52 protein-coding genes, 4 tRNA genes, 1 pseudogene and 1 riboswitch (1 of these 58 only partly in view) are annotated in these 57,671 nt (G+C 55.0%); of the genes and pseudogenes, 19 read left to right on the forward strand and 38 right to left on the reverse strand.

Features of this window, described 5'->3' with window-relative positions; translation table 11 throughout:
* Nucleotides 1–347 precede the first annotated feature (347 nt).
* On the forward strand, nt 348–1,937 hold the full coding sequence (gene purH / locus GY169_RS22145) for a bifunctional phosphoribosylaminoimidazolecarboxamide formyltransferase/IMP cyclohydrolase (protein ID WP_167577138.1): 1,590 nt from the start codon (nt 348–350) through the stop codon (nt 1,935–1,937).
* Nucleotides 1,938–1,952: 15 nt separating this feature from the next.
* Nucleotides 1,953–3,242 (forward strand): phosphoribosylamine--glycine ligase, encoded by a 1,290-nt coding sequence (gene purD, locus GY169_RS22150; protein WP_167577139.1) that lies wholly within the window; start codon nt 1,953–1,955, stop codon nt 3,240–3,242.
* Here purD and zraR read toward each other — a convergent pair.
* The gene (gene zraR, locus GY169_RS22155; protein ID WP_167577140.1) at nt 3,239–4,570 is read right to left on the reverse strand and encodes a sigma-54-dependent response regulator transcription factor ZraR; all 1,332 of its coding nucleotides are present in this window, start codon (nt 4,568–4,570) and stop codon (nt 3,239–3,241) included. The genes purD and zraR overlap by 4 nt on opposite strands.
* Complete coding sequence (gene zraS / locus GY169_RS22160) at nt 4,567–5,946, reverse strand: two-component system sensor histidine kinase ZraS (protein ID WP_167577141.1); 1,380 nt, start codon at nt 5,944–5,946, stop codon at nt 4,567–4,569. Before zraS ends, zraR begins: the two co-directional genes overlap by 4 nt.
* A gap of 248 nt (nt 5,947–6,194) precedes the next feature.
* Here zraS and zraP point away from each other — a divergent pair, with 248 nt between their 5' ends.
* On the forward strand, nt 6,195–6,629 hold the full coding sequence (zraP, locus tag GY169_RS22165) for a zinc resistance sensor/chaperone ZraP (protein ID WP_167577142.1): 435 nt from the start codon (nt 6,195–6,197) through the stop codon (nt 6,627–6,629).
* 3 nt (nt 6,630–6,632) lie between these two features.
* Here the strand turns inward: zraP and GY169_RS22170 are convergent, their stop codons facing one another.
* From GY169_RS22170 to nudC, 6 genes are all read right to left on the reverse strand, one after another.
* Nucleotides 6,633–7,325: a DUF1481 domain-containing protein gene (locus GY169_RS22170; RefSeq protein ID WP_163449391.1), complete on the reverse strand. Its 693-nt coding sequence runs from the start codon at nt 7,323–7,325 to the stop codon at nt 6,633–6,635.
* Nucleotides 7,326–7,337: 12 nt separating this feature from the next.
* Nucleotides 7,338–7,610: a nucleoid-associated protein HU-alpha gene (gene hupA / locus GY169_RS22175; protein WP_001044509.1), complete on the reverse strand. Its 273-nt coding sequence runs from the start codon at nt 7,608–7,610 to the stop codon at nt 7,338–7,340.
* Nucleotides 7,611–7,796: 186 nt separating this feature from the next.
* On the reverse strand, nt 7,797–8,387 hold the full coding sequence (locus tag GY169_RS22180; protein WP_065358223.1) for a YjaG family protein: 591 nt from the start codon (nt 8,385–8,387) through the stop codon (nt 7,797–7,799).
* 33 nt (nt 8,388–8,420) lie between these two features.
* The gene (gene nfi / locus GY169_RS22185) at nt 8,421–9,101 is read right to left on the reverse strand and encodes a deoxyribonuclease V (protein ID WP_167577143.1); all 681 of its coding nucleotides are present in this window, start codon (nt 9,099–9,101) and stop codon (nt 8,421–8,423) included.
* A complete protein-coding gene (gene hemE, locus GY169_RS22190) occupies nt 9,101–10,165 on the reverse strand; it encodes a uroporphyrinogen decarboxylase (RefSeq protein WP_167577144.1) in 1,065 nt (354 codons plus the stop codon). Before hemE ends, nfi begins: the two co-directional genes overlap by 1 nt.
* A 40-nt stretch (nt 10,166–10,205) precedes the next feature.
* Nucleotides 10,206–10,979 carry an NAD(+) diphosphatase gene (gene nudC, locus GY169_RS22195; protein ID WP_163449382.1) on the reverse strand — a complete coding sequence of 258 codons (774 nt, stop codon included), beginning with the start codon at nt 10,977–10,979 and terminating at the stop codon, nt 10,206–10,208.
* A 97-nt stretch (nt 10,980–11,076) separates the two neighbouring features.
* Between nudC and GY169_RS22200 the strand changes: the two genes are divergently transcribed.
* The 10 genes from GY169_RS22200 (at nt 11,077) to GY169_RS22245 (ending at nt 19,765) form a co-directional block, all read left to right on the forward strand.
* A complete protein-coding gene (locus GY169_RS22200) occupies nt 11,077–11,562 on the forward strand; it encodes an Rsd/AlgQ family anti-sigma factor (protein WP_064546558.1) in 486 nt (161 codons plus the stop codon).
* A 51-nt stretch (nt 11,563–11,613) separates the two neighbouring features.
* A riboswitch (TPP riboswitch) is annotated at nt 11,614–11,723 on the forward strand.
* An 86-nt stretch (nt 11,724–11,809) separates the two neighbouring features.
* Nucleotides 11,810–13,708, forward strand: coding sequence for a phosphomethylpyrimidine synthase ThiC (gene thiC / locus GY169_RS22205; RefSeq protein ID WP_167577145.1), 1,899 nt, complete (start codon nt 11,810–11,812; stop codon nt 13,706–13,708).
* Nucleotides 13,708–14,343 carry a thiamine phosphate synthase gene (gene thiE, locus GY169_RS22210; protein WP_023216633.1) on the forward strand — a complete coding sequence of 212 codons (636 nt, stop codon included), beginning with the start codon at nt 13,708–13,710 and terminating at the stop codon, nt 14,341–14,343. The genes thiC and thiE overlap by 1 nt, the downstream gene beginning before the upstream one ends.
* A complete protein-coding gene (gene thiF, locus GY169_RS22215; protein WP_167577146.1) occupies nt 14,336–15,094 on the forward strand; it encodes a thiazole biosynthesis adenylyltransferase ThiF in 759 nt (252 codons plus the stop codon). The genes thiE and thiF overlap by 8 nt, the downstream gene beginning before the upstream one ends.
* On the forward strand, nt 15,075–15,275 hold the full coding sequence (gene thiS / locus GY169_RS22220; RefSeq protein WP_001166833.1) for a sulfur carrier protein ThiS: 201 nt from the start codon (nt 15,075–15,077) through the stop codon (nt 15,273–15,275). The genes thiF and thiS overlap by 20 nt, the downstream gene beginning before the upstream one ends.
* Before the next feature lies 1 nt (nt 15,276).
* On the forward strand, nt 15,277–16,047 hold the full coding sequence (gene thiG, locus GY169_RS22225) for a thiazole synthase (RefSeq protein WP_167577147.1): 771 nt from the start codon (nt 15,277–15,279) through the stop codon (nt 16,045–16,047).
* Nucleotides 16,044–17,174 carry a 2-iminoacetate synthase ThiH gene (gene thiH, locus GY169_RS22230; protein ID WP_163449378.1) on the forward strand — a complete coding sequence of 377 codons (1,131 nt, stop codon included), beginning with the start codon at nt 16,044–16,046 and terminating at the stop codon, nt 17,172–17,174. The genes thiG and thiH overlap by 4 nt, the downstream gene beginning before the upstream one ends.
* Before the next feature lie 232 nt (nt 17,175–17,406).
* Nucleotides 17,407–18,948 carry a sensor domain-containing diguanylate cyclase gene (locus tag GY169_RS22235; RefSeq protein WP_167577363.1) on the forward strand — a complete coding sequence of 514 codons (1,542 nt, stop codon included), beginning with the start codon at nt 17,407–17,409 and terminating at the stop codon, nt 18,946–18,948.
* Nucleotides 18,949–19,134: 186 nt separating this feature from the next.
* Nucleotides 19,135–19,440, forward strand: coding sequence for a PTS sugar transporter subunit IIB (locus GY169_RS22240; RefSeq protein ID WP_064546542.1), 306 nt, complete (start codon nt 19,135–19,137; stop codon nt 19,438–19,440).
* Between the two features lie 7 nt (nt 19,441–19,447).
* Nucleotides 19,448–19,765, forward strand: coding sequence for a PTS lactose/cellobiose transporter subunit IIA (locus tag GY169_RS22245; protein WP_064546540.1), 318 nt, complete (start codon nt 19,448–19,450; stop codon nt 19,763–19,765).
* A gap of 193 nt (nt 19,766–19,958) precedes the next feature.
* Here the strand turns inward: GY169_RS22245 and rpoC are convergent, their stop codons facing one another.
* The 13 genes and pseudogenes from rpoC to GY169_RS22310 form a co-directional block, all read right to left on the reverse strand.
* Entirely contained in the window at nt 19,959–24,182 is a 4,224-nt protein-coding gene (gene rpoC / locus GY169_RS22250) for a DNA-directed RNA polymerase subunit beta' (RefSeq protein ID WP_163449377.1), read from the reverse strand.
* Between the two features lie 76 nt (nt 24,183–24,258).
* Nucleotides 24,259–28,287 (reverse strand): DNA-directed RNA polymerase subunit beta, encoded by a 4,029-nt coding sequence (rpoB, locus tag GY169_RS22255; RefSeq protein ID WP_064546536.1) that lies wholly within the window; start codon nt 28,285–28,287, stop codon nt 24,259–24,261.
* Between the two features lie 318 nt (nt 28,288–28,605).
* The gene (gene rplL / locus GY169_RS22260) at nt 28,606–28,971 is read right to left on the reverse strand and encodes a 50S ribosomal protein L7/L12 (RefSeq protein WP_000028882.1); all 366 of its coding nucleotides are present in this window, start codon (nt 28,969–28,971) and stop codon (nt 28,606–28,608) included.
* A gap of 66 nt (nt 28,972–29,037) precedes the next feature.
* Entirely contained in the window at nt 29,038–29,535 is a 498-nt protein-coding gene (gene rplJ, locus GY169_RS22265) for a 50S ribosomal protein L10 (protein WP_001207203.1), read from the reverse strand.
* A gap of 295 nt (nt 29,536–29,830) precedes the next feature.
* Nucleotides 29,831–30,535 (reverse strand): 50S ribosomal protein L1, encoded by a 705-nt coding sequence (gene rplA, locus GY169_RS22270; protein ID WP_064546534.1) that lies wholly within the window; start codon nt 30,533–30,535, stop codon nt 29,831–29,833.
* Nucleotides 30,536–30,538: 3 nt separating this feature from the next.
* Nucleotides 30,539–30,967: a 50S ribosomal protein L11 gene (gene rplK / locus GY169_RS22275; RefSeq protein ID WP_012133815.1), complete on the reverse strand. Its 429-nt coding sequence runs from the start codon at nt 30,965–30,967 to the stop codon at nt 30,539–30,541.
* Nucleotides 30,968–31,124: 157 nt separating this feature from the next.
* Nucleotides 31,125–31,670 carry a transcription termination/antitermination protein NusG gene (gene nusG / locus GY169_RS22280; protein ID WP_003862341.1) on the reverse strand — a complete coding sequence of 182 codons (546 nt, stop codon included), beginning with the start codon at nt 31,668–31,670 and terminating at the stop codon, nt 31,125–31,127.
* 1 nt (nt 31,671) lies between these two features.
* A complete protein-coding gene (gene secE / locus GY169_RS22285) occupies nt 31,672–32,055 on the reverse strand; it encodes a preprotein translocase subunit SecE (RefSeq protein WP_064546531.1) in 384 nt (127 codons plus the stop codon).
* A gap of 221 nt (nt 32,056–32,276) precedes the next feature.
* A pseudogene (locus GY169_RS22290) lies at nt 32,277–33,025 on the reverse strand (GTP-binding protein).
* 116 nt (nt 33,026–33,141) lie between these two features.
* Nucleotides 33,142–33,217 (reverse strand) — tRNA-Thr (locus GY169_RS22295).
* A 5-nt stretch (nt 33,218–33,222) separates the two neighbouring features.
* A tRNA-Gly gene (locus GY169_RS22300) sits at nt 33,223–33,297 on the reverse strand.
* A gap of 119 nt (nt 33,298–33,416) precedes the next feature.
* A tRNA-Tyr gene (locus tag GY169_RS22305) sits at nt 33,417–33,501 on the reverse strand.
* A 3-nt stretch (nt 33,502–33,504) separates the two neighbouring features.
* Nucleotides 33,505–33,580 (reverse strand) — tRNA-Thr (locus GY169_RS22310).
* Between the two features lie 423 nt (nt 33,581–34,003).
* On the opposite strand from GY169_RS22310, the gene coaA reads away from it, so the two are divergent.
* Nucleotides 34,004–34,954, forward strand: coding sequence for a type I pantothenate kinase (gene coaA, locus GY169_RS22315; RefSeq protein WP_065358485.1), 951 nt, complete (start codon nt 34,004–34,006; stop codon nt 34,952–34,954).
* A 36-nt stretch (nt 34,955–34,990) separates the two neighbouring features.
* Here the strand turns inward: coaA and birA are convergent, their stop codons facing one another.
* From birA to pepQ, 6 genes are all read right to left on the reverse strand, one after another.
* Nucleotides 34,991–35,953, reverse strand: a complete 963-nt coding sequence (birA, locus tag GY169_RS22320) for a bifunctional biotin--[acetyl-CoA-carboxylase] ligase/biotin operon repressor BirA (RefSeq protein WP_163449375.1) — start codon at nt 35,951–35,953, stop codon at nt 34,991–34,993.
* On the reverse strand, nt 35,950–36,978 hold the full coding sequence (murB, locus tag GY169_RS22325) for a UDP-N-acetylmuramate dehydrogenase (RefSeq protein ID WP_167577148.1): 1,029 nt from the start codon (nt 36,976–36,978) through the stop codon (nt 35,950–35,952). The genes birA and murB overlap by 4 nt, the downstream gene beginning before the upstream one ends.
* A 458-nt stretch (nt 36,979–37,436) precedes the next feature.
* A complete protein-coding gene (gene hemG / locus GY169_RS22330) occupies nt 37,437–37,970 on the reverse strand; it encodes a menaquinone-dependent protoporphyrinogen IX dehydrogenase (RefSeq protein WP_167577149.1) in 534 nt (177 codons plus the stop codon).
* A 12-nt stretch (nt 37,971–37,982) separates the two neighbouring features.
* Nucleotides 37,983–39,434: a Trk system potassium transporter TrkH gene (gene trkH, locus GY169_RS22335; protein WP_064546515.1), complete on the reverse strand. Its 1,452-nt coding sequence runs from the start codon at nt 39,432–39,434 to the stop codon at nt 37,983–37,985.
* A gap of 42 nt (nt 39,435–39,476) precedes the next feature.
* Nucleotides 39,477–40,091, reverse strand: coding sequence for an IMPACT family protein (locus tag GY169_RS22340; RefSeq protein WP_163448202.1), 615 nt, complete (start codon nt 40,089–40,091; stop codon nt 39,477–39,479).
* Nucleotides 40,091–41,422 carry a Xaa-Pro dipeptidase gene (gene pepQ / locus GY169_RS22345; RefSeq protein WP_163448201.1) on the reverse strand — a complete coding sequence of 444 codons (1,332 nt, stop codon included), beginning with the start codon at nt 41,420–41,422 and terminating at the stop codon, nt 40,091–40,093. The genes GY169_RS22340 and pepQ overlap by 1 nt, the downstream gene beginning before the upstream one ends.
* 191 nt (nt 41,423–41,613) lie before the next feature.
* On the opposite strand from pepQ, the gene fadB reads away from it, so the two are divergent.
* A complete protein-coding gene (gene fadB, locus GY169_RS22350) occupies nt 41,614–43,803 on the forward strand; it encodes a fatty acid oxidation complex subunit alpha FadB (RefSeq protein ID WP_163448200.1) in 2,190 nt (729 codons plus the stop codon).
* Between the two features lie 9 nt (nt 43,804–43,812).
* Nucleotides 43,813–44,976, forward strand: coding sequence for an acetyl-CoA C-acyltransferase FadA (gene fadA / locus GY169_RS22355; RefSeq protein ID WP_064546509.1), 1,164 nt, complete (start codon nt 43,813–43,815; stop codon nt 44,974–44,976).
* 135 nt (nt 44,977–45,111) lie between these two features.
* Here the strand turns inward: fadA and fre are convergent, their stop codons facing one another.
* Nucleotides 45,112–45,813 carry an NAD(P)H-flavin reductase gene (gene fre / locus GY169_RS22360; protein ID WP_064546498.1) on the reverse strand — a complete coding sequence of 234 codons (702 nt, stop codon included), beginning with the start codon at nt 45,811–45,813 and terminating at the stop codon, nt 45,112–45,114.
* 86 nt (nt 45,814–45,899) lie between these two features.
* Nucleotides 45,900–47,378, reverse strand: a complete 1,479-nt coding sequence (ubiD, locus tag GY169_RS22365) for a 4-hydroxy-3-polyprenylbenzoate decarboxylase (RefSeq protein WP_065357458.1) — start codon at nt 47,376–47,378, stop codon at nt 45,900–45,902.
* Nucleotides 47,379–47,540: 162 nt separating this feature from the next.
* On the opposite strand from ubiD, the gene rfaH reads away from it, so the two are divergent.
* Nucleotides 47,541–48,029, forward strand: a complete 489-nt coding sequence (rfaH, locus tag GY169_RS22370; RefSeq protein WP_163448192.1) for a transcription/translation regulatory transformer protein RfaH — start codon at nt 47,541–47,543, stop codon at nt 48,027–48,029.
* A gap of 1 nt (nt 48,030) precedes the next feature.
* Here the strand turns inward: rfaH and tatD are convergent, their stop codons facing one another.
* The 9 genes from tatD to udp all read right to left on the reverse strand — a co-directional run bounded on the left by tatD (nt 48,031) and on the right by udp (nt 55,905).
* Nucleotides 48,031–48,825: a 3'-5' ssDNA/RNA exonuclease TatD gene (gene tatD / locus GY169_RS22375; protein ID WP_167577150.1), complete on the reverse strand. Its 795-nt coding sequence runs from the start codon at nt 48,823–48,825 to the stop codon at nt 48,031–48,033.
* 27 nt (nt 48,826–48,852) lie between these two features.
* Entirely contained in the window at nt 48,853–49,617 is a 765-nt protein-coding gene (gene tatC / locus GY169_RS22380; RefSeq protein WP_064546487.1) for a Sec-independent protein translocase subunit TatC, read from the reverse strand.
* 2 nt (nt 49,618–49,619) lie between these two features.
* On the reverse strand, nt 49,620–50,144 hold the full coding sequence (gene tatB, locus GY169_RS22385) for a Sec-independent protein translocase protein TatB (RefSeq protein ID WP_167577151.1): 525 nt from the start codon (nt 50,142–50,144) through the stop codon (nt 49,620–49,622).
* A 3-nt stretch (nt 50,145–50,147) separates the two neighbouring features.
* Nucleotides 50,148–50,402, reverse strand: coding sequence for a Sec-independent protein translocase subunit TatA (tatA, locus tag GY169_RS22390; RefSeq protein WP_064546483.1), 255 nt, complete (start codon nt 50,400–50,402; stop codon nt 50,148–50,150).
* 76 nt (nt 50,403–50,478) lie between these two features.
* The gene (gene ubiB, locus GY169_RS22395) at nt 50,479–52,119 is read right to left on the reverse strand and encodes a ubiquinone biosynthesis regulatory protein kinase UbiB (RefSeq protein ID WP_163448189.1); all 1,641 of its coding nucleotides are present in this window, start codon (nt 52,117–52,119) and stop codon (nt 50,479–50,481) included.
* Entirely contained in the window at nt 52,116–52,721 is a 606-nt protein-coding gene (ubiJ, locus tag GY169_RS22400; RefSeq protein WP_167577152.1) for a ubiquinone biosynthesis protein UbiJ, read from the reverse strand. Before ubiJ ends, ubiB begins: the two co-directional genes overlap by 4 nt.
* Nucleotides 52,722–52,737: 16 nt before the next feature.
* Nucleotides 52,738–53,493, reverse strand: a complete 756-nt coding sequence (ubiE, locus tag GY169_RS22405) for a bifunctional demethylmenaquinone methyltransferase/2-methoxy-6-polyprenyl-1,4-benzoquinol methylase UbiE (protein WP_064546477.1) — start codon at nt 53,491–53,493, stop codon at nt 52,738–52,740.
* Between the two features lie 100 nt (nt 53,494–53,593).
* On the reverse strand, nt 53,594–55,003 hold the full coding sequence (gene rmuC, locus GY169_RS22410) for a DNA recombination protein RmuC (protein ID WP_167577153.1): 1,410 nt from the start codon (nt 55,001–55,003) through the stop codon (nt 53,594–53,596).
* Nucleotides 55,004–55,143: 140 nt separating this feature from the next.
* Nucleotides 55,144–55,905, reverse strand: a complete 762-nt coding sequence (gene udp / locus GY169_RS22415; protein ID WP_064546475.1) for a uridine phosphorylase — start codon at nt 55,903–55,905, stop codon at nt 55,144–55,146.
* Nucleotides 55,906–56,142: 237 nt separating this feature from the next.
* On the opposite strand from udp, the gene GY169_RS22420 reads away from it, so the two are divergent.
* Nucleotides 56,143–56,955 (forward strand): dienelactone hydrolase family protein, encoded by an 813-nt coding sequence (locus GY169_RS22420; RefSeq protein ID WP_163448186.1) that lies wholly within the window; start codon nt 56,143–56,145, stop codon nt 56,953–56,955.
* Nucleotides 56,956–57,388: 433 nt separating this feature from the next.
* Nucleotides 57,389–57,671, forward strand: the 5' portion of a protein-coding gene (locus GY169_RS22425) for a glycoside hydrolase family 1 protein (protein ID WP_167577154.1). It continues 1,181 nt past the right edge of the window; 283 of the gene's 1,464 nt are visible here — the first part of the coding sequence; its start codon is at nt 57,389–57,391; the stop codon falls past the right edge of the window.

Below are 57,671 nucleotides of genomic sequence, written 5' to 3' on the forward strand. Positions count from 1 at the left end.
TGTCGATGGAGGCGCATTATAGGGAGTTTCCTCGGGGCCGCAACCCTTAAATTGCAGAAAAATGACTGACTGCTGCATTCCACAGCAGAACCCGGCTTTATACCCATTTACACACAGAGTTATCCACAAAAATAAGGATCTCTTGCGATCATCACTTCGTTTTACCCCTCGTCTATAAAGCTGAAATTATCGAATTAAGGGAAAGAGAAAAATTCGCGAGCGTTGCGCAAACGTTTTCGTTACAATGCCCCCGCAAAACAAGGATGCCCCATAAGGGGCGTTAGCTGAGTTTTTAGCCAAGAATTCACCTAACGCTCTCTGTAATAGTCAAATCCAGGGGATTTACCATGCAACAACGTCGTCCAGTCCGCCGCGCTCTGCTCAGTGTTTCTGACAAGGCCGGTATCATCGAATTCGCTCAGGCACTTTCCGCACGCGGTGTGGAGCTGCTGTCAACGGGTGGCACCGCGCGCCTGTTAGCGGAGAAAGGTCTGCCAGTGACCGAAGTTTCCGATTACACCGGCTTCCCGGAAATGATGGATGGACGCGTAAAGACCCTGCATCCAAAAGTACACGGCGGCATCCTCGGTCGTCGCGGCCAGGACGATGCCATTATGGAACAGCACCACATCGCCCCTATCGATATGGTTGTCGTTAACCTGTATCCGTTCGCCGAGACCGTTGCCCGCGAAGGCTGCTTGCTGGAAGATGCAGTAGAGAACATCGATATCGGCGGCCCGACCATGGTGCGCTCTGCTGCTAAGAACCATAAAGACGTCGCCATCGTTGTTAAGAGCAGCGACTACGACGCCATTATCAAAGAGATGGATGCCAACGAAGGCTCTCTGACCCTCGACACCCGTTTCGATCTCGCGATTAAAGCCTTCGAACACACCGCCGCCTACGACAGCATGATCGCCAACTACTTCGGCAGCATGGTTCCGGCCTACCACGGTGAAAGCAAAGAAGCCGCCGGTCGCTTCCCGCGTACGATGAACCTGAACTTCATTAAGAAGCAGGATATGCGCTACGGCGAGAACAGCCACCAGCAGGCTGCCTTCTATATAGAAGAGAATGTGAAAGAAGCATCCGTTGCCACCGCACAGCAGGTTCAGGGCAAAGCACTCTCTTATAACAACATCGCTGATACCGACGCAGCGCTGGAGTGTGTAAAAGAGTTCAACGAGCCAGCCTGCGTGATCGTCAAGCACGCCAACCCGTGCGGCGTGGCGGTAAGTACCTCTATTCTCGATGCTTACGACCGCGCCTATAAAACCGACCCGACCTCCGCGTTCGGCGGCATCATCGCTTTCAACCGCGAGCTGGATGCCGAAACCGCGCAGGCCATCATCTCCCGTCAGTTCGTGGAAGTGATCATCGCCCCATCCGCAAGCGAAGAAGCGCTGAAAATCACCGCCGCCAAGCAGAACGTCCGTGTTCTGACCTGCGGACAATGGGCAAGCCGCGTTCCGGGCCTGGATTTCAAACGCGTTAACGGCGGTCTGCTGGTTCAGGACAGGGATCTGGGTATGGTGAGCGAAGCTGAACTGCGCGTGGTTTCCAAACGCCAGCCGACCGAGCAGGAACTGCGCGATGCGCTGTTCTGCTGGAAAGTGGCGAAGTTCGTGAAATCCAACGCCATTGTGTATGCCAAAGAGAACATGACTATCGGCATAGGCGCAGGCCAGATGAGCCGCGTGTACTCCGCCAAAATCGCTGGCATTAAAGCCGCTGACGAAGGTCTGGAAGTGAAAGGCTCAGCCATGGCTTCCGACGCGTTCTTCCCGTTCCGTGACGGTATTGATGCCGCTGCCGCTGTCGGCGTGAGCTGCGTTATCCAGCCTGGCGGTTCGATTCGCGACGAAGAAGTGATTGCCGCCGCCGACGAACACGGCATTGCGATGATCTTCACCGACATGCGCCACTTCCGCCATTAATTCAGGGAGCAGACGATGAAAGTTTTAGTCATTGGTAACGGCGGGCGCGAACACGCGCTGGCCTGGAAAGCCGCACAGTCCCCGCTGGTTGATACCGTTTTTGTCGCACCGGGTAACGCCGGTACCGCGCTGGAGCCCGCGTTGCAGAACGTGGCTATCGGCGTCACCGATATTCCGGCGCTGCTGAGCTTTGCCCAGAACGAGAAGATTGATCTGACCATCGTCGGCCCGGAAGCGCCGCTGGTGATTGGCGTGGTCGATGCGTTCCGCGCCGCAGGTCTGAAGATCTTTGGCCCAACCGAAGGTGCCGCACAGTTGGAAGGCTCCAAAGCCTTCACCAAAGATTTCCTCGCCCGTCATCATATCCCGACGGCGGAGTATCAGAACTTTACCGAGGTTGAGCCTGCCCTGGCTTACCTGTGCGAGAAAGGCGCACCGATCGTCATCAAGGCTGACGGTCTGGCTGCCGGTAAAGGCGTTATCGTGGCGATGACGCTGGAAGAAGCCGAAGCTGCCGTTCATGACATGCTGGCGGGTAACGCTTTTGGTGATGCGGGACATCGTATCGTCATCGAAGAGTTCCTCGACGGCGAAGAGGCAAGCTTTATCGTGATGGTCGACGGCGAGCACGTGCTGCCGATGGCCACCAGCCAGGACCACAAACGCGTAGGCAACGGCGATACCGGCCCGAACACCGGCGGCATGGGGGCTTACTCTCCGGCTCCAGTGGTAACCGATGAAGTGCATCAGCGCACCATGGAACGCATCATCTGGCCTACCGTGAAAGGCATGGCGGCGGAAGGTAACACGTACACCGGCTTCCTGTATGCGGGTCTGATGATCGACAAGCAGGGCAACCCGAAGGTAATCGAGTTCAACTGTCGCTTTGGCGATCCGGAAACCCAGCCGATCATGCTGCGCATGAAGTCGGACCTGGTGGATCTGTGCCTGGCCGCCTGCGACGGCAAGCTGGATGAGAAAACCTCTGAGTGGGATGAACGCGCCTCGCTGGGTGTGGTCATTGCCGCCGGAGGTTATCCGGGCAACTACAACACCGGCGATGAGATCCACGGCCTGCCGCTGGAATCCTCAACTGACGGCAAAGTCTTCCACGCAGGCACTAAGCTCGCCGACGACGACCGTGTGCTCACCAGCGGCGGCCGCGTACTGTGCGCGACCGCGCTGGGTCACACCGTGGCTGAGGCGCAGAAACGCGCTTACGCCCTGATGACCGACATTCGCTGGGACGGCAGCTTCAGCCGTAACGACATCGGCTGGCGCGCCATTGAGCGTGAGCAAAACTAACGGCTGAGTTTAGCCAGCAGCGTTTTGCGCGTAATGCCCAATTGACGGGCGGCTTCCGTTTTGTTGCCGCCCGTTTTTTCCAGCGCCGCCAGAATCACCTCTTTCTCCACTTCCACCAGCGGTTGAATCACATCATCGGATGATGAGGAAGCATTCAGCAACGTACCGACAATCGCCAGCGGTAGCTCGCGCTCGGATATATACTCTCCCGTGAGCAGTACCACCGCCCGCTCCACCGCATTTTCCAGCTCGCGAATATTGCCCGGCCAGTCGTAATGGATTAGCAGATCCATCGCCTGTGGGGTAAATCCCTGTATCGTTTTGCGGTTACGTTCGCCGTAACGCTGGAGAAAATAGTGCGCGAGCGACGGGATATCTTCACGACGCTGACGCAGCGGCGGCATTTCGATGGTGACCACGTTCAGACGGTAGTAGAGATCCTGACGGAAGCGTCCGGCGCTGACCTCTTCGGCCAAATCTCGATGGGTAGCAGCAATCAGCCGCACATCAACCGACACGGTCTGATTGCTGCCCACACGCTGCACCTCACGTTCCTGAATCGCCCGCAGCAGGCGCACCTGCATCAGCGGCGAAATATCGCCAATTTCATCGAGGAATAAAGTGCCGCCATCCGCTTCGACAAAACGCCCTTCCCGACGTTTATCCGCGCCGGTAAACGCGCCTTTTTCGTGGCCGAACAGCTCGGACTCCAGCAGAGACTCATTGAGCGCCGCACAGTTTAGCGTGACCAGCGGCTTATCGCTGCGCGCGCTGCTGGCGTGAAGCGCGCGGGCAACCAGTTCTTTCCCGGTCCCCGATTCACCGTGGATTAAGACGGTCGCATCCGAAGGCGCTACCAGCGCAATCTCGTTAAGCAACGCTTGCATCGCCGGGCTGTCGCCCACCATGCCAAACGTCGCGGCCGGGGTCATCGTGAGACCGCCTTCCGATTGCCGGGTATGCGCCAGCGCATCAGCCAGCGTCTGCTGCAGGCTATCAAAATCAAGCGGCTTCACCAGGTAATCCAGCGCGCCGGATTTTAGCGCCTCCACCGCCGTTCCCACGCTGGAGTAGGCGGTCATGATCAGCACCGGAATCGACGGGTTGCAAGCCTTGATCTCTTTTAGCGTGGCAATCCCATCCATCTCCGCCATGCGGATATCGCAAAGCACCAGGTCAAACACCTGCTGACGTACCTGCTCCAGCGCCTGCAGGCCGTTATAAGCCACCGACACCTCATAGCCCCAGCCCCGCAGTAACGCCTGTAAGATAGTGCAGTGGCTGATGTCGTCATCCACCACCAGAATCGTGACCTTTTCCGCCATCATCCTTGTTCATCCTTCTGTTGCCCATTGACCGGCAGAGTGAGGGTAAAGGTCGCCCCCTTGCCGGGTGAACTCTCAACCTGAATGGTCCCGCCGTGCTGCTCAACGATATTCTGCACCACCGCCAGCCCCAGCCCGGTACCGTCAGCCTTGGTCGTGAAATACGGGGTGAAGATGGCCTGTTTTTGCTCTTCCGTCATCCCTTTACCGCTGTCGGTTACGCTCAGCTTAATGCTTCCCTCTCCTGCCTCGTTTACCGCGACCGTAATCTCCCCATCACGGCCAATCGCCTGGATAGCGTTAAGGTAGAGATTTAGCAGTACCTGATTCAGGCGATCTGGGTCCGCCTGAATCCGCCGTAGCGCCGGCCTGGCGGTAAAATGCAGCTGAATATCCCGACCTGATGCATCCTGACTCACCAACTGAAGCGAATGGGCAATAACCTCGGTGAGATCCACGGGCTGCCATTTTAAATGCGCCGGACGTACCAGCTCCAGCAGTTCACTCACCACCCTATTCAGTCGATCGGCCTCTTTCGCCATTACCTGCGCCAGCGCGTAAGCCTCACCACCTGGTGGAGTACGTTCGGCAAAATATTTCGCCAGACCTTTAATCGAAGAGAGCGGATTACGGATTTCATGCGCCACGCCGGCGGCCAGATGGCCCAGCGCCACCAGTTTCTCCCGGCGATGCGTCGCTTCCAGCAGTTGTCGGCGCGAACGCTGATAGCGCCGGAACCAGAACTGAGCAAGCAATGTGGCAACCATGACTAACAGAGCGGCAAACAGCATAACCACCATGTTGCGCTGCGCACGAGCCTGCTCGGCGTCCATTTCCCGGCTATCAAACGCGATAAAGATAACCTGCGGCGTATCGACAACGTCACGGCGCATCATCATGCGCATATGGTGACCGCGAGTCGCGTCCAGAGGGCGAAACTGGCGATAGATTTCCAGCGCCGGTTCCGGTGTCCCGGTACGTCGCCAGCGCTCTTTGTCGCTGACCTGAAGCGCACGCATCTCGTCCGGCTGATACAGCGTTTTCCCCACCTGTTGTGGATCGCTATGCGCAATCACCTTCCCCTGCTCATCGGTGACGGCAAACCACAAAACGCCAGGCTGCCAGGCCATCTCCTCCAGCATGGACTGAAGCTGAGCGTGATGCATACGCATACCCATTCCGGCGCGCGTACCAGACTCCAGCGCGCTCACCAGCACGCGCCCCTTTTCGTGCAGCGCTTGCTGCGCGGCGGCGTTTTCACGGCCATAGTCACGAACGATCAGCACAGAGAACAAACACACCAACAGCAGAATCACGCCAGTCAGTAACCAGCTCAGGCAAGTCGCGACCGAATCCTTCTGTAATCGTATAAAGCCCATGGGGTTTCCTTCTTTGCTCTTTGCTTTCCTGCAGCAGAAATCATGCCAGCTTTTCTCGCCCACAACCCGGCCAGTCGGCGCAGACATCAAGATAAAGCGAGTAAAAATGACTCGCCTGGATAGCGCGATCGCGTCATTTTTACTCGCTTCTCTCGCCACATATCGCCCAGCGCCGCGATTTTCGCGGCTCGGGAAGCTGGCACAGAAGATGCAATAGCTAAGGTGACCACACTACAGGAGAATCCACCATGAAACGGAACAACAATTTAGCTTTTGCACTACTGACTTTTGCGGCGTTGACCTTCACTAGCGGCGCCGCGCTGGCTGGCCCGCATCATTGGGGGAATAACAGCGGCAACATCGACGGTTACAGCCAGTTAACTGATGCCCAGCAGGCCACCGCACAGAAGCTGCACAATGACTTCTACAACCAGACCAGCGCGCTGCGCCAACAGCTCACCTCTAAACGCTATGAATACAATGCGCTGCTTACCGCCGATAAGCCAGACAGCGCGAAAATTGAGGGCGTAGCGCAGGAGATAGAGACGTTACAGCAGAAGCTGGATCAGCAGCGGGTGAAGTTTGATGTCGCCCTGGCACAGGCCGGCATTCCCCGCCACGGGGGTATGGGAATCGGCTGCCAAGGGGGGAACGGACACATGGGCGGCATGCACCGCTGGTAACGCTTAGAAGTTTTTTTCCGTCGGCTGCCAGGTGCAGTAGTCCTCATTCGCCACCAGCAGCAGCTGGGAGCCTTCCGGGGCTTCCAGCCAGGCGATACTGACTTCAGCAGAAGAACGGCTCTGACGGCTGGCGATATGCCCTAACGCGCGGGCGTCGAAATCCGGTTTCACCGTTTCGCCTTCGCAGGTCGTTACCGACTGATCGGCGTGCCAGCGCCCCTGTCGCAGCACAACTTTCCCCAAACGCAGCGCATCGCTGGTCTGGCGAATCTGTTCGGCGCGATAGCGATAAAGCGCGACCTGGTCGCTGGAGAGCTGCTGTTTTTGCCCATCCATCTCACGCTGCATAAAGCTCAGTTCGCCATTGCGATCGAAACGGGCGCGGATGTGTTCGGTGGGTTTGCCGTAGATATTCAGTTCGATCAGTTGCAGTTGATCGTTCTGCCAGCGGTATTCGCTGGTTGAAGTGCTACCGCTATGCCACGGACTAAAGGTGGCCAGCAGGTGTGTCTCGCCGCCGCTATCTTTACGCCAGATGCGCACCGCGCCCTGGGTGTCAGCATAGCCGCTGGCGGTAAACGGAGGCAGTTCGCTGTTATGGCTACAGGCGGTAAGCAATAAGATGCCCGCCAGCCCCGAAAAGCGACGCCAGATGAACGAAAGGGGCGAAACCGCCCCTTCTTTAAAACTGTTCACTGCCACGCAGTCTTACTTAACAGCGTCTTTCAGTGCTTTACCAGAAACAAATGCCGGCACGTTAGCAGCGGCGATTTTGATTTCTTTACCGGTCTGCGGGTTGCGGCCAGTACGCTCAGCGCGGTGGTTCACTTTGAAGGTACCGAAACCAACCAGCTGTACAGCATCGCCTTCTTTCAGAGACTCAGTAATAGCAGCCAGGGTGGATTCCAGCGCTGCTTTAGCCTGGGTTTTAGACAGTTCAGCCTTGTCCGCAATTACATCAATCAGTTGAGTCTTGTTCATAAGTTATCCTTACAATGTGTTTATCGCTTGCTAAGCATCGAGTGCGACGAAAATGCCAGAAAAGCACTCTCCTGCATACACGCACCGATAGCCACTTTTTTTCGCCCTCCAAATGTAGACCAGACGGGGGGCAGATGTGAAGCCTTCAGGCGTGACAATTCAGGCGGTAAATCACGTTTTATTGTCTCATTGCTGAAAAATTATACCAATATTGCTTTCTGCGGCCTCGCGGAGGTCTGCGCGTAGCCCTTTAATCAGTTCAATATCGCGTTCTTCACACTCGGCTAAAAGGCGGAAAATCTCCCACTGAATGTCCCATTCTTGCTCTACCGCGGGGTTTAAACGCAGCTCTTCGTCGGTCATTTCACGACCAGCCTGGGTCATTTCTAACATTGCAACGGTGGTAATAGAACTCTTACTGACTTCGATCGCATGTTCGAGGGTTTCGCCGCTCAAACGCGAATGTATTAATTCGCTCAATGCAACGCAGGCATCGATCGCCGGATAAACACCGTACATGTCATAATCGTCCGCCGCCGGAATCGCCTCTTCCAGCTTTTCCAACTGGCTGTCGAAATTCACCTTCGCGTCTTTGACCGTCAGCGTTTCCCAGATGAGGTCAAGAATGCGTCGGTACAGCTGTGGCTCGCCAAATTCCGCCTCTTTGCAGAACATGGCGTAGTTTGGGTACATGCGTTCACACAGACAGGCCATAAAGGTGACGTGCTGCCAGCTTTCCAGCTTCTCCAGACGCAGATGAATCGGGTTTTGTAACATGATGAGTTCTCAAATACGGAAATTAGCGGCAGTTTACCTGATATGGGGCATTTTTGCTGCAAGCCGCGTAAAAGCCGGCCGCTCGGATGCCACCGCATCCGCCCAGCGCGTCGGTTCCGGCAGGCGATAACCCTGAGTGCAGCGCTGTACCCAACCCAAAGCGCTCTGCAGACTGACGCGATGGCCCGTAGAGATAAACAGTGGGTTACAGCGCGCTTTACTGCGCCAGACCCACGCCAGCTGTTCGTCTTTGTCCATCAGCGGCGCCAGCGCGCCCACCTCTGAAGAAGGCAGTTCGTACTTACCGCACAGGCGTTTTTTCGCCACGCCGATGGTCGGCACGTCCACCAGCAGACCAAAATGGCTGGCTACGCCAAGACGGCGCGGGTGGGAAATACCGTGGCCATCGACAAACAGCAGATCCGGCTTGTGCGAAAGCTGCTGCCAGGCGGCCATCAGCGCCGGGGTTTCACGAAACGAGAGGAAACCCGGGATGTAGGGCATGGTGGTGGCGATGCGCGCCACCTGATACTCCACCAGCTCGAGCGTAGGGTATTTCAGCAGCACCATCGCCGCGCGCGTTACTTCACCGCCCTGCTCAAAGCCTACGTCAGCCCCGCCGATCAGATCCGGCGGATCGCTAATAAAACGATCGTCACGGATCACCGATGAAGCCAATTCCAGCTGCTGCGCGCGCAGCGAGGCGAGATCCATTAGCGGTGGTACTGCGCCGACAGACGGTGTACTGCCTCGACAAAGACGCCCGCATGTTCCGGCGGCACGTCCTGATGAATACCGTGGCCGAGGTTGAAGACATGGCCTTCGCCCTGACCAAAACCGGCCAGAATCGTCGCCACTTCTTCCTCAATGCGTGCCGCAGGCGCGTAGAGCATAGATGGGTCCATATTGCCTTGCAGCGCCACCTTATGGCCCACGCGACGACGCGCATCGGCGATATCGGTGGTCCAGTCGAGACCCAGCGCATCGCAGCTGGTTTCCGCCATTGCTTCCAGCCATTGCCCACCGCCTTTGGTGAACAGCGTTACCGGTACGCGACGACCGTCGTTCTCACGCAGTAGGCCATCGACGATTTTATGCATGTAGTACAGGGAGAACTGCTGGTAATCGCGGCCAGTGAGCACGCCGCCCCAGGTGTCGAAAATCATCACCGACTGCGCGCCCGCTTTAATCTGCGCGTTCAGATACAGCGTGACGCTCTGCGCCAGCTTATCAAGCAGCAGATGCAGCGCTTTAGGGTCGGCATACATCATCTTTTTAATCACGGTGAAGGCCTTGCTGCTGCCGCCTTCGACCATGTAGGTTGCCAGCGTCCACGGGCTGCCGGAGAAACCGATCAACGGCACTTCACCCTTCAGCTCGCGGCGGATGGTCCGCACCGCATTCATCACGTAGCCCAGTTCACCTTCTGGATCCGGAATCGGCAGTTTTTCAACGTCGGCTTTGGTCGTAATTAGCGAGGTAAAACGCGGGCCTTCTCCGGCTTCGAAGTACAGCCCCAGCCCCATCGCATCGGGAATAGTCAGGATATCCGAGAACAAGATCGCCGCATCGAGCGGATAGCGGCGCAGCGGCTGCAGCGTCACCTCACAGGCCAGCTCGGCGTTTTTGCACAGCGACATAAAATCGCCAGCCTGGGCGCGGGTCGCTTTGTACTCCGGTAAATAGCGGCCTGCCTGGCGCATCATCCATACCGGGGTGACGTCTACGGGCTGGCGCAGCAGCGCACGCAGGTAACGATCGTTCTTCAGTTCGCTCATTTTTACATTCCTTTAGCGTTGATGCGCCTATTGTAACATGTCAGTCGTAATCAGCCCGACACATTGCCACAGTATCTTCGATCAGGCGACGCGCGACGGTGCCCGGCGGCGGTAGAAGCGGCAGATCGTCATAGCGATACCAGTTAGCGTTAAGCAGCTCTTTCGGATCGATGACGATATCGCCGCTGTCGTACTCCGCCATAAACGCCGTCATCAGCGACTGCGGGAACGGCCACGGCTGCGAAGTAATATAGCGCAGGTTTTTCACCTTAATGCCGCTCTCTTCCATCACCTCACGCGCGACCGCTTGCTCTAAGGTTTCCCCCACTTCGACAAAACCGGCCAGCACGGTATGCACGCCGTTGCGGTGGCGAACATGCTGGGCCAGCAGGATGGAATCCTCACGGCGGATCGCGACGATAATGCAAGGGGCAATTTGCGGATAGTAACGTTCGCGACAGTGGCTGCACAGCATCGCCCACTCGGTTTTACTCGGATGCATGGTGTGGCCGCAGTAGCCGCAGAACTTATGCGAGCGATAAAACTCAGCCAGCTGTACGCCGCGTCCGGCGAGTTGAAACAGCCCCACATCCTGGTCGAGCACCTGGCGCACGGTGCCCATATCATGGCGGCGTTGCTGCTGTACCAACCAGACAGGAGAGCCTTCCCACTCGCCAATCTGGAGTGCGCGCTGGCCCACAAGATCGAAATTTACCGCTTCGCCAATTGGTATTTCCCCACCGGGCAACCATAATTTTTGTTCGTGGCTGACGATCCACCAGCCGCGATCCGATTTTTCAATAATACGATCCATATCTCTTGCGCTACCTTTGCTTCACAGGCATGTTGTTAACATTATTATTACATAATGACGTGAGCAGATTTTAATCTTATCGATGCGGGGTCAACCTATGTTAAACCAGTTAGAAAGTCTAAAAGAGCGAATTCATGGACACCACAGACTGGTCGACCGTTGGCTGAATATTCGTAAGCACCTGCTCGTGGCTTACTACAATCTGGTTGGCCTTAAGCCTGGCAAAGAATCATTTATGCGTCTTAATGAAAAGGCGCTTGATGACTTTTGTCAGCGGCTGGTCGACTACCTTTCTGCCGGTCATTTCAGTATTTATGAACGTATTATCCATAAAATGGAAGGCAACAGTCCGCTTTTAAACGCCAGCAAAATCTGGCCGCTGCTGGACGCCAATACCCAACAAATTATGGACTACTACGACTCTGCGCTGGAGAACGCTATCGACCAGGATAACGTGTATGCGTTTCAGCAGGCGCTGTCCGATATTGGTGAAGCGCTGGAAGCCCGTTTTCTATTAGAGGATCAGCTCATCATGCTGACCTTCGAGGCCCTCGGCCAGGATGAAATAAAACGCCCGGCTTGAGATTTGCCGCATTAACGAGTAGTTTACAATCATTACCTCTAAGATAGAGGTTACTTCTTGTCGGAGTGCCTGGTGCGCAAGCACGGGCTGAGACCGTTAATTCGGGATCCGCGGAACCTGATCAGGTTAAGACCTGCGAAGGGAACAAGAGTAATTCAGCTTTATGCTGCTGCCTTTACGGGCGGCGCACATCCATTACTCCATCCGTCGTCTGACAAGCCACGTCCTTACTTTTTTGGAATGAGCTATGTCTGTCACTACTAAACCATCACGCCGCGAACAACGCGCCCAGGCGCAACACTTTATCAATACGCTGGAAGGGACCGCCTTTCCTGAGTCAAAACGCATCTATATCACCGGTTCACAGCCGGATATCCGCATTCCGATGCGCGAAATTCAACTAAGCCCGACGCTCATCGGCGGCAGCAAAGACAACCCGCAGTTTGAAGAGAACGAAGCCGTGCCGGTGTACGACACCTCCGGCCCGTATGGCGATCCTGAGGTGGCGATTAACGTCCAGCAGGGTCTGGCGAAACTGCGCCAGCCGTGGATTGACGCACGTAACGATAGCGAAGAATTGGACGACCGTAGCTCGGCTTACACCAAAGAACGTCTGGCCGACGATGGCCTGGACGATCTGCGTTTTACCGGCCTGCTGACGCCGAAACGCGCCAAAGCGGGCAAGCGCGTCACCCAGTTACACTACGCCCGCCGGGGGATCGTCACTCCCGAAATGGAGTTCATCGCTATCCGTGAAAACATGGGCCGCGAGCGCATTCGCAGTGAAGTGCTGCGCCACCAGCATCCGGGGATGAGCTTTGGCGCGCGCCTGCCGGAAAACATTACGCCGGAATTCGTGCGTGATGAAGTCGCCGCGGGCCGCGCGATTATCCCTGCCAACATCAACCACCCGGAATCCGAGCCGATGATCATCGGTCGTAACTTCCTGGTGAAGGTTAACGCGAACATCGGCAACTCTGCCGTCACCTCCTCTATCGAAGAAGAGGTAGAAAAACTGGTGTGGTCAACGCGCTGGGGCGCAGACACGGTGATGGATCTCTCCACCGGCCGCTATATCCACGAAACCCGCGAATGGATCCTGCGTAACAGCCCGGTACCGATCGGCACCGTCCCGATCTACCAGGCGCTGGAGAAGGTCAACGGGATCGCCGAAGACCTTACCTGGGAAGCGTTCCGCGACACGCTGCTGGAGCAGGCTGAACAGGGCGTCGACTACTTCACCATTCACGCGGGCGTGCTGCTGCGCTACGTGCCGATGACCGCCAAACGCCTGACCGGGATTGTCTCACGCGGCGGTTCCATCATGGCGAAGTGGTGTCTCTCCCATCACAAAGAGAACTTCCTGTTCGAACATTTCCGCGAGATTTGTGAAATCTGCGCCGCCTACGACGTTTCCCTGTCGCTGGGCGACGGCCTGCGTCCCGGCTCCATTCAGGACGCCAACGACGAAGCGCAGTTCTCCGAGCTGCATACGCTGGGCGAATTGACCAAAATCGCCTGGGAATACGACGTGCAGGTGATGATTGAAGGCCCGGGCCACGTGCCGATGCATATGATTCAGCGCAACATGACCGAAGAGCTGGAGAGCTGCCACGAAGCGCCGTTCTACACCTTAGGGCCGTTGACCACCGATATCGCGCCGGGCTATGACCACTTCACCTCCGGGATCGGTGCCGCGATGATCGGCTGGTTTGGCTGCGCGATGCTGTGTTATGTGACGCCGAAAGAGCACCTCGGCCTGCCGAACAAAGAAGATGTGAAGCAAGGGCTGATTACCTACAAGATTGCCGCCCACGCCGCTGACTTAGCGAAAGGCCATCCGGGCGCGCAGATCCGCGATAACGCCATGTCGAAAGCGCGCTTCGAATTCCGCTGGGAAGATCAGTTTAACCTCGCGCTCGACCCGTTCACCGCCCGCGCCTACCACGATGAAACCCTGCCGCAGGAGTCCGGTAAGGTCGCTCACTTCTGTTCCATGTGCGGACCGAAGTTCTGCTCGATGAAAATCAGCCAGGAAGTACGTGACTACGCCGCCGCGCAAACCATTGAAGTGGGGATGGCGGATATGTCGGAAAACTTCCGCGCCAAAGGCGGCGAAATTTATCTCAAGCGGGAGGAAGCCTGATGTATCAGCCTGATTTCCCGACCGTGCCGTTCCGCCTCGGGCTTTACCCGGTGGTGGATAGCGTTGCATGGATTGAGCGTTTACTGGAGGCGGGCGTACGCACGATCCAGTTGCGTATCAAAGATAAGCGCGATGAAGAGGTGGAAGCCGACGTTATCGCCGCCATCGCACTGGGGCGTCGTTATGACGCCCGCCTGTTCATCAATGATTACTGGCGTCTGGCAATTAAGCACCGCGCTTACGGCGTGCATCTGGGCCAGGAAGACCTTGAAACCACCGACCTGAAAGCGATTCAGGCGGCGGGCTTACGCCTGGGCGTATCGACCCACGATGATATGGAGATAGACGTGGCGCTGGCCGCTAAGCCTTCTTATATCGCACTCGGTCACGTCTTCCCGACGCAAACCAAGCAGATGCCTTCCGCCCCACAGGGGCTGGCGCAGTTGGCCAGTCATATTGAACGACTGGCGGATTACCCGACCGTCGCGATCGGCGGCATCAGCCTTGAACGCGCTCCGGCGGTACTGACGACCGGCGTCGGCAGCGTGGCTGTGGTTAGCGCCATTACCCAGGCGGCAGACTGGCGTGAAGCCACCGCGCAACTGCTGGCAATCGTGGGAGTCGGCGATGAATGACCGTGACTTTATGCGCTACAGCCGGCAAATCCTGCTCGGCGATATCGCCATTGAAGGCCAGCAAAAGCTGCTCGCGAGTCATGTGCTGATCGTGGGTTTAGGCGGGTTAGGCTCGCCTGCCGCGCTGTATCTGGCGGGAGCAGGCATCGGCAAACTGACGCTGGTAGACGATGACGACATTCATCTGAGCAATTTGCAGCGCCAGATTCTATTTACCACCGATGATATCGCGCGTTCAAAATCTCAGGTTGCCCAGCAGCGCCTGACACAGCTCAACCCGGATATCGAACTGGTATCACTCCAGCAGCGACTAAAAGGCGAGGCACTGCGGCATGCGGTAGCACACGCAGATGTGGTGCTCGATTGTACCGATAACATGGCCACGCGCCAGGAAATTAACGCCGCCTGCGTGGCGCTCAACACTCCGTTAATTTCCGCCAGCGCCGTCGGCTTTGGCGGCCAGCTAATGGTCCTCACGCCACCGTGGGAACAAGGCTGTTACCGCTGCCTGTGGCCGGACGATGTCGAGCCTGAACGCAACTGCCGTACCGCCGGTATCGTCGGACCGGTTGTTGGCGTGATGGGCACCTTGCAGGCGCTGGAGGCGATTAAATTACTCAGCGGTATTGAGACGCCCAGCGGAGAGCTACGCCTCTTTGACGGTAAAACCAGCCAGTGGCGCAGCCTGGCGCTGCGTCGCGCCAGCGGCTGTCCGGTATGCGGAGGGCAGCATGCAAATTCAATTCAATGATGAGCCGATGCAGTGCGCCGCAGGGCAAACCGTCAGCGGGCTGCTTATCCAGCTCAACCAGCTCAAACCGGGCGCAGCGTTGGCGCTCAATCAGCAGATCCTGCCGCGCGAGCAGTGGGAACAGCAAATCGTGCAGGAAGGCGACCAGATCCTGCTTTTTCAGGTTATTGCAGGGGGTTGAGATGTTACGTATTGCCGACAAAACGTTTGATTCACATCTGTTCACCGGTACCGGGAAGTTTGCCTCATCGCAACTGATGGTCGAGGCAATTCGCGCTTCCGGCAGCCAGTTGGTGACGCTGGCGATGAAGCGCGTGGACCTGCGCCAGCACAACGATGCGATTCTGGCGCCGCTGATTGAAGCGGGCGTCACGCTGCTGCCCAATACCTCCGGGGCGAAAACCGCCGAAGAGGCGATCTTCGCCGCGCAACTGGCGCGGGAAGCGCTGGGTACCCACTGGCTGAAATTAGAAATCCACCCGGATGCCCGCTGGCTGCTGCCGGATCCGATCGAAACGCTGAAAGCCGCCGAGGCGCTGGTGAAGCAGGGTTTTGTGGTGCTGCCGTACTGCGGCGCGGATCCGGTGCTGTGCAAACGGCTGGAAGAGGTCGGCTGCGCGGCGGTGATGCCGCTCGGCGCGCCTATCGGTTCGAATCAGGGGCTGGAAACCAAAGCGATGCTGGAGATTATTATCCAGCAGTCCACCGTGCCGGTGGTGGTCGACGCCGGGATCGGCGTGCCCAGCCATGCGGCGCAGGCGCTGGAAATGGGCGCTGATGCGGTGCTGGTCAACACGGCGATTGCCGTGGCGGACGATCCGGTGATGATGGCAACCGCTTTCCGCCTGGCTGTAGAAGCGGGAGTACTGGCGCGTCAGGCGGTGCCGGGTAATCGTAGCACCTACGCCAGCGCCACCAGCCCGCTCACCGGATTTCTGGAGCCCCTGTCATGAAAACCTTCAGCGACCGTTGGCGGCAACTGGAGTGGGACGATATTCGCCTGCGCATCAATGGTAAAACCGCCGCCGACGTGGAGCGCGCGCTGAACGCCGCGCATCTTAGTCGGGACGATTTGATGGCGTTGCTCTCCCCCGCCGCCGCCGATTATCTGGAACCGATGGCGCAGCGGGCACAAAGGCTGACCCGACAACGCTTTGGCAACACCGTCAGTTTCTACGTGCCGCTTTATCTCTCAAACCTCTGTGCCAACGACTGCACCTACTGCGGCTTCTCCATGAGCAACCGCATCAAGCGTAAGACGCTGGATGAGGCTGAAATTGCCCGCGAGTGCGCCGCCATCCGGGCGCTGCACTTTGAGCACCTTCTGCTGGTGACCGGCGAGCACCAGAGCAAAGTCGGCATGGACTATTTCCGCCGCCATCTCCCGGCCATTCGCCGCCAGTTTTCCTCGCTACATATGGAAGTGCAGCCGCTGGCAACCGAGGAGTATGCCGAGCTCAAGACGCTGGGGCTGGATGGCGTGATGGTGTATCAGGAGACCTATCACGAAGGGATGTATGCCCGGCATCATCTCAAGGGAAAAAAGCAGGACTTCTTCTGGCGACTCGACACCCCGGACCGGCTCGGCCAGGCCGGGATTGATAAAATCGGCCTCGGCGCGCTGATTGGCTTGTCCGATAGCTGGCGGGTTGACTGTTTTATGGTCGCTGAGCATCTGCTGTGGCTCCAGCAACGTTACTGGAAAAGCCGCTACGCCATCTCCTTCCCCCGCCTGCGGCCCTGTGCAGGTGGAATTGAACCGGCATCGCTGATGGACGAGCGTCAGTTGGTACAGACCATCTGCGCCTTCCGCTTGTTTTCGCCAGATACGGAGTTGTCGCTATCTACCCGTGAATCTCCGTGGTTCCGCGATCGCGTGATTCCGTTGGCGATCAACAACGTTAGCGCATTCTCAAAAACGCAGCCCGGCGGCTACGCCGATAATCATCCTGAGCTTGAGCAGTTTTCTCCTCACGATGGCAGGACGCCTGACGAAGTGGCCGGCGCGCTCGCCGCTCGCGGACTTCAGCCGGTATGGAAAGATTGGGACAGCTGGCTGGGGCGTGGGATCCAGCGCTAAAAGTCGTCTACACTTATTCAGGACGAGGAAATTAACCTCGTCCTATTCCTAATTATTGACGGAATAATATTTCATAAAAACCGATTGGTACTAGCAATTTAATCTAAAGATGTAGATTAAATACTCATATTTAATTCAATACCGTATAATTATTGAGTCAAAAATATGTGTATGAAATTGCAGTGCCAGTTTTCGCTGGTTTTCGGCAATTTGCCCAGGAATGGAAACCATGATGAGTTCTCACAGCAGAAGGCTGTCATTTACCACACCGATCTTTATTAGCTTTGCCGGCATTATTCTGTGTTTTGTCATCATCGCTACGCTAGTTACGATTATTCAACGTAACGATATTATTCGTGATTATCATAGTATTAACCGCAATTTTACCCATAACCTGGCGGTCAATTACACCGAATCTATCCTGCACGAAAACGATTATATTCTGGGCCGTGCTGCAACCTATTTAGCTCGCAACGATGAGCTGAACAGGATCGTAAATATCAATCCAGAGCAAGGGTTGCAATCCATGATGCAGCTTCTGTCGATGATGCCGACGGTCTCATCGCTATCCATCGCGGATACTGAAGGACATTACCTGCGTGCTCCGCAGGCGGTTGAGCGCCAGAACTCGCCGGTTTTCAATGCCACCACCCGCCCCTGGTTTGTGCATCAGGGAGACGTGGGGATCTTCAGCCGCTATACCCAACCTTATACCGACTTTTTTACTCAACAGCAGACCGTTACGTTGGCAAAACCGGTGATCTCAACCGATGGCAAACTGAGGGGAACGCTGGCGTTCCACTTTGATTTAGCTGCCATGAGCCATACCCTGCGCCAGATGAGGCCGCCGGTACAGGGGGAGTTCTTCGTGGTTAACCGCCAGGGGCTGGCGCTGCTGCATCCGGACAGCGGCAAGCTTTTCCAGCCGGTGGTTTCCGAGCAGTTGCTCGGCAGTATGACGGCTGGCGAAGGAGAAGTGTTCGATAAGGCTACCCGGACCTGGTATTACTACTACTCGTTCAGCAATCCCGACTGGTTTGTGATTTATAAAGTCACGGGTCATACGCTCAGCGTGCTGGCGCAGCATGAGAGCATCATCATTTCGTGGGGCTTCGCGCTGGCAGGTCTGATTATCATCACCTTCGGCCTGTATTTACGCCACGCTTCCCGCGGCATCCTGATGAACATCATCAACGCTATCAAGACAGGTGATACCAAGCGCGCGCCGGGCCTTGAGGTGATGTTGCATAAAGCCATTGAAACCAACAAAGAACGCGAGCAAGCCTACGTGCGCCAGGCCACCGTCGATTCACTCACCGGCTGTAAGAACCGCTGGGCCTTTGACACCGACATCACCGCGCTGATGAACGCGCGTCAGTCATTTGCGCTGGCGTTGGTTGATATCGATAACTTTAAATCGATCAACGATACCTGGGGTCATCTCAGCGGCGATATTGTGCTACGCAGCGTGGCGCGCGAAGGGATTGCCATCTTACAGGCGCATGGTCTGTCGCTCTACCGTTACGGCGGCGAGGAGTTTGCGGTCATTTTCCCCGCCGAGCACGTTGCTGAGTCTGCCGCGCTGCTTGAGCTGTGGCGGATGAACGTCGCCAACCGAACATGGCGTGAGGAAGGTTTGCATGTCACCTTCAGCGCCGGGCTTGGCGAGTGGCATATGGAAACGCTGGATCATCTGGTCTCCAGCGTCGACGAGGCGCTCTACCGTGCTAAACGGCAGGGCAAAAACCGTATCGAGCGAACCTCAGAAGCCTGACGCTTTTGCCCCGTGATAGAAAACCCGCTTTGCGGGTTTTTTTATATCTTCATCGCACGGAAATGTAACCGGTTTCAGTTTTTTGAGACGATCTTTGTGATGGCTTACACACAATCGTCGCAAAGCGGTTGTTGATCGTTTCAGCTCGCGATAAACATGAGTCATCACGGGTCATGAGGGAGCATTATGAAGAATATCGTTTTATGCTGCGCTGCAGGTATGTCCACCAGCATGCTGGTTCAACGTATGAAGGATGCAGCTCAGAAGAAAGGGGTTGAAGTCTCAATTAAAGCCGTACCAGTGGCCGAATTCAAAGCGAACATCAACGAAGCAGATATCGTTCTGCTCGGTCCGCAGGTGAAGTACGAGCAGGCTAAACTGCAGGCTCTGGCAGATCCTCTGGGCAAGAAAGTCGCGGTCATCGATATGATGGACTACGGCATGATGAAAGGCGACGTTGTGCTTGAGAAAGCCCTTAAGTTAATGGAGTGAGAAAGACGTGGAAGATTTAGAATCAATCATCATGGAACTGCTGGTCAACGCCGGTGCCGCACGTAGTTCTGCATTAACCGCATTACAGCTGGCACGCAAAAGCGACTTCGAAGGCGCAGAAAAAGCGATGGAAGAGTCCCGCGAGTTTGTCAAACTGGCTCACGGTATACAGACTCAGCTGATTGGCATCGACGAAGGCACGGGCAAGCTGCCGGTTAACCTGATTACCGTTCACTCTCAGGATCACCTGATGAACGCGATGGTTATCCAGGACCTGGCAACCGACATGATTGAGCTGTATCGCCGTATTCCACTCGTTAGCTAAGCGCACAACAACGGAATAGAAAAGGCACCCAATTGGGTGCCTTTTGCTTTTGTAAGCCGGATAAGGCGACGCATCCATCCGGGAATGTGCTCTATGATTACCTGATGTCGCTGCGCTTATCGGGCCTACCGGAACCATAAAAAAGGCCAGTCCGAAGACTGGCCTTTTCAACTTATCGCACTAGCGTGAACGATTAGTCGTTATCAGAACCACCCAGACCTGCGTTCAGCAGTTCTGCCAGGCTCGCGGTCGCTTCTTCTGCGCTAACCTGCGGCGCAACAGAAACTTCACCCGCCGCACGGCGACGGATACGATCCTGGTGGTACGCATAACCGGTACCAGCCGGGATCAGACGACCCACGATAACGTTCTCTTTCAGGCCGCGCAGTTCGTCGCGTTTGCCCGCAACGGCTGCTTCGGTCAGCACGCGAGTGGTCTCCTGGAACGATGCCGCGGAGATGAAGGACTCGGTTGCCAGAGACGCTTTGGTGATACCCAGCAGATCGCGGGAGAAGGTTGCACCCACTTTGCCGTTCGCTTCCAGCTCGCGGTTAGCGATCTTGACGCGGGAGTATTCAACCTGCTCGCCTTCCAGGAAGTCGGAGCTACCAGCGCTTTCGATGGTGGCTTTACGCAGCATCTGACGAACGATAACTTCGATGTGTTTATCGTTAATCTTAACGCCCTGCAGACGGTATACGTCCTGCACTTCGTTAACGATGTAACGAGTAACAGCATGTACGCCACGCAGACGCAGGATGTCGTGCGGTGCTTCCGGACCGTCGGAAACCACGTCACCACGTTCTACACGTTCACCTTCGAACACGTTGAGCTGACGCCATTTCGGAATCATCTCTTCGTAAGGTTCGCTACCGTCTACCGGAGTGATAACCAGACGACGTTTGCCTTTGGTTTCTTTACCGAAGGAAATGATGCCGCTGATTTCAGCCAGGATTGCCGGCTCTTTCGGACGACGTGCTTCGAACAGGTCGGCAACGCGCGGCAGACCACCGGTGATGTCCTTGGTACCGCCGGATTCCTGCGGAACACGGGCCAGGGTGTCACCAGAACTGATCTGTACGCCATCATCCAGCTGAACAATCGCTTTACCCGGCAGGAAGTACTGAGCAGGCATATCGGTGCCTGGGATCAGAACGTCGTTGCCCTGAGCATCAACAATTTTCAGTGCCGGACGCAGGTCTTTACCACCCGCAGTACGCTCTGCAGAATCCAGAACCACCAGAGAAGACAGACCGGTCAGCTCGTCGGTCTGACGAGTAATGGTCTGGCCGTCGATCATGTCAGTGAAGCGAACAAAACCGCTTACTTCGGTGATAACCGGCATGGTGTGCGGATCCCAGTTTGCAACGGTTTCGCCGCCGGCAACCTGTTCGCCATCACCTTTCGCCATAACGGAGCCGTAAGGCACTTTATAGCTTTCTTTGGTACGGCCGAATTCGTCGATCAGTTTCAGCTCGGTGTTACGGGAAGTGATAACCAGTTTACCGCTGGAGTTCACAACCGACTTCGCGTTGCTGAGCTTGATGCTACCTTTGTTCTTAACCTGGATGCTGGATTCAGCAGCCGCACGAGATGCCGCACCACCGATGTGGAACGTACGCATCGTCAGCTGTGTACCCGGCTCACCGATGGACTGTGCAGCGATAACGCCGATAGCCTCACCTTTGTTGATGATGTGGCCACGCGCCAGGTCACGACCGTAGCAGTGCGCACATACACCAAAGTCGGTGTCACAGGATACAACGGAGCGAACCTTCACGGAGTCAACGGAGTTAACTTCCAGCAGGTCACACCACTGTTCGTTCAGCAGCGTGTTACGCGGAACCAGAATGTCCGCGGTACCCGGCTTCAGAACGTCTTCAGCAGTCACACGACCCAGTACGCGATCGCGCAGCGGCTCTTTAACGTCACCACCCTCGATAACCGGGGTCATGGTGATGCCTTCCAGGGTGCCACAGTCGTCTTCAGTAACAACCAGGTCCTGTGCAACGTCAACCAGACGACGCGTCAGATAACCGGAGTTCGCTGTTTTCAGTGCGGTATCCGCCAGACCTTTACGCGCACCGTGCGTGGAGATGAAGTACTGGAGTACGTTCAGACCTTCACGGAAGTTCGCGGTGATTGGCGTTTCGATGATGGAGCCATCTGGCTTCGCCATCAGACCACGCATACCTGCCAGCTGACGAATCTGTGCAGCAGAACCACGCGCACCGGAGTCGGCCATCATGTAGATGCTGTTGAAGGAAACCTGCTGCTCTTCTTCGCCGTTACGGTTAATAACGGTTTCAGTTTGCAGGTTATCCATCATCGCTTTGGATACACGATCGTTCGCCGCGGCCCAGATATCGATAACTTTGTTATAGCGTTCGCCAGCGGTTACCAGACCAGACTGGAACTGTTCCTGAATCTCAGCAACTTCCGCTTCCGCTTCGCTGATGATTTCGTATTTCTTCTCCGGAATCACCATGTCGTCGATACCAACAGACGCACCTGAACGGGCTGCATAGGCAAAGCCGGTGTACATGGTCTGGTCAGCAAAGATAACGGTCGGTTTCAGGCCCAGAATGCGGTAACAGGTGTTCAGCATTTTGGAGATCGCTTTTTTACCCAGCGGCTGGTTCACAATAGAGAACGGCAGACCTTTAGGAACGATCATCCACAGAATGGCACGACCAACGGTAGTGTCTTTCAGTGTGGTTTTTGCTACGAACTCGCCGTTCTCGTCTTTTTCGTATTCAGTGATACGAACTTTAACGCGAGCGTGCAGTTCAGCCTGGCCAGAGCGGTACAGACGTTCCGCTTCTTTCGGGCCAGTCAGCACCATGCCTTCGCCTTTGGCGTTGATTTTGTCACGGGTCATGTAGTACAGACCCAATACCACGTCCTGAGACGGAACGATGATTGGCTCGCCGTTCGCTGGAGACAGGATGTTGTTGGTAGACATCATCAGTGCACGCGCTTCCAACTGGGCTTCCAGCGTCAGCGGTACGTGAACAGCCATCTGGTCACCATCGAAGTCGGCGTTATATGCCGCACAAACCAGCGGGTGCAGCTGGATAGCTTTACCTTCGATCAGTACCGGTTCAAAGGCCTGGATACCCAGACGGTGCAGTGTTGGTGCACGGTTCAGCATCACCGGGTGTTCGCGGATAACTTCGTCCAGGATATCCCAAACGACAGCTTCTTCGCGCTCAACCATTTTCTTCGCGGCTTTGATGGTGGTGGCCAGGCCACGCAGTTCCAGTTTGCCGTAGATGAACGGTTTGAACAGCTCCAGTGCCATTTTCTTCGGCAGACCGCACTGATGCAGACGCAGGTATGGACCTACGGTGATTACAGAACGACCGGAGTAGTCAACACGCTTACCGAGCAGGTTCTGACGGAAACGACCCTGCTTACCTTTGATCATGTCGGCCAAAGATTTCAGAGGACGTTTGTTAGAACCGGTGATCGCACGACCGCGACGACCGTTATCCAGCAGGGCGTCGACCGCTTCCTGCAGCATACGTTTTTCGTTGCGTACGATGATGTCCGGCGCAGCCAGATCCAGCAGACGTTTCAGACGGTTGTTACGGTTAATGACGCGACGATACAGATCGTTCAGGTCAGAAGTCGCGAAACGACCACCATCCAGCGGAACCAGCGGACGCAGATCTGGCGGCAGAACCGGCAGAACGGTCAGGATCATCCACTCTGGCTTGTTACCAGACTGTACGAACGCTTCCAGCAGTTTGATACGCTTGGTCAGCTTTTTACGCTTGGTTTCGGAGTTGGTTTCGTTCAGCTCTTCACGCAGAGTTTCACACTCTTGCTCCAGATCCATGCTCTTCAGCAGGGCCTGGATAGCTTCCGCACCCATCTTCGCGTCGAATTCGTCACCGAACTCTTCCAGCGCGTCCAGATACTGCTCTTCAGTCAGGATCTGTTGACGTTCCAGGTTGGTCATACCGCCTTCGATAACCACATAAGATTCGAAGTACAGTACGCGTTCGATATCGCGCAGCGGCATATCGAGCAGCAGACCGATACGGGACGGCAGCGATTTCAGGAACCAGATGTGAGCAGTCGGACATGCCAGCTCGATGTGGCCCATGCGCTCACGGCGCACTTTGGTCTGGGTCACTTCAACGCCGCACTTCTCACAGATCACACCGCGGTGTTTCAGGCGCTTGTACTTACCGCACAGGCACTCGTAGTCTTTTACCGGCCCAAAGATACGGGCGCAGAAAAGGCCGTCACGCTCAGGCTTGAACGTACGGTAGTTGATGGTTTCCGGCTTTTTAACTTCACCGAAAGACCATGAACGGATCATGTCTGGCGAAGCCAGAGCAATTTTGATCGCATCAAACTCTTCGGTTTTAGTCTGCGCTTTCAGAAACTTTAATAAATCTTTCACGGATTTGCTCCCGTCGGAGTTAGCACAATCCACTGCCGGGAATTACCCCGGCAGCAGTGACCTGTTTGAGCGAGGATTACTCGTCTTCCAGTTCGATGTTGATGCCCAGCGAGCGGATTTCTTTCAACAGTACGTTGAAGGATTCCGGCATGCCCGGTTCCATCTGATGGTTGCCATCTACGATGTTCTTATACATCTTAGTACGGCCGTTCACGTCATCAGACTTAACGGTGAGCATTTCTTGCAGGGTGTAGGCGGCGCCGTAAGCTTCCAGCGCCCACACTTCCATCTCCCCGAAGCGCTGACCACCGAACTGCGCCTTACCACCCAGCGGCTGCTGAGTAACCAGGCTGTAAGAACCGGTGGAACGCGCGTGCATCTTGTCGTCGACCAGGTGGTTCAGTTTCAGCATGTACATGTAACCTACGGTTACCGGACGCTCGAACTGTTCACCGGTACGGCCGTCGAACAGGGTGATCTGACCGGAAGTCGGCAGGTCGCCCAGCTGCAGCAGTTCTTTAATTTCCGCTTCTTTCGCACCGTCGAATACCGGCGTTGCGATCGGCATACCTTTACGCAGGTTTTCAGCCAGACGCAGAACTTCATCATCGCTGAAGGTGCTCAGGTCGACTTTCTGACGAACGTCGGCGCCCAGATCGTAAGCACGCTGGATGAACTCGCGCAGTTTAGCGACTTCCTGCTGCTGTTTCAGCATGGCGTTGATCTTATCGCCGATACCTTTCGCAGCCATACCCAGGTGGGTTTCAAGGATCTGACCGATGTTCATACGCGATGGTACGCCCAGCGGGTTCAGAACGATATCTACCGGCGTACCGTTAGCATCGTGCGGCATATCTTCGATCGGGTTGATCTTGGAGATAACACCCTTGTTACCGTGACGACCTGCCATTTTGTCACCAGGCTGGATACGGCGTTTAACGGCCAGGTATACCTTAACAATCTTCAGCACGCCCGGTGCCAGATCGTCGCCTTGGGTGATTTTGCGGCGTTTCGCTTCGAGTTTCTTCTCAAACTCGTGCTTCAGTTCGTCGTACTGTTCAGCCAGCTGTTCCAGCTGATTCTGTTTCTCTTCGTCGGTCAGGCCGAGCTCCAGCCAGCGATCGCGAGGCAGTTTGTCGAGCTTCTCAGCTTCAACACCACCGGCAACCAGCACAGCGTAGATACGGCTGAACAGGCCAGCTTCGAGGATCTGCAGTTCTTCAGACAGGTCTTTCTTAGCCTGCTTCAGCTGCATCTCTTCGATTTCCAGCGCACGTTTGTCTTTTTCTACGCCATCGCGAGTAAAGACCTGAACGTCGATAACGGTACCGGAAACGCTGTTTGGTACGCGCAGAGAAGAGTCTTTAACGTCAGACGCTTTCTCACCGAAGATCGCACGCAGCAGCTTCTCTTCTGGCGTCAGCTGGGTTTCACCTTTCGGCGTTACCTTACCAACCAGAATGTCGCCACCGGTGACTTCTGCACCAATGTAAACGATACCGGATTCATCCAGTTTGGAGAGCGCAGCTTCACCCACGTTCGGGATGTCGGCGGTGATCTCTTCCGGCCCCAGCTTGGTGTCACGGGACACACAGGCCAGTTCCTGAATGTGGATGGTGGTGAAACGGTCTTCCTGAACAACACGCTCGGATACGAGGATGGAGTCTTCGAAGTTGTAACCGTTCCATGGCATGAATGCCACGCGCATGTTCTGACCCAGCGCCAGCTCACCCAGGTCGGTGGACGGGCCATCTGCCAGCACGTCGCCGCGCTCGATTGGCTCACCCAGAGACACGCAAGGCATCTGGTTAATACAGGTGTTCTGGTTAGAACGGGTGTATTTGGTCAGGTTGTAGATGTCGATACCCGCTTCGCCCGGATACATCTCGTCTTCGTTAACTTTGATAACGATACGGGATGCGTCGACGTACTGAACGGTACCGCCACGCTTAGCCACTGCAGTAACACCGGAGTCGACGGCTACAGCACGTTCCATACCGGTACCAACCAGCGGCTTATCAGCACGCAGAGTTGGAACGGCCTGACGTTGCATGTTCGCACCCATCAATGCACGGTTGGCGTCATCGTGTTCCAGGAACGGGATCAGGGACGCACCGACGGATACCACCTGCTGGGTGGATACGTCCATGTAGTCAACCTGGTCGCGGCTGAACAAGCTGGATTCGCCTTTGCTACGGCAGGTAACCAGATCTTCTACAAAGTGGCCTTCGTCATCCAGGTTGGAGTTCGCCTGAGCGATAACGTAGTTGCCTTCTTCGATAGCAGACAGGTAATGAATTTCGTCGGTTACAACACCGTCGGTCACTTTACGGTACGGAGTCTCAAGGAAGCCGTATTCGTTCGTCTGTGCGTACACGGACAGGGAGTTGATCAGACCGATGTTCGGACCTTCAGGCGTTTCGATTGGACATACGCGACCGTAGTGAGTCGGGTGTACGTCTCGAACTTCGAAGCCTGCGCGCTCACGGGTCAGACCGCCCGGGCCGAGTGCGGAGATACGACGTTTGTGCGTAATCTCAGACAGCGGGTTGTTCTGGTCCATAAACTGAGACAGCTGGCTGGAACCGAAGAACTCTTTCACTGCTGCGGAAATCGGTTTGGCGTTGATCATATCCTGAGGCATCAGGGTATCCAGATCGCCCAGAGACAGACGCTCTTTCACCGCACGCTCTACACGTACCAGGCCAACGCGGAACTGGTTTTCCGCCATTTCGCCTACGGAACGGATACGACGGTTGCCGAGGTGGTCGATATCATCGACTTCGCCTTTACCGTTACGGATATCGATGAGCTTCTTCATCACTTCGATGATGTCGTCTTTGCTCAGGATACCGGAACCTTCGATTTCATCGCGCAGCAGAGAACGGTTGAACTTCATACGACCAACCGCAGACAGGTCATAGCGGTCTTCGGAGAAGAACAGGTTCTCGAACAGGCTTTCAGCAGCTTCGCGAGTCGGCGGCTCACCAGGGCGCATCATGCGGTAGATTTCTACCAGCGCGCTCAGACGATCGTTGGTTGGGTCGACGCGTACAGTTTCAGAAATGTAGGCACCGTGGTCCAGATCGTTAGTGAACAGCGTTTCGATACGCTTATGGCCAGACTGGCTCAGCTTAGCCAGCAGATCCAGACTCAGCTCCATGTTAGCCGGGCAGATCAGCTCGCCAGTAGATTCGTCAACGTAGTCTTTAGAAGCGACTTTGCCAGCGATGTACTCAACCGGAACTTCGATATGTTTGATATCGTCTTTTTCCAGCTGGCGAATGTGGCGCGCAGTAATACGGCGGCCTTTTTCAACGTACACTTTACCGTTCGCTTCGATGTCGAAGGACGCGGTTTCGCCACGCAGACGTTCTGGAATCAGCTCCATCTGCAGCTTGTTGTCGCGAATTTCGAAGACAACTTTCTCAAAGAACAGGTCAAGGATCTGCTCAGTGGTGTAGTTCAGCGCACGCAGGATGATGGTCGCAGGCAGTTTACGGCGACGGTCGATACGTACGAACAGGTTGTCCTTCGGATCGAATTCGAAGTCCAGCCAGGAACCACGGTAAGGAATGATGCGCGCGTTATACAGCACTTTACCCGAAGAGTGGGTTTTGCCTTTATCGGAGTCAAAGAAGACGCCTGGGCTACGATGCAGCTGAGAAACGATAACACGCTCAGTACCGTTGATAACAAAGGTACCGTTGTCGGTCATGAGCGGAATTTCGCCCATGTAGACTTCTTGTTCTTTAATGTCTTTGACGGTGCCTTCCGGCGCTTCGCGCTCGTAGATCACCAGACGCAGTTTTACGCGCAGCGGTGCGGAATAGGTCACGCCACGGATCTGACATTCCTGAACGTCAAAGACCGGTTCGCCAAGGCGGTAGCTGACGTATTGCAGCTCGGAGTTACCGCTGTAGCTTTTAATCGGGAATACGGAACGGAAAGCCGCTTCCAGACCATACTGACCTTCAGGATCTTGCTCGATAAACTTCTGGAACGAGTCAAGCTGGATAGAAAGGAGATATGGGACATCCAGTACTTGCGGACGTTTACCAAAATCCTTACGAATACGTTTTTTCTCGGTATAGGAGTAAACCATAGGGTTCCTCAGCTCGCTGACAAGTCGACGCATCTGTCCATGGGCAGACAGTTTGTGCAACACTATTTTGTTGACCGGAAAATGGAACACTTTCCGCAATACCTGTTGCTATCACGCTTAAACCATTTCATTGCGATTTACACAGAGCGAGCACCCTGTCGCAATATATTAAGTCGTCGATAGAAACATGCATTGTCAGGACAACCAGTAGTCAAACAGTGTGAAATGCTACTGGCGCCATACAGCGCAAAATGGCTGGTGACTAAAAAGTCACCAGCCATCGGCCTGATTACTCAGGCTTCAACCAGAAAAGTTGGCTTATTTAACTTCAACTTCAGCGCCAGCTTCTTCCAGAGATTTTTTCAGTGCTTCAGCGTCATCTTTGCTCACGCCTTCTTTCAGAGCGGCCGGAGCAGATTCTACCAGGTCTTTAGCTTCTTTCAGACCCAGGCCAGTTGCGCCACGTACTGCTTTGATTACAGCAACTTTGTTAGCGCCAGCAGCTTTCAGAATTACGTCGAATTCAGTTTTTTCTTCAGCAGCTTCAGCCGGGCCAGCAGCTACAGCTACAGCAGCAGCAGCGGAAACACCGAATTTTTCTTCCATTGCAGAGATCAGCTCAACAACGTCCATTACGGACATAGCGGATACTGCTTCAATGATTTGATCTTTAGTGATAGACATTTAAATTGTTCCTGAATATCAGAATAAGTTTATACGTAAGCAGATGCTTTACAAAGATAACTGCGATTAAGCAGCTTCTTTCGCATCGCGTACAGCAGCCAGAGTGCGAACCAGTTTGCCAGCCGAAGCTTCTTTCATGGTTGCCATCAGGCGTGCAATTGCTTCTTCGTAGGTCGGCAGAGTTGCCAGGCGGTCGATCTGAGACGCCGGGATCAGCTCACCTTCAAAGGCTGCAGCTTTGACCTCAAATTTTGCATTCGCTTTCGCGAACTCTTTGAACAGACGAGCAGCAGCGCCCGGGTGTTCCATAGAGTATGCAATCAGGGTCGGACCAACAAACGTGTCTTTCAGGCACTCGAACTGAGTACCTTCAACGACGCGACGCAGCAGGGTGTTACGAACAACACGCATGTATACGCCAGCTTCACGACCTGCTTTACGCAGTTCAGTCATTTTATCTACAGTTACGCCACGGGAATCCGCAACTACTGCAGACAGCGCGCCTTTGGCTACTTCGCTGACTTCAGCAACAATCGCTTGTTTGTCTTGAAGATTTAAAGCCATTAGCTTTGCTCCTGGATGTTTGCCAGAGCTTATGCTCTGGAACTCACTTCACTCATCTCAACGAGAAGAGCGTCTTAATACGGTGAGCAGAAACAAGCCAAAGAGTACTTTAAAAAATAATCTTAGCGTTCTGTCACCGTCTACGCAGGGCATTAAGTTTCTTGCGAAACACCTGCGGTCTTCGACGGAGGCCTGGATAGGCCAGGCTCCAACGAACAAATCTTTTTAGCTGCTAACTTTTGTTAGCAAACGTGGGGGTAAGATTGTAGACAAAATCACCGCCCACGTAAAGGCATTAGTTTGCAGCAGCGCTCAGGCCAGCCTGGTCAACTGCAACACCCGCACCCATGGTGGTGGAGATGCTAACTTTCTTGATGTACACGCCTTTCGCCTGAGTCGGTTTTGCTTTTTTCAGCGCAACCAGCAGAGCTTCCAGGTTTTCTTTCAGTTTGTCAGCGTCAAAGTCCACTTTACCGATGGTGGTGTGGATGATGCCGTTTTTGTCGTTACGGTAACGAACCTGACCCGCTTTAGCGTTCTTAACCGCTTCAGCAACGTTCGGCGTTACAGTACCAACTTTCGGGTTTGGCATCAGGCCGCGTGGGCCCAGAACCTGACCCAGCTGGCCAACAACGCGCATTGCATCCGGGGAAGCAATAACAACGTCGAAGTTCATTTCGCCTTTCTTGATCTGTTCAGCCAGATCTTCCATACCTACCAGCTCAGCGCCAGCAGCTTTAGCTGCTTCAGCGTTCGGGCCCTGGGTAAATACGGCAACGCGAACAGAACGGCCAGTACCGTGCGGCAGTACAGTTGCACCACGTACGTTCTGGTCAGATTTACGAGCGTCGATGCCGAGGTTAACGGCAACGTCAACGCTTTCGTTGAATTTAGCAGTGGCCAGCTCTTTCAGCAGAGAGATAGCTTCGTTGATGTCGTACTGTTTAGTTGCATCAACTTTTTCACGGATCACGCGCATACGCTTGGTCAGTTTAGCCATTTCTTAGTCCTCCACTACCAGGCCCATGGAACGTGCAGTACCTTCGATGGAGCGAGTCATCGCTTCAATGTCGGCACCGGTCATGTCGGCAGCTTTGGTCTGCGCGATTTCCTGCAGCTGAGCGCGGGAAATTTTACCTACTTTGTCTTTGTTCGGCTTACCGGAACCAGACTTAATACCAGCCGCTTTCTTCAGCAGAACTGCTGCCGGAGGCGTTTTGGTAATGAAGGTGAAAGAACGGTCAGCGTAAACTGTGATAACAACCGGAATCGGCAGACCTTTTTCGATGGAATCAGTCTTCGCGTTGAACGCTTTGCAGAATTCCATGATGTTAACACCCTGTTGACCCAGAGCAGGACCAACCGGCGGACTCGGGTTTGCCATACCAGCTGCAACCTGCAGCTTAACGTAGGCTTGGACTTTCTTAGCCATTCTAAAATCCTCTAATTGGGTAATAGCGCCTCAAGGAGGCTCCCCGTGAATAAAAATCGTTTTACAGGCCGTGGCCCATAAAAACAAAAGGCGCGAAATTGTATGTCAATTTCGCGCCCTATGCAACGATTAGATCGATGCTTTTTTGATCGCAGCCTTACGCTTTCTCAACCTGAGCGAAGTCCAGCTCTACCGGGGTCGCACGACCGAAGATAGAAACAGACACTTTCAGGCGAGACTTCTCGTAATCCACTTCTTCGACCACGCCGTTGAAGTCAGCGAACGGACCGTCGTTAACGCGAACCATTTCACCCGGTTCAAACAGCGTTTTCGGACGCGGCTTATCACCAACCTGCTGCAGGCGGTTCATAATCGCATCAACTTCTTTATCGCTGATTGGCGCCGGACGGTCAGAGGTACCGCCGATAAAGCCCATTACGCGCGGAACGCTGCGCACCAGGTGCCAGCTCGCGTCGTTCATCACCATCTGAACTAATACGTAGCCAGGGAAGAATTTGCGCTCGCTCTTACGACGCTGGCCGCCACGGATTTCAACCACTTCTTCGGTCGGAACCATGACTTCGCCAAACAGCTCTTCCATGTTGTGTAATTTGATATGCTCGCGCAGCGAAGTCGCTACACGGCCTTCGAAACCGGAAAACGCCTGAACGACGTACCAACGCTTTTTAGGTGCTTCAGACATCTTAGAACCTCAGGCCAGTGATAAAGGATACCAGGCGAACCAGAATACCATCCAGTCCCCACAGGATCAGTGACATTACCGCAGTGACCGCCGCAACGATCAGCGTAGTGTGCAGCGTTTCCTGGCGAGTCGGCCAAATCACCTTACGAACTTCCGTTCTCGCTTCACGAGCAAACGCAACGGTCGCTTTGCCTTTCGTCGTCAACAGCGCGACACCACCCGCTGCAGCAATAATAATTACTACGGCCAGCGCACGCAGCGGCAGCATCATGTCGCGATAAAGGTAGTTACCCACAATTGCGACAATCAGCAATACGGCAACAACGACCCACTTCATCGCTTCCAGGCCGCGCCCGCTCCCTTGAGCTTCGGTATTCGCACTCATAAACCAACCTGTCAGAAGTATTCTACAAACATTTCCACCCCGCGATTGCGAGGCGATCCAAACCGAAATAAGTTTCGGACTAAACGCCCTCTACAGAGCCTGTCTCAGCAATGATTATGGCAAAAATAATCACTGATGAGCCAGGTTCTGGTTCGACAGCGTACAAAAAGGGCATCAAATGATGCCCTTTTATTGCGCATTGCGTCAAATGTTATCAGCAATTAGCTCATTACTTTGGCAACAACGCCCGCGCCAACGGTACGACCGCCTTCACGGATTGCGAAACGCAGACCATCGTCCATCGCGATCGGGTGGATCAGGGTAACAACCATTTTGATGTTGTCGCCCGGCATTACCATCTCTACGCCTTCCGGCAGTTCGATGGTACCAGTCACGTCAGTAGTACGGAAGTAGAACTGCGGACGGTAGCCTTTGAAGAACGGAGTATGACGGCCGCCTTCGTCTTTGGACAGGATGTACACTTCAGATTCGAACTTGGTGTGCGGCTTGATAGAGCCCGGCTTAGCCAGTACCTGACCACGTTCGATTTCTTCACGTTTGATACCACGCAGCAGAACACCAACGTTCTCACCACCTGACGACCCAGCAGGATGTGCTCACGAGTCTGCGGCATCGGGCCGTCAGTCGCAGCAACAACCAGGATCGCGCCGTCCATCTGAGCAGCACCGGTGATCATGTTTTTAACATAGTCGGCGTGCCCCGGGCAGTCTACGTGTGCGTAGTGACGGGTCGGGGTGTCGTATTCAACGTGGGAGGTGTTGATGGTGATACCACGAGCTTTTTCTTCCGGTGCGTTATCGATCTGGTCGAAAGCACGAGCAGCACCGCCGTAGGTTTTAGCCAGAACGGTAGTGATTGCAGCGGTCAGGGTAGTTTTACCATGGTCAACGTGGCCGATAGTACCGACGTTGACGTGCGGTTTGGTACGTTCAAATTTTTCTTTAGACATCGATAGTCCCTCTAATACACGGATAAATCGGTGATATCACCACATCAACCAGACAAAACGCCTGAATTGTTGAATGCTTGAATTTGAACAGAGAGAAATGGGAGGGAGAAGAGAAGTGGTGCTGATACCCAGAGTCGAACTGGGGACCTCACCCTTACCAAGGGTGCGCTCTACCAACTGAGCCATATCAGCACGTCTGGAGCGGGCAGCGGGAATCGAACCCGCATCATCAGCTTGGAAGGCTGAGGTAATAGCCATTATACGATGCCCGCATCCTAAAACTCGGCTACCCAGTTCTTTCTGTGCCAAAGGAAAGAGATTTCTCCCTTTCCTTTGTTTGAGCTAGTTATTTTACCAACCAACTCTGGCTTCGCAATGCTTAGCCTGAAAGTGGTGGTGGGGGAAGGATTCGAACCTTCGAAGTCTGTGACGGCAGATTTACAGTCTGCTCCCTTTGGCCGCTCGGGAACCCCACCTGATGGTGCCGACTACCGGAATCGAACTGGTGACCTACTGATTACAAGTCAGTTGCTCTACCTACTGAGCTAAGTCGGCATCAAGTAGCGCGCATTCTATGGAGACCTGCGGAGACATGCAACTAAAAAATTGCATAAAATGTTCTATCGCTCACGTTTTGTGCATTTGCGCGTAAAAACTCAGCAAAACGTCGGTTTTACGTCCAAAAATCTCGCTGTGGATCGGATAGTCTCGCGATGCTTTGCTCGTCTTTAACGATATTCAGGGCGAAAGTTCAGGCTGGATAGCGTAGATTTTCGCATTGTCTTCTTTAGCGCTCTTTCTTCATTAATGGCAAATCGCCTGGTTGAGAGTAAACAGTGGCGTTTTCTCACGAAAGCGCCACTCATTTGGATTTTTTCTTCTTTTTATCTTCCATCTGGTGTTAACCTCCTGCCCATTGTCCTGATTAACTGAATGTGAAGCGTCGCGTGCAGTCAGCGTGGTAGCCAGAACATGCTTATGAGAAAACAAGAGCAAACGTTAATGACACCTTATCTACAGTTCAATCGTAGCCAGTGGGCAGCGCTGCGCGATTCCGTGCCAATGACCCTGACTGAAGGCGAAATTACGCGCTTAAAAGGTATCAACGAAGATCTGTCGCTGGAGGAAGTGGCGGAGATCTATTTGCCTTTGTCACGTTTATTGAACTTCTATATTAGTTCTAACCTGCGCCGCCAGGCGGTGCTGGAGCAGTTCCTTGGCACTAACGGCCAACGCATTCCTTATATCATCAGTATTGCCGGCAGCGTGGCGGTGGGTAAAAGTACGACCGCGCGCGTGTTACAGGCGCTGCTGAGTCGTTGGCCGGAACACCGCCGCGTCGAGCTGATCACCACCGACGGTTTCCTGCATCCTAACGAGGTGCTTAAAGAACGCGGCCTGATGAAGAAGAAAGGCTTCCCGCAGTCGTATGATATGCATCGACTGGTGAAATTCGTTTCTGACCTGAAGTCCGGGGTACCGAACGTTACCGCACCGGTCTATTCGCATCTGATTTATGACGTTATCCCTGATGGCGATAAAACGGTCACTCATCCCGATATTTTAATCCTTGAGGGATTAAACGTTCTGCAGAGCGGGATGGATTATCCGCACGATCCGCATCATGTATTTGTTTCCGACTTCGTTGATTTTTCTATTTATGTTGATGCGCCTGAAAAATTATTACAATCGTGGTATATCAACCGTTTCCTGAAATTCCGCGAAGGGGCCTTTACGGACCCGGATTCTTATTTCCATAACTATGCGCAGCTTTCTAAAGAGGAAGCCATTAACGTCGCGACATCACTGTGGAATGAAATTAACCTACGAAATCTAAACGAAAATATTCTACCAACGCGTGAGCGCGCAAGCCTGATTTTAACGAAAAGCGCTAACCACTCCGTTGAGCAAGTGCGGTTGCGGAAATAAAAAAGATAAAAGAAAAGGGAGCCGAAGCTCCCTTTTTTATTCGGCGCTGCGCAGCGAAATCTCACCGCCCATCCACGGTTTAATTACCCCATCTTGCTCAAGTAATAATGCTCCCTGAGTATCAATTCCACGGGAAATACCGAAGATTTCTTTATCACCGATAATCAGTTTCACCGGCCGATTAATAAAGTTATCTAATTTATCCCAGCGCGAGAGATATGGTGCCAGGCCTTCCTGCTCGAAGAGATGCAGCGCTTCATGCAGCTCATTAATTAAGCGCGCGGCCAAAACGTTACGATCAATGGTGATCCCCGCCTCTTGCAGGTTGATCCAACCCTGGTTAATCACATCGTTTTCAACACGACGCATAACCAGGTTAATGCCAGCACCAATGACGATTTGCGCGGCATCACCCGTCTTACCGGTCAGCTCAACGAGAATACCGGATAGTTTACGGTCATTCAGATACAGGTCATTTGGCCATTTCACCCGCACTTTATCCGCACCGAGATCCTGAAGGACTTCAGCCATCACAATACCAATCACCAGGCTCAGGCCAATCGCGGCGGCGGGCCCCTGCTCTAAACGCCAGTACATGGAAAGATACAGGTTAGCGCCAAACGGTGAGAACCATTTACGGCCGCGACGGCCACGGCCCGCCTGCTGGTATTCAGCGACGCATGCATCACCGGACTTCAGCTCACCAATACGATCGAGCAGATACTGGTTTGTCGAGTCGATAACCGGGAGAACCGCGACATCACCGTAATCAACCGCATTGCGAATACGTTCAGCATTCAGCAGTTGTATCGGTTCCGGTAAGCTATAGCCTTTACCAGGTACGGTAAAGACATCGACTCCCCAGTCACGCAGCGTCTGGATATGCTTGTTAATCGCCGCGCGGCTCATCCCCAACGTTTCGCCTAACTGCTCGCCGGAGTGAAAATCGCCGTCGGCCAGTAGTGAGATAAGCGTTAATGGCACCGTATTGTCTTTCATTGAATTACCTCAACCGCGTTCACTTCACCCGTAGAACCAATAAAGCGAACTTCAGGTTCCAGCCAGACGTTAAATTTGTCGCCCACCTGCTGGCGAACATAATGAGCCAGCTTCACCACATCGCCACTCCGGGCGTGATTGATATTCACCAGTACCAGCGCCTGCTGTTGGTGTACCGCTGCGCCGCCTTCAATGTGACCTTTCAACTGACACTGATCGATAAGCCAGCCAGCCGCCAGCTTAACGCTACCGTCCGCCTGTGGGTAATGAGGTGCTTTCGGGAAGTTCGCCAACAGCGTCTGTGCGTATTCTGCGCTGACCACGGGGTTTTTAAAGAAGCTGCCCGCGTTGCCGTTAATCTTAGGGTCCGGCAGTTTGGTCATGCGCATATGGCAGACTGAATCGAAAACCTCACGCGGAGTGACGGTTTGCGGATCCAGGCGTGTCAGATCGCCGTAAGTCAGCACCGGCCGCCATGCTTTGGCCAGGCGGAAGCCAACTGCAACAATCGCAAAACGATCCTGATACGCATGCTTGAAGATGCTATCCCGGTAACCAAACTGACATTCTGCGGCAGTGAGGCGTTTTCGCTCTCCGGTGGCCAGCTCAATACAGTCGACATACTCGCAAACGTGCTGTAATTCGACGCCGTAGGCGCCGATATTCTGAATAGGGGATGAACCTGCACAGCCAGGGATTAGCGCGAGGTTTTCGAGGCCAGGCATGTTGTTATCCAGCGCATAGCGAACCAACTGATGCCAGTTCTCGCCTGCGCCGACGTGTAGGTGCCAGGCGTCTGCGGTTTCATTGACCTCAATACCTTTGAGACGGTTAAGGATCACGGTACCGGAATAGTCTTCCAGAAACAGGACGTTACTTCCTTCACCCAGGATCATAACCGGCAGCCCTTCACGGGTTGCTTGCTGCCAGGCGCGCAAAAGTTGTTGTTCGTTTTCAGCGCATACGATGTGCTTTGCACAATGGTCAATGCCGAAGGTGTTCCAGGGTTTTAGGGAGTGGGTCATGGCTGCTTTCCTGATGCTAAATCGGCGATAGTTTACCGTATCTGCATGGGGAAGGCTTGCGGTTATATGGAGGAAGAGCTTCTGGTAATACAGGAGAGCGAGATCGGATAAGACTTTGGCGCCAACATCCGGCATGTGAGACGGGATCGCACAGACGCAAAAAAGCCCATCCGTCAGGATGGGCTTCTTCACTTATTTGATGCCTGGCAGTTCCCTACTCTCGTTTAGCGCTCTGTCGCGAGGTGGCGTATATTACGCTTTCCTCTTTCAGAGTCAAGCGTTTAATTTCGCTTTTCTCTGCCGAAGTTCTCAGGAGAACCTCGCTGACCCGGCGGCTTGTTTGCCGTTGTTCCGTCTCAGTGGGGCCGCATTATAGGGAGAAATTGAGAACCCGCAAGCAGAAATATAAAAAAACTTTTCGTTCGCTCATTTTCCAGGCAATGCGCCGAATTCACGCCCTATTTGCGCGAAAGTCGCGCGATTTCTTTGGCAAAATCGGCCACCTGCCCCCAATCGGTATAAACCACTTCTTTACTGGTATCCGTTTCACCACCGGTCATCTTCATAATGAGACGAATCATGAAGCGATCGAACCAGCCGTAGCGTGGATAACGCAGCGCCCCGGCAAAAACCGCGCAGGCATCCGGCTGCCATGGCGAACGTAACAGGAACTTACGTGTATAGCTGTTCGTCTGCGGTGAACGTTTCTCCGGCTTACGCGCCACCAGGTTCACCGCGAAGAAAGCGCTCGGTATCGCCTGCAGCGCCGCCGCATGTTTTTTCACGAAGCGATCAAGGGCGGGATGAAAATGCCCATAGCGAATAGACGCACCAATAATGACGCGATCGTACTGCGTCCAGTCGACATGATCCGTCCGATTCAGATCCACCATTGCCGTCTCGACGTCCAGCTCACTCAGTTGTGAACAGAGATAAGCAGCGATTTCGCGCGTCTGCCCATCACGGGTAGAAAAGAGCATTAATGTTTTCAACGCTGACTCCTGTTATTCGCGCCAGAATGTTGGGGTAAACAGCACCAGCAGCGTAAAGACTTCCAGACGACCAAACAGCATGTTCGCGATCAGGATCCACTTCGCCACCGGGTTCATGCTGGCGAAGTTATCCGCCACCACGCCCAGCCCTGGCCCCAGGTTATTGAGCGTCGCCACGACGGAAGCAAACGCCGAGAAGTCGTCCACGCCGGTGGCGATGATCGCCAGCATGCTAATAATGAAGACCAGCGCGTAAGCGGAGAAGAATCCCCATACGGCTTCAAGAATACGTTCCGGCAACGCACGGTTGCCGAGCTTAATGCTATAAACCGCATTCGGGTGGACGAGGCGCTTCAGCTCACGGTTCCCCTGCTTGAACAGCAGCAGAATACGAATCACCTTTAGACCACCACCGGTTGAACCGGCGCAACCACCAATAAATGCCGAACACAAAAGAAGAACCGGCAGGAATAGCGGCCAGCGCGCGATGCTATCGGTCGTAAAGCCGGCGGTGGTCGCCATCGACACCACCTGGAAGAAGGCCTGGTTGAGCGTCGTCACCGCCGAGGCATAGATATTATGGAACCACAGCACCAGCGTACAGATCACCACCAGCGTCAGCTGCACGCCGATAAACATACGGAATTCCGGGTCGCGCCAGTACACCTTCAGGCTCCGCCCGCTTAATAAAGAGAAGTGCAGGCCGTAGTTACAGCCAGAGATCAGCAGGAAGATAGCAATAATGGTGTTAATCGTCGGGCTATCAAAGAAACCCACGCTGGCATCATGCGTCGAGAAGCCGCCGATCGCGATAGTGGCAAAACTGTGGCCGATCGCATCAAACGCCGGCATCCCGGCAAACCACAGTGCCAACGCGCAGGCCACCGTCAGCAGAACATAGATAAGCCAAAGGGTTTTCGCCGTCTCAGCGATACGCGGGCGCATCTTGTTGTCTTTTAGCGGCCCGGGCATTTCTGCTCTATAGAGCTGCATCCCCCCGACGCCGAGGATAGGCAGAATCGCCACCGCCAGCACAATGATCCCCATCCCACCGAACCATTGCAGCATTTGCCGATAGAAGAGTATCGCGTGAGGTAATGAATCCAGCCCCACCAGCGTGGTCGCCCCGGTCGTGGTTAAGCCCGAGAACGATTCAAAGAACGCGTCGGTCACCGTCAGGTTCGGCTGCTCGGAGAATATAAACGGCAGCGCACCCACGCTGCCCAGTACCGTCCAGAACAGGACGACAATCAGAAAGCCTTCGCGCGATTTCAGCTCGCGTTTTTCACGACGGTTTGGCCACCACAGCAGGGAACCAATCACCAGCGCGACGAAAAAGGTCTGGGTAAATGCGCGCCCGGCGCCATCGCGGTAAATCAAAGCCACTAATCCCGGCAGGATCATTGTCCCCGAGAATAAGATGACCAGAAGTCCAACAATTCGAGTAATGGCACGAAACTGCATGTCCGGCGCGTCCTTTGATAATCAATAAAGTCAGGAGGGGGATTATTCGTCAATCGCTAACAAATGCAATGAACCACGGCTAAAATCGGCCAGTCTTGCGGAAAAATCCGCCACTTTCGCCTGCGGAAGCGCCACGCGAAGCTGTACCGAGGCCTGATAGTCGCTGTCGACTATCTGTCCCGCATATTGCTCCACCAGCCCCTCAACGCCCGCCAACTGTCCGTATTCGCATAGCAAAGTATATTCGGTTAACGGCGTTTTGATCTCCGTCGACAGCAGATTCAGTGCCTGCTGCACCCCACCGCCATAGGCTTTCACCAACCCACCGGTGCCCAATAAGATACCGCCGTAGTAGCGCACCACTACGGCGGTAATTTCACCGATGCCGCTGCCCATCAGCTGGGCCAGCATCGGTTTACCGGCCGTGCCCGCCGGTTCACCGTCATCAGAGAAACCCAGTTGCTGCGAGTCGTCCGGCCTACCCGCTACCCACGCCACGCAATGGTGACGGGCATCCGGGTGTTCAGCGCGAACCGACTCGACGAACGCTTTGGCCGCCTCCACCCCGTCGGTATGCGCTAACAGGGTGATAAAACGGCTCTTCTTGATCTCTTCAACGAAGGTGACCGGCTCCGCCGGTATTCGCCAGCTTTCCATTACGCCAGCTTCAGGTCACGCGTCATATTTTCGATGTTGTTCTCGTGGATCACCACGTTATCTTCAATACGAATGCCGCCAAACGGTTTCAGCGCTTCGATTTTCTGCCAGTTGAAGTGCTTGCTGAACTGGCCTTCGCGCCACGGCGCAAGCAGCGATTCAATGAAGTAGATACCAGGCTCGATGGTCAACACCATGCGCGGCTCCAGCACTCGGGTACAACGCAGATACGGATATTTGGACGGCGCTGCCAGATGCGTACCGCTATCGTCCTGCATAAAGCCCGCAACATCATGCACCTGCAGACCTAACGGGTGACCAATACCGTGTGGCATAAATGGCCCGGTCAGATCGTTCTCGACCATTGCTTCTTCGCTCATGTCGGTGACGATCTGATGTTTACGCAGCAGTTTGGCAATGCGCTGATGGAACTGAATGTGGTAATCCACATAGCTGGTCCCCGCTTTCATGGTAGCGATCAGCGCCAGTTGCTCGGCGTTGACGTCTTTTACCAGGTGCGCGTAGTCGTTATCGCTGTGCGCAGCCCAGGTACGGGTCAGGTCAGCGGCATAACCGTTGTATTCCGCGCCTGCGTCCAGCAGGAAGCTGCGCATTTCCGATGGCGCGCGGTGATCCAGCTTGGTGTAGTGCAACACAGCCGCATGTTCGTTCAGCGCCACGATGTTGCCGTACGGTACATCGGTATCACGGTGGCCGGTAGCGGTCAGATACGCGAGGTTGATATCAAACTCGCTCATACCGGAACGGAACGCTTCTTCCGCGGCACGGTGGCCATTAACCGCCATCTTCTGCGCTTCGCGCATGCACGCCAGTTCGTAATCCGTTTTATAGGAGCGATAGTAGTGCAGGTAATCAATAACCCCTTTCGGGTTGATGTTGTTCGCCGCAATACCTAAGCCCAGCGCACGCTCCGGAACCGGACCGATATAGCCGATATTGTCACGGGCAGCGGGCAGTTGGCTGCCAATACCGTCAGCTTTCGGCAGCGCGATAACCTCAACATCCTCCGTCCAGAATGAGGTCGGCAGGGGTTCAACGTTGTGCCAGTAATCGACCGGCAGGTAGAACCACAGCTTAGGTTTATTGACGCCGTCCACCAGCAGCCAGCAGTTAGGTACCTGAGTCACGGGCACCCAGGCTTTAAACTGCGGGTTAACCTTGAACGGGTAAGCGTGGTCATCCAGAAAAACATTCATCAGCTCGCCAGAGTGGATAAGCAGCGCATCAAGCTTAAAACGCTCGAGTGCGTTACGCGCCCGCTCTTGTAAGGTAACAATATGATTTTTATAAAGTGCGGCCAGTGATTCCATTATTTACCCTTCTGAATTTATTGCCCTTTAGTCCCCGCATAGTAGCACACCTCATTGATCCTGCGTGATTTCCCCCGGACGTGATCCGACCTGCAAATATTTAAAGTCTTATTTGCATTTATTTAACACAAAATACACACTCGAGTTTATCTGGTATGACCAGATCATATTGCTGGATTCAGGAGACTGACATGCTCTACAAAGGCGACACCCTGTACCTCAACTGGCTGGAAGATGGCATTGCCGAACTGGTGTTCGATGCCCCTGGCTCAGTTAACAAGTTAGATACCGCAACCGTAGCCAGCCTCGGCCAGGCGCTCGACGTCCTCGAAAAACAAAAAGAGCTGAAGGGGCTGCTGCTGCGCTCTGAAAAGGCGGCCTTTATTGTCGGCGCGGATATCACCGAATTCCTTTCGCTGTTCCTGGTACCAGAAGAACAGTTCAGCCAGTGGCTGCATTTCGCCAACAGCGTGTTTAACCGTCTGGAAGATCTGCCGGTCCCGACGATTTCCGCCGTTAACGGCTATGCGCTGGGCGGCGGCTGCGAATGCGTACTGGCGACCGACTATCGTCTGGCCACGCCGGACTTGCGCATCGGCCTGCCGGAAACCAAGCTGGGCATTATGCCGGGCTTCGGCGGTTCCGTGCGTCTGCCGCGTCTGTTAGGAGCCGACAGCGCGCTGGAAATCATCGCCGCCGGTAAAGACGTCGGTGCCGAACAGGCGCTGAAAATCGGTCTGGTCGACGGCATCGTTAAACAGGAAAAACTGTTCGACGGCGCGCTGGCGGTCCTGCGTCAGGCAATTAACGGCGACCTCGACTGGAAAGCAAAACGCCAGCCGAAACTGGAACCGCTCAAGCTCAGCAAAATTGAAGCCACCATGAGCTTCACCATTGCTAAAGGCATGGTGATGCAAACTGCGGGCAAACACTATCCGGCGCCGATCACGGCGGTGAAAACCATCGAGGCGGCGGCCCGCTTTGGCCGCGAAGAAGCGCTGAATCTGGAAAACAAAAGTTTTGTTCCACTGGCCCATTCTAATGAAGCCCGTGCGCTGGTCGGTATTTTCCTCAACGACCAATACGTAAAAGGTCAGGCAAAGAAACTGACCAAAAACACCGAACCGCCGAAACATGCCGCCGTGCTTGGCGCGGGGATCATGGGTGGCGGGATCGCTTACCAGTCCGCCTGGAAGGGCGTGCCGGTGATCATGAAGGATATCAATGAAAAATCGCTGACTCTCGGAATGACGGAAGCCAGCAAGCTGCTCAATAAACAGCTGGAGCGCGGCAAAATCGACGGCCTGAAGCTGGCCGGAGTGATCTCCACCATTCAGCCGACGCTGGATTACGCCGGTTTTGATCGCGTTGACGTGGTTGTTGAAGCCGTCGTGGAAAACCCGAAGGTCAAGAAAGCAGTGCTGGCAGAAACCGAGCAGAAGGTGCGCCCGGATACCGTGCTAGCTTCTAACACCTCGACCATTCCCATCGGCGAGCTGGCCGATGCGCTGGAACGCCCGGAAAACTTCTGCGGCATGCACTTCTTTAACCCGGTGCACCGTATGCCGCTGGTTGAGATCATCCGTGGCCAGAAAACCTCAGAAAGCACCATTGCCAAAGTCGTCGCCTGGGCGAGCAAGATGGGTAAAACACCTATCGTGGTCAACGACTGCCCCGGTTTCTTCGTCAACCGCGTGCTGTTCCCGTACTTTGCTGGCTTCAGCCAGCTGCTGCGCGACGGCGCGGACTTCCGCAAGGTTGATAAAGTGATGGAGAAACAGTTCGGTTGGCCGATGGGTCCGGCTTATCTGCTCGACGTGGTCGGTATTGATACCGCGCACCACGCGCAGGCAGTGATGGCGGCCGGTTTCCCGCAGCGTATGCAGAAAGATTACCGCGACGCTATCGACGCGCTGTTTGAAGCAAGCCGCTACGGTCAGAAAAATGGTCTGGGCTTCTGGCGCTATAAAGAAGACAGCAAAGGCAAGCCGAAGAAAGAAGAAGATGCTGCAGTGGACGGCCTGCTGGCCGACGTTAGCCAGCCGAAGCGCGACTTCAGCGACGACGAGATTATTGCTCGTATGATGATCCCGATGGTCAATGAAGTGGTGCGTTGCCTGGAAGAAGGCATCATCGCCAGCCCGGCGGAAGCCGATATGGCGCTGGTCTACGGCCTGGGCTTCCCTCCGTTCCACGGTGGCGCGTTCCGCTGGCTGGATACGCTTGGCAGCGCGAAGTATCTCGATATGGCTCAGCAGTATCAGCACCTTGGCCCGCTGTACGAAGTACCGGCCGGTCTGCGAGACAAGGCGCGCCATAACGAAGCGTATTATCCCCCGGTTGAGCCAGCCCGCCCGGCTGGTGAGCTGAAAACGGCTTAAGGAGTCACGATGGAACAGGTTGTTATTGTTGATGCAATTCGTACCCCGATGGGCCGTTCCAAAGGCGGCGCGTTCCGTAACGTGCGTGCGGAGGATCTCTCCGCGCACCTGATGCGTAGCCTGCTGGCGCGTAACCCGGCGCTGGAAGCGGCGGCCATCGACGACATCTACTGGGGCTGCGTACAGCAGACGCTGGAGCAAGGTTTTAACATCGCCCGTAACGCGTCGCTGCTGGCGGAAATCCCGCATTCAGTACCGGCAGTCACCGTTAACCGTCTGTGTGGTTCCTCAATGCAGGCGCTGCACGATGCGGCGCGGATGATCATGACCGGTGATGCGCAGGTCTGTATGGTCGGCGGCGTAGAACACATGGGCCACGTACCGATGAGCCATGGCGTTGATTTCCACCCGGGTATGAGCCGCAATGTGGCGAAAGCCGCGGGTATGATGGGCCTGACGGCGGAAATGCTTTCCCGTATGCATGGCATCAGCCGTGAAATGCAGGATGCCTTCGCCGCACGTTCCCACGCCCGCGCCTGGGCAGCCACGCAGTCCGGTGCCTTTAAGAATGAAATCATTCCTACCGGTGGCCACGACGCGGATGGCGTGCTCAAGCAGTTTAACTACGACGAAGTGATCCGTCCGGAAACCACCGTTGAAGCGTTATCCACTCTTCGCCCCGCGTTTGACCCAGTTACCGGTACCGTGACCGCAGGGACCTCTTCCGCTCTCTCCGATGGCGCCTCTGCCATGCTGGTGATGAGCGAAAGCCGCGCCCGCGAGCTGGGATTAACCCCCCGCGCGCGCATCCGCTCAATGGCGGTGGTCGGCTGCGATCCGTCGATCATGGGCTACGGTCCGGTTCCGGCCTCAAAGCTGGCGCTGAAAAAAGCGGGTCTGAGCACAAGTGATATCGATCTGTTTGAGATGAACGAAGCCTTTGCCGCGCAGATCCTGCCGTGTATTAAGGATCTGGGGCTGATGGAGCAGATCGACGAGAAGATCAACCTCAACGGTGGCGCGATCGCCCTGGGTCACCCGTTAGGCTGTTCCGGTACGCGCATCACCACCACCCTGCTTAACCTGATGGAACGCAAAGACGCTCAGTTTGGTCTGGCGACAATGTGTATCGGTTTAGGTCAGGGGATCGCGACGGTTATCGAGCGCGTATAAAAAAACGCGCCCTGGAAACTGGGGCGCGCAGTCTATTGAAATTGTCTGCCGGATACGCGTTTTCTCCGGCGGACAACACAACAAAGTTTAGTTGCCGTTCTTCCCGCCTGTCAGGGGCGGGTTTTTTCATCGGAATCAGATAAAGGCAAACGCATCGCCGAACAGGCGGTCTTCACGCGCCTGACGTTCATTGCAGAACAGGTCACGCGCGATTTTCGCCATTTCAAAACGTCCCGCGATATAGATATCGTGCTCCGCCAGCGTACCGTAGTCCTGCAGCACCGCGGTGAGCACCGTACCAGAACGCCCACGCCACTCTTCTTCAGGCTGCTCAACCACCGGCACTACGCGCAGGTTAGGATGATTCACCGACAGTGCTTCTAGCTCAGAGAGATCGTAGAGATGTTTCTCTTCGCGGCCACCCCAGTAGATCGCCACGTCGCGATTCGGGTTACGCGCCAGCGCGGTCAGCAGAATGGAGCGGACGTAGGAGAAGCCCGTACCGCCGGCAATCAGCACCAGCGGACGATCGTCTTCATCACGTAACCAGGCCTCGCCGTGCGGGATATCTACCACCACTTCGCGGTCTTTGAGGATGCGGTCCATCACGGCCATTGCGTACAGGTTCAGCTCAGAAGCACCAATGTGCAACTCGATAAACGCCTTTTCATCCGGCGTTGAGGCCATGGAGAACGGACGCTTATCGCGCTCGTCCATCACCACCATCAGATACTGTCCGGCACGAAATGAGAAGGCAGCTTCGGGTACTAAACGAACGCGATATACCGTATCGGTAATGGCATCCACCGAGGTCACTTTACAGCTTAAGGTTGTCATGCGCTCCCTCTGTCGGGTCTTTTCCCCCATCCTCATTCACGCGGTCGGCGCAACGCCCACGACGTGAAATCTTCCGGGGTGGGTTATCATTTATTGTCGGAAAATATGGCCAGCTCGTCCCAGATCTCATCAATACGCGCCGTAACGGCGGGATCTTTCTTAATTGGACGGCCCCATTCGCGCTGGGTTTCCCCAGGCCATTTGTTGGTGGCGTCCAGCCCCATTTTCGACCCCAGGCCGGAAACCGGCGAGGCGAAATCCAGATAATCAATCGGCGTATTCTCTACCAGCACGGTATCCCGCGCGGGGTCCATACGAGTAGTGATCGCCCATATCACATCGTTCCAGTCACGTGCGTTGACGTCATCATCGCAGACAATCACGAATTTTGTGTACATAAACTGGCGTAAAAACGACCACACGCCCATCATTACGCGTTTTGCGTGCCCAGCATACTGTTTTTTCATCGTCACGACGGCAAGGCGATATGAGCACCCTTCCGGCGGCAGATAGAAATCAACGATTTCCGGGAACTGTTTCTGCAAAATAGGCACGAAAACTTCATTCAGCGCTACGCCCAGCACCGCCGGCTCATCCGGCGGACGCCCGGTATAGGTGGAGTGATAAATCGCGTCTTCACGCTGGGTAATGTGGGTGACGGTAAACACCGGGAAGCTGTCCACTTCGTTGTAGTAACCGGTGTGATCGCCATAGGGGCCTTCCGGCGCCATTTCACCAGGCTCAATATAGCCCTCGAGGACAATCTCGGCGCTGGCTGGCACTTCCAGATCGTTGGAAAGACACTTCACCACTTCCGTTTTCGTCCCGCGTAGCAAACCCGCGAAAGCGTACTCAGAAAGCGTGTCCGGTACCGGCGTCACCGCGCCAAGAATGGTTGCCGGGTCTGCGCCCAGCGCGACCGATACCGGGAAACGCTCGCCCGGGTGTGCAGCACACCACTCCTGGAAATCCAGCGCGCCGCCGCGATGCGACAGCCAGCGCATAATCAATTTGTTTTTGCCAATCACCTGCTGCCGATAGATGCCCAGGTTCTGCCGCTCTTTATGCGGACCACGGGTCACCGTCAGGCCCCAGGTAATGAGCGGTGCCGCATCTTCCGGCCAACAGGTCATCACCGGAATGCGCGAGAGATCGACATCGTCGCCGGAGAGAACTTTCTGCTGGCAAGGCGCGCCGCGCAGGCGCTTAGTCGGCATGTTCAACACCTGTTTGAACTGCGGCAGTTTGTCGAACAAGTCGCGGAAACCTTTTGGCGGCTCCGGTTCCTTCAGGAAGGCTAAGAGTTTACCCACTTCACGTAACGCGCTGACGTCTTCCTGCCCCATGCCCAGCGCCACGCGCTTGGGTGTGCCGAACAGATTGCACAGCACCGGCATGTCATAACCTTTAGGATTTTCAAACAGCAGCGCTGGCCCACCAGCACGCAGGGTGCGATCGGCAATTTCGGTAATTTCCAGATGGGGATCAACCGGGAGGCTAATACGTTTTAGTTCACCCTGCTGTTCGAGTATGGTCAGAAAGTCGCGTAGGTCATGGTATTTCATGGGGTAATTCTTGGCCTCCTGGTAAGCGCCTTAGTATACGGCGAATGGTCCTTCGATGCTGTATTTTTGTTAAATTAGCGTGAATTAAAGCTGTCATAATCAACATCGCGATCTGCCCGCACTTTTGCTATGCTTCCGCGCTAACGAGTGGAAAGAGTCATTATGCAAGCCTGGTATTTACTGTACTGCAAACGCGGGCAACTTCAGCGCGCCCAGGAACATCTTGAGAGACAGGCGGTAAACTGCCTGACGCCGATGATCACCCTGGAAAAAATAGTGCGCGGCAAGCGCACCTCGGTTAGTGAGCCGCTGTTCCCGAACTATCTGTTCGTGGAATTTGACCCGGAGGTGATTCACACCACCACGATTAACGCCACCCGCGGCGTCAGCCATTTTGTCCGTTTTGGGATGAGTCCGGCAACCGTGCCATCTTCGGTCATCCATCAGCTCTCAATCTATCAACCTGATGATATCACCGACCCGGAAACACCCTATCCCGGCGACAGCGTGGTCATTACCGAAGGTGCGTTCGAAGGGCTGAAGGCCATCTTTGCCGAGCCTGACGGCGAAGCACGCTCTATGCTGCTGCTTAACCTGCTCAACAAGCAAATTAAGCAGAGCGTCAAAAACACCGATTTCCGCAAGGCCTGAACTAAAAGTCGATCTTCAATAGCCGTTTGGCGTTACTGTCCGTAACGGCTTCCAGCCACTGTGCGTCTTCCCCACGCCATTCGGCCACGCGTGACAGAATATGCCGTACGTAGGCCGGCTCGTTACGACGCGATGCCGGTTTCGGCGTCATGTCGCGCGGCAACAGATACGGCGCATCGGTCTCCAGCAGCAGGCGATCCGCGGGGATCGTCGGCAGCAGTTCTCGCAGTTCCAGACCGCGACGCTCATCGCAGACCCAGCCGGTGATGCCAATCATCAGGCCCCGGTCCAGGCACTGCTGCGCTTCTTCACGCGTGCCTGTAAAGCAGTGCAGCACTGCACCCGGCAAATGGTCGAGCCAAGGCTCCAGCAGCGCGAGGAAACGCTCGTGAGCATCGCGGCAGTGCAAAAATACCGGCATACCCAGCTCGGCGGCCATCGCCAACTGAGCGCTAAACGCGATTTCCTGCTCGGCTGGCGTGGAGAAGTTGCGGTTGAAGTCCAGGCCGCACTCGCCCACAGCCACGACTTCGGGCTTGTTCACCAGCGCATAGATGGCGTCCGCTACCTCCGGCGACCAACTGCTGCTGTCATGTGGATGAACGCCTGCCGTTGACCAACAGCCTTCAAAGCGTTCCGCTAGCCGCTGTGCTTCTTCGCTCTCATGACGGTTGGTTCCGGTCAGCAGCATGCCGTGCACGCCCGCGGCCCGTGCTCGCGCGACCACCTCATCACGATCGCGCGCGAACTGTGAACTGGTCAAGTTAACACCGATATCAAACATCCTTGCCCCCATATGACAACCGCCCTTACGGGCGGTTGGTTATTCTTCAGTTTGTTCCGCTTCCGCGTCTTCGTCACGCGTGAGTCGCTTGCCCGCGTAGAAACGAGAGAAGAAGACCCCCACTTCAAACAGACAGTACATCGGGATAGCCAGCAGCGTCTGCGAGAACACGTCCGGCGGCGTCAGCAGCATGCCGACCACAAACGCGCCAACCAGCACGTAAGGGCGCTTCTTGCGCAGATCGTCCGGCGTGGTCACGCCGACCCAGCACAACAGAACGATAGCAACGGGCACCTCAAACGACACGCCGAAAGCAATAAACAGCGACATGACAAAATCGAGATAGCTCTTGATATCCGTTGAGACCAGCACCCCTTCCGGCGCGGTATGCGTCAGGAAGCCAAAGGCCAGCGGGAACACCACAAAGTAGGCAAACGCCATGCCGATATAAAACAGCAGGGTGCTGGACACCAGCAACGGCACCACCAGACGACGTTCATGCTTATACAGCGCAGGGGCAACAAACGCCCATACCTGGTACAGAATAACCGGCGCGGAGAGGATCAGCGAAACCATAAAGGTCAGCTTGATCGGCGTGAAAAACGGCGATGCCACGTCGGTGGCGATCATCGTCGCGCCAACCGGCATCTGTTTAATCAGCGGCGCGGAGACCAGCTGATAGATATCGTTGGCGAAGTAAACCAACGCCAGGAAAATGACGAGAACCGCGATGATGCAGTTGAGCAGGCGCTTGCGCAGCTCAATCAAATGAGCGATCAGCGGTTGAGTATCTTCTACGCTCATGTTTACGATTTATCACTCGATGCGGGGGAGGATTCAGGAGCAGCGGCAGCAGAGACTTTCTCTTTCTCTGCCGGTTTCACCACCTCGGACTCCGGTACTTCGGCAGGCTTAGCCACCGGCTCTTCAGCGTGCGTCGCCTGCGGTTCAGCCGCCTGCGATGGCTCAACGGCTTTATCCTTCGCCACCGGGTTATGGATGGTATTGGCCTCGTCGCTCGCCTTTTCAGGATCATGCATCGAATAGGACCGTTTCATCGACTCAGCCGCTTCACGCAGTTCATCCATGGAAGCCTTAAGTTCAGGCGTCAGGCTATCCAGACTTGCTTTCTCCACTTTCTTCAAGCTGTCCTGAAACTCCTGGAGTTTAAGCTCCTGCGTCAGCTCATTTTGTACGGTAGTCGCCAGCGAACGCAGCGCCCGAATCCAGCCCACCACCGTTTTCACCGCTACCGGCAGACGTTTTGGCCCCAATACAATGAGGCCAATAACGAACACCAGCAGCAGTTCACTGAAACCAATATCAAACACGAATTACACCTGCTCGTTGTCGTGGCGTTTCGCTTCGTCTTTCTTTGCACTTTCCTGCTTATCAGCAATTGATTTTGCAGTGAAATCTGCATCCTGGTCCGCTTTAGGTTTGGTGTCGTCTTCATCACTCATGGCCTTCTTGAAGCCTTTGATGGACGAGCCTAAATCGGAACCCAGCGAGCTCAGCTTTTTAGTCCCGAAAAGCAGAACTACGATAACGACGATAATCAGCAACTGCCAAATACTAATACCACCCATACATGTTCCTCTGATAGATGATGAATTAATCAGCGCGCATTATACGTTATGCGGCGCCCTGTTAGCGACGCATAATTCAGCGCGTCTTCCGCCATCCCACGAGCCATACCACCAGCCCTCCGGCCATAAGCCACGCGGGTGCCAGCCCCCATTCAGGGCGTTGAACCAGTAATACGGTACCGCTGAGGAGTAAAACCGCACCTATACCAAAGAGATAACGCGATTGCCCCTGACGGGTACGGTGCGTTGCCATCTCCTGAGAAAGCTTCTCAAGGCTAGCCTGTACCTGTTTGCTCTGACGCAGGCTGTCGTAGACTAACTCAGGCAATTCCGGCATTTTTTCAATCCAGAACGGCGCTTTTTCCTTCAGCGCGCGGAACAACGCCGGAATACCGACCTGATCCTTAATCCACGATTCGAGGAACGGTTTTGCCGTCTTCCATAAATCTAACTGAGGATAGAGCTGACGTCCTACCCCTTCTACGTAAAGTAATGTCTTTTGCAGTAACACGAGTTGTGGCTGCACTTCCATGTTGAAGCGCCGGGCGGTGTTAAACAGGTTCAGCAGCACGTGACCAAAGGAGATCTCCGCCAGCGGCTTTTCGAAAATCGGTTCGCAAACGGTACGAATCGCGAATTCAAACTCTTCGACGTTGGTGTCCGGCGGTACCCAGCCGGAATCGACGTGCAGTTCGGCCACCTTGCGGTAGTCGCGGTTGAAGAAGGCGATAAAGTTTTCCGCCAGGTAGCGTTTGTCTTCTTTATTTAGCGAGCCGACGATACCGCAGTCGATGCCAATATACTGGGGATCTTCCGGATGCTCATAGCTAACAAAGATGTTGCCAGGGTGCATATCGGCGTGGAAGAAGCTGTCGCGGAACACCTGGGTAAAGAACACCTGCACGCCGCGCTCGGCCAGCAGTTTCATGTTGGTGTTCTGCTTCTCAAGCGTCTCAATGTCGGACACCGGAATCCCGTAGATGCGCTCCATCACCAGCATATCGACGCGACAGTAGTCGGAATACACCTCTGGCACGTACAGCATCGGGCTATTTTCAAAATTACGCCGCAGCTGGATGGCGTTCGCCGCTTCGCGCAGCAGGTTCAACTCGTCGATCAGCGTTTTTTCATAGTCGCGCACCACTTCCACCGGGCGCAAACGACGACCGTCCGGCAGCAGGCGGGGAACCCAGCGCGCCAGGCGGTAAATCAGCTTCATATCGGCTTTGATGATCGGCAGGATATCCGGACGGATCACCTTGATAACCACCTCTTTGCCGTTCTCTTTCAGACGTGCGGTGTGCACCTGGGCAATAGAGGCTGAAGCTAGCGGTTCAATGTCAAAATCGTCAAACCAGCTCTCGACGGGAATATCGCCCATCGATTTTTCAATCTGCTGCTTCGCCAGCTTGCCGTCAAACGGCGCAACGCGATCCTGCAGCAGGATTAATTGGTCGGCAATCTGCGGGGGGAAAAGGTCGCGACGGGTAGACAGCATTTGCCCGAACTTAATCCATACCGGGCCAAGCTCCTGTAACGCCAGCCGCAGACGTTCGCCCAGCGGCTTATCCTTGTGGCGATTTGGCATCCAGAACAGCAGCCGACGCCCCATTCGCAGCGGCAGCGTGATACGCATTTTGGGAATGAGCTCATCAAGCCCGTAACTCAAAAAGGTGCGGATGATAAAATACAGGCGCCGTAATTCTCCTGGCGTCATTTCCCCTCCAGTTTTTCCAACCGTTTGGCCAGCGCCGCAAGCTCACGCTCCACCGCCGCCGTCTCTTCCGCAAACCAGGCGACTTCCAGCGCGCCCGGTGCCAGACGCCACTCTTCCGTCAGGGTTTCAGCCACATAGCGCTGCTGACGTGCCAGACCATGCTGTAAGAACTTCGCCCCGCCGCGCAGCAGTTTACTGACGCCTTCGGCGGCAATATCGCCTGTATACGGCGCCAGCAGTTCTGCCGGGTCAAACTCGGCGAGATCGGCCAGCGACACCAGGTTTTGTACCACCTGAAGGTCGCCCTGCACTTCCAGATCGTTATTGCGGATAAGCGCGGTGAGCTGCTGGCGATTGCGCAACTGCGGCAACACGCTAACCCGGGTGATGACGGTGCAATCAGCCTCGCCTTCCCACGCGCCCAGTACGTCAACCTGACGTTCACTGAAGACCAGCACCAGCGGCGAAGAAAACTCTTTCAGTTCAACGCGTAATACTTTCCCGATAAGACGCTGACGGGCAGGCTTTAACGCTTTTTCACGCCAGAGCAGCGCGTTTATGGCGGTTTCAATACTGCCGGTCATTAAGGGTTTTAAAGGCATAGCGGCCCCCCACTTATCAGAATTTATAGCCACGGTGCAGCGCGACAATCCCTGCCGTCAGGTTGTAGTAATCAACGTTTTCCAGCCCGGCGTTCTGCATCATCTCTTTCAGCGTGTCCTGATCCGGATGCATACGGATAGATTCCGCCAGATAGCGATAGCTGTCGGCATCATTAGCCACCGCTTCGCCAATACGCGGCAGAATGTGGAATGAATAGGCGTCGTAGGCTTTGCTCAGCGGGTCGAAAACCGGCTTGGAGAATTCGAGCACCAGCAGGCGTCCGCCCGGCTTCAGCACGCGGTACATGGAACGCAGCGCTTTGTCTTTGTCGGTGACGTTACGCAGACCGAAAGAGATGGTGATCAGGTCAAAGGTGTTATCCGGGAACGGCAGCGCTTCCGCGTTGGCCTGCACGTATTCCACGTTGCCGACCACGCCGATATTGCGCAGCTTCTCACGCCCCATTTTCAGCATGGAGTCGTTGATGTCCGCCAGCACCACACGGCCGGTTTCACCCACCATGCGCGAGAATTTCGCCGTCAGGTCGCCGGTGCCGCCCGCCAGATCGAGAACCGTCTGTCCACGGCGCACGCCGCTGCAATCAATGGTAAAACGCTTCCATAGACGATGAATCCCGAATGACATCAGATCGTTCATTACATCGTATTTTGCGGCGACAGAATGGAATACATGCGCCACCATGTCTTCTTTCTGTGATTTGGCGATTGTCTGAAAGCCAAAGTGCGTCGTTTCTTGTGAATCCTCAACCATCTCTATGCCTGCTTATCAAGAAAATGTTCATGGAGTGTAACAGATTGGGCGCAATTGCCCTACGATTCCACCCCGTTACGAAATCCGTTCCGACGCCGGATTAACGGCGTTCTGCCGCTAACGGATTGTCATCATTCATGTCGGTGTCGTCACGCAGACGAAAATCATCGTCTTGCGCCGTCGCTTGCTCAACCAAATCCGGATTAATCTCGCGCTTCACCTCTACGCCAAGGTGGCGGAAGGCTTCAGCCTGCGTCAGCAGGTTGCCGCGCCCGCTGGTCAGTTTTTTCATCGCCTGACGGTAGTTATCCTGGGCTTTATCGAGGCTCTGGCCGATGGCCGACATGTCGTCCACGAAAAGGCGCATTTTGTCATATAAGCGGCTGGCACGTTCAGCAATATGTTGCGCATTGCGGCTCTGATGTTCATAGCGCCACAGGTTAGCGATGGTACGCAGCGCCACCAGCAGCGTAGTGGGGCTCACCAGCATAATATTGTTTTTCAGTGCTTCGCTGATTAGCTCTGGCTGGCGGTCAAGCGCCAACAGGAAAGCCGGCTCAACGGGGATAAACATCAGCACGTAGTCCAGCGAACGCAGGCCCGGTAACTGCTGGTAGTCTTTGCGCCCCAGCAGGCGAATATGGTTACGCACCGCGGCAATGTGTTCCTGCAACGCGGCTTCGCGGGTGTAGTCATCATCAGCGTTAAAGTAGCGCTCGTAGGCCACCAGCGTCATTTTGGCGTCGACCACCACGTCTTTGCGATGCGGCAGACGGACGATCACATCAGGCTGCATGCGCGAATTGGCATCGGTATTGATGCTCACCTGGGTTTCGTATTCGTGCCCTTCCCGCAGGCCGGAAGCCTCCAGCACGCGGGTCAGCACCACTTCGCCCCAGTTGCCCTGGGTTTTGTTGTCACCCTTCAGCGCTCGGGTCAGGTTGACCGCTTCCTGCATCATCCTACCGCTCATCTCTTGCAGACTACGAATTTCATAGGCCAACGTATGGCGCTCTTTCGCCTCCTGGCCAAAACTCTCCTGCACCTGGCGGCGAAAACCGTCGAGCTGCTCGCGCAGGGGCGTAAGCAGGCCGTGCAGGCTCTGCCGGTTCTGTTCATCAACGCGGCGGTTGCTCTGTTCAAAAATGCGGTTGGCGAGGTTTTCAAACTGTTCGCTCAGGCGCTGCTCGCTGTTGAGCATCAGGCGATATTTTTCATCGCCGTGCTGGCGGGTGGTTTCCAGCAGCGTGGTGACTTCCCGGAGATCGACCTCCAGCGACGAGTTGATTTCCCGCAGGTTACGCAGCTCGTTATTGAGCAACTCACACTCTTCACGCCAGTGGGCATTCTGGGCAATCTGCTGTTTCGCCGCGCTCAGCTCACCGTACACATCACGCTCTTCCGCTAACTGCTCCGCGCGCTGCTGCGCCACGCGATAGCTCGCCGCCAGCCAGCCAATCGCGATCCCCGCCAGCGCCACCAGCGCATAAATCACCACGGCAATATCCACAATGCCCCCTGCATAAACCGGTTATCTGCAAAAAATAGAATTGTGCTGTATAAACGTCCAGTTTTAAAGCAGTTTCCTGCGAGCGTCTACGCAAAAAGAAAAAGGCCGAACAAGTCGGCCTTTCGCAAAGGGAGGGGAAATTACAGCAGGCGGCGCGCCGCTTCCACCACGATTTTCACCGCGTGGCTTTCGGTCTGCTTCATGGTCTCTGCGTTTGGAATTTCCTGCTGGGTACGGTTAACGATAACGCCGGCAACCATCCCCGCACGCAGACCCTGGCTGGAACACATGGTCAGCAGCGTGGCCGATTCCATTTCGTAGTTCATTACACCCATAGACTGCCACTCTTCCATGGAGCCTTTGAAGGCTTTCACCACGCGGCCAGAGAAGGTGTCGTAACGTTCCTGCCCCGGGTAGAAGGTGTCGGAAGAGGCGGTTACGCCCACGTGGGTGGTTGCCCCCACAGATTTCGCCGCTTCAACCAGCGCGGTGGTACAAGCGAAATCAGCAACGGCCGGGTATTCCATCGGCGCAAAGTGCAGGCTCGCGCCGTCCAGACGGACGGAAGCGGTCGTCACCAGCACGTCACCGACGTTGATGTTCGGCTGAATCGCCCCGGTGGTGCCCACGCGCAGGAAGGTACGGATACCCAGTTGCGCCAGCTCTTCCACGGCGATAGACGTTGATGGGCCACCGATACCGGTAGAGCACACGATCACCGGCTTGCCGTCGAGTTCGGCACGCCAGGAGGTAAATTCACGATGAGATGCCAGTTTGACCGGCTTTTCCATCAGCGCGGCGATCTTTTCCACACGCTCCGGGTCACCAGGGACAATCGCTAACGTGGCCCCTTGTAAGTCATTTTTAGTGAGACCGAGATGAAAAACATCAGACTTGGACATAAAGAACTCCTCTGTGGTTCAGTTTTGTCAGAAGAAGCAAAAATGTACTTTATAGAAGACCACAACTCTTTTTCGTGATTGCCATCACTAAGAATTAAAAATATTACATTAAATTCCACGCAATTAGTGATTCACATCACATTAACAAGTTATTGTTAATTCCTGCTGCACAAAAATGCGCCGCATTAAGGCACTGTAATTCGGCTATGCGTTCATTAAAAGGGTACGGAGAATGCCATGACAACCAACAAACAACCTGGATTTGCCCCTGCGGCTTCACCTCATGCCTCGACCATCGTTCATACGCCCGAAGAGGCGATTACGGCGGGAGAAACCTCCATTCCGTCACAAGGCGATCTGCTGCCCGCCTACCACGCTCGACCAAAACACAGCGATGCGCCGCTTCCGGTAATCATCGTAGTGCAGGAGATTTTTGGCGTCCACGAACACATCCGTGATATCTGCCGACGTCTGGCTCTGGAGGGGTATCTGGCCGTTGCGCCGGAGCTCTATTTCCGCCAGGGCGATCCGAACGATTATGACGACATTCCGTCGCTGTTCAGCGGTCTGGTCAGCAAAGTGCCCGACGCGCAGGTGCTGGCTGACCTCGATCATGTCGCCAGCTGGGCGGCCCGCAACGGCGGCGACGCTAACCGACTGGCAATTACCGGCTTCTGCTGGGGCGGGCGCATTGCGTGGCTGTACGCCGCGCATAACCCGCAGCTTAAGGCCGCCGTCGCCTGGTATGGCCGACTGGTGGGCGATAAATCGCTGAACAGCCCTAAACACCCGGTCGACGTGGCGGTTGATCTCAGCGCCCCGGTGCTCGGTCTGTACGGCGGCGAAGATACCGGCATTCCGCTTGATACCGTGGAAACCATGCGCCATGCGCTACGTGCAGCGAACGCGAAAGCGGAAATCGTGGTTTATCCCGAGGCCGGGCACGCATTTAACGCCGATTACCGTCCCAGCTATCATGAAGAGTCAGCCAAAGATGGCTGGCAGCGCATGCTAGCGTGGTTCGCGCAGTACAACGGTAAAAAGGGTTAAGCCGCTCGCCGTTCAGCGTGGTAAGCACAGGCGTATCACGATGCTCCATAGGCAAGACCTGAAGCCGATCTTCTCTTTCGAGAGACGTTCAGCTTCAGGTCTTTTTTGCTCTGCTGGCAGGGACCCGACATCACCCCTGTACAGACGGCACTGGATATCATTGCCCTGGTGGGCGGCGCGGCAAGACTGCCAAAAAAGCGGCTCCGCTCACGTTTATTCGCCCCGTTGAAGGGCAAATTATTCCCCTGAAAAAGTTAACGACGATGTTTTCTCTCGCAAAATCATCTCCTTCACAGGGGCCTGCGAGCGGGACGGTGACCCACATATTTGTGATGGTGGTAACCAACAGCGGACGCTTCACACTGTCGCATTACGGCCACGACGAAAAACATTCCAACCCGCAGATTATTATGACGCTTAAGGAGTCCGTGTAATGGCAAAATCTCTCTCGTTTCCGCAGGGGTTTTTATGGGGCGGCGCGATCGCCGCAAATCAGGCCGAAGGGGCATGGAACGTGGCGGGTAAAGGGCCATCGGTCGCCGATGCCATCTCCTGGAAACCCAACCTGTCGTTGAAGGACTATGCCGGCCACGCCGCGCTGACGGATGAAAACGTACAGGATGCGCTATTGGGCCGAAACGATGCGTTGTATCCGAAACGTCGCGGCATTGATTTTTATCATCACTATAAAGAGGATATCGCGCTGTTCGCCGAAA

Origin of the sequence: Kluyvera genomosp. 3 (assembly GCF_011765685.1) — a bacterium.
Classification (GTDB): Bacteria; Pseudomonadota; Gammaproteobacteria; order Enterobacterales; family Enterobacteriaceae; genus Kluyvera; species Kluyvera georgiana_A.

Excerpts from the sequence above, each read along its gene's own strand:
- nusG (WP_003862341.1), bottom strand. The coding sequence starts at position 31,670 with ATGTCTGAAGCACCTAAAAAGCGTTGGTACGTCGTTCAGGCGTTTTCC.
- secE (WP_064546531.1), bottom strand. The coding sequence starts at position 32,055 with ATGAGTGCGAATACCGAAGCTCAAGGGAGCGGGCGCGGCCTGGAAGCG.
- ubiJ (WP_167577152.1), bottom strand. The coding sequence starts at position 52,721 with ATGCCTTTAAAACCCTTAATGACCGGCAGTATTGAAACCGCCATAAAC.
- birA (WP_163449375.1), bottom strand. The coding sequence starts at position 35,953 with ATGAAAGACAATACGGTGCCATTAACGCTTATCTCACTACTGGCCGAC.
- GY169_RS22240 (WP_064546542.1), top strand. The coding sequence starts at position 19,135 with ATGAAGAATATCGTTTTATGCTGCGCTGCAGGTATGTCCACCAGCATG.
- pepQ (WP_163448201.1), bottom strand. The coding sequence starts at position 41,422 with ATGGAATCACTGGCCGCACTTTATAAAAATCATATTGTTACCTTACAA.
- ubiE (WP_064546477.1), bottom strand. The coding sequence starts at position 53,493 with ATGGTTGAGGATTCACAAGAAACGACGCACTTTGGCTTTCAGACAATC.
- rpoB (WP_064546536.1), bottom strand. The coding sequence starts at position 28,287 with ATGGTTTACTCCTATACCGAGAAAAAACGTATTCGTAAGGATTTTGGT.
- fre (WP_064546498.1), bottom strand. The coding sequence starts at position 45,813 with ATGACAACCTTAAGCTGTAAAGTGACCTCGGTGGATGCCATTACCGAT.
- thiG (WP_167577147.1), top strand. The coding sequence starts at position 15,277 with ATGTTACGTATTGCCGACAAAACGTTTGATTCACATCTGTTCACCGGT.
- tatD (WP_167577150.1), bottom strand. The coding sequence starts at position 48,825 with ATGGGGGCAAGGATGTTTGATATCGGTGTTAACTTGACCAGTTCACAG.
- rfaH (WP_163448192.1), top strand. The coding sequence starts at position 47,541 with ATGCAAGCCTGGTATTTACTGTACTGCAAACGCGGGCAACTTCAGCGC.
- murB (WP_167577148.1), bottom strand. The coding sequence starts at position 36,978 with ATGACCCACTCCCTAAAACCCTGGAACACCTTCGGCATTGACCATTGT.
- fadA (WP_064546509.1), top strand. The coding sequence starts at position 43,813 with ATGGAACAGGTTGTTATTGTTGATGCAATTCGTACCCCGATGGGCCGT.
- thiS (WP_001166833.1), top strand. The coding sequence starts at position 15,075 with ATGCAAATTCAATTCAATGATGAGCCGATGCAGTGCGCCGCAGGGCAA.
- purD (WP_167577139.1), top strand. The coding sequence starts at position 1,953 with ATGAAAGTTTTAGTCATTGGTAACGGCGGGCGCGAACACGCGCTGGCC.
- zraR (WP_167577140.1), bottom strand. The coding sequence starts at position 4,570 with ATGATGGCGGAAAAGGTCACGATTCTGGTGGTGGATGACGACATCAGC.
- rplK (WP_012133815.1), bottom strand. The coding sequence starts at position 30,967 with ATGGCTAAGAAAGTCCAAGCCTACGTTAAGCTGCAGGTTGCAGCTGGT.
- GY169_RS22235 (WP_167577363.1), top strand. The coding sequence starts at position 17,407 with ATGAGTTCTCACAGCAGAAGGCTGTCATTTACCACACCGATCTTTATT.
- coaA (WP_065358485.1), top strand. The coding sequence starts at position 34,004 with ATGAGAAAACAAGAGCAAACGTTAATGACACCTTATCTACAGTTCAAT.
- nudC (WP_163449382.1), bottom strand. The coding sequence starts at position 10,979 with ATGGATCGTATTATTGAAAAATCGGATCGCGGCTGGTGGATCGTCAGC.
- GY169_RS22340 (WP_163448202.1), bottom strand. The coding sequence starts at position 40,091 with ATGGAAAGCTGGCGAATACCGGCGGAGCCGGTCACCTTCGTTGAAGAG.
- purH (WP_167577138.1), top strand. The coding sequence starts at position 348 with ATGCAACAACGTCGTCCAGTCCGCCGCGCTCTGCTCAGTGTTTCTGAC.
- GY169_RS22200 (WP_064546558.1), top strand. The coding sequence starts at position 11,077 with ATGTTAAACCAGTTAGAAAGTCTAAAAGAGCGAATTCATGGACACCAC.
- ubiD (WP_065357458.1), bottom strand. The coding sequence starts at position 47,378 with ATGAAATACCATGACCTACGCGACTTTCTGACCATACTCGAACAGCAG.
- fadB (WP_163448200.1), top strand. The coding sequence starts at position 41,614 with ATGCTCTACAAAGGCGACACCCTGTACCTCAACTGGCTGGAAGATGGC.
- rplJ (WP_001207203.1), bottom strand. The coding sequence starts at position 29,535 with ATGGCTTTAAATCTTCAAGACAAACAAGCGATTGTTGCTGAAGTCAGC.
- trkH (WP_064546515.1), bottom strand. The coding sequence starts at position 39,434 with ATGCAGTTTCGTGCCATTACTCGAATTGTTGGACTTCTGGTCATCTTA.
- ubiB (WP_163448189.1), bottom strand. The coding sequence starts at position 52,119 with ATGACGCCAGGAGAATTACGGCGCCTGTATTTTATCATCCGCACCTTT.
- udp (WP_064546475.1), bottom strand. The coding sequence starts at position 55,905 with ATGTCCAAGTCTGATGTTTTTCATCTCGGTCTCACTAAAAATGACTTA.
- zraP (WP_167577142.1), top strand. The coding sequence starts at position 6,195 with ATGAAACGGAACAACAATTTAGCTTTTGCACTACTGACTTTTGCGGCG.
- zraS (WP_167577141.1), bottom strand. The coding sequence starts at position 5,946 with ATGGGCTTTATACGATTACAGAAGGATTCGGTCGCGACTTGCCTGAGC.
- GY169_RS22180 (WP_065358223.1), bottom strand. The coding sequence starts at position 8,387 with ATGTTACAAAACCCGATTCATCTGCGTCTGGAGAAGCTGGAAAGCTGG.
- hemE (WP_167577144.1), bottom strand. The coding sequence starts at position 10,165 with ATGAGCGAACTGAAGAACGATCGTTACCTGCGTGCGCTGCTGCGCCAG.
- thiC (WP_167577145.1), top strand. The coding sequence starts at position 11,810 with ATGTCTGTCACTACTAAACCATCACGCCGCGAACAACGCGCCCAGGCG.
- thiH (WP_163449378.1), top strand. The coding sequence starts at position 16,044 with ATGAAAACCTTCAGCGACCGTTGGCGGCAACTGGAGTGGGACGATATT.
- rplL (WP_000028882.1), bottom strand. The coding sequence starts at position 28,971 with ATGTCTATCACTAAAGATCAAATCATTGAAGCAGTATCCGCTATGTCC.
- thiF (WP_167577146.1), top strand. The coding sequence starts at position 14,336 with ATGAATGACCGTGACTTTATGCGCTACAGCCGGCAAATCCTGCTCGGC.
- hupA (WP_001044509.1), bottom strand. The coding sequence starts at position 7,610 with ATGAACAAGACTCAACTGATTGATGTAATTGCGGACAAGGCTGAACTG.
- nfi (WP_167577143.1), bottom strand. The coding sequence starts at position 9,101 with ATGGATCTCGCCTCGCTGCGCGCGCAGCAGCTGGAATTGGCTTCATCG.
- rplA (WP_064546534.1), bottom strand. The coding sequence starts at position 30,535 with ATGGCTAAACTGACCAAGCGTATGCGCGTGATCCGTGAAAAAGTTGAT.
- tatA (WP_064546483.1), bottom strand. The coding sequence starts at position 50,402 with ATGGGTGGTATTAGTATTTGGCAGTTGCTGATTATCGTCGTTATCGTA.
- GY169_RS22420 (WP_163448186.1), top strand. The coding sequence starts at position 56,143 with ATGACAACCAACAAACAACCTGGATTTGCCCCTGCGGCTTCACCTCAT.
- tatC (WP_064546487.1), bottom strand. The coding sequence starts at position 49,617 with ATGAGCGTAGAAGATACTCAACCGCTGATCGCTCATTTGATTGAGCTG.
- thiE (WP_023216633.1), top strand. The coding sequence starts at position 13,708 with ATGTATCAGCCTGATTTCCCGACCGTGCCGTTCCGCCTCGGGCTTTAC.